Origin of the sequence: Brucella anthropi ATCC 49188 (genome assembly GCF_000017405.1) — a bacterium.
Classification (GTDB): Bacteria; Pseudomonadota; Alphaproteobacteria; order Rhizobiales; family Rhizobiaceae; genus Brucella; species Brucella anthropi.
Genome location: NC_009668.1, coordinates 1605001 through 1660626 on the forward strand (window position 1 = coordinate 1605001; position 55626 = coordinate 1660626).

Genomic DNA, 55626 nt, shown 5'->3' on the forward strand with positions numbered 1-55626 from the left:
TGCTCTTATATTGCCCGCGGTCTGGATCAGCTCGGTATAGAAACGCTTGGCCGGTTCAGCCTGACGGGAGGCCTCGCCTCATCCTATGCAGCCCTGCCATTTCTACCGCATCGGGAACGCTTTCGGCCCGCGCTTGGCGATGCGTTGCAGGGAGCATTATCGCTCGCCTTGCTGGCCAACGGACGAGATTAGCCGCGTGAACGCCATGCGCCATCGCGGATGTTCCACACTATAGAAGTCACGCATCGTGCATTCCAAAATCGATTCCGATTTTCGGGCCGATGCTGTAGCGGCAAAAAGACTTGTCGCGGCGGGGTTTACCCCCTAACTTCTTATATACAGGCACTCACAGATATTCGGCCTGATCTTGCGAAACGGTGCCAGCTCACGCTGGCGGCGTGTGTGGCGTATTCTTTTCATGCATTTCCGGACGGAAACCGGTTTCCGTTCCCAGAGGAAATGCTCCACAGGGGTGGCATGCTGACTAAAAAGGGCAAATATGGCCTGAAAGCCATGGTGCATCTGGCGGGCGTTACAGATGGACAGCTGGTTTCGGCCAGCGAAATCGCCGAGAAGCACCATATACCGCGCAAGTTTCTCGACAATATTTTTACCGAACTTCGCAATGCCGGCTTCGTTCTTAGTCGCAAGGGCAAAGGCGGTGGCTTCTGTCTGGCCCGCCCGGCCCACGAGATTGCCATCGGCAATATCATCCGCGCGCTCGACGGCGCGCTTGCCCCCATCGCCTGCGCCAGCAAGACAGACTATCGCCCATGTGACGATTGCGATGAGGACGAATGCGAGGTGCGCCATATGATGCTCGATGTGCGCGAAGCCATCGCCAGCGTTCTGGATCATCGGACGCTAGCCGACAGCAAGGCCATGGATATAGCCTCACTGTCAGAATAGGCCTCAAGCCGCGGCGGCCGACCAGTTCGGGAACGGATCGTTCAGCCCCGACCAGCGCTCTGGCACGAAGTCTTCTTCCTCAAGAAGACATTGATCCAGCTCATCGATGAGCGCATCTTCCTGCATCGGATCGACACCGATGAACACAATCTCCTGACGCCGATCACCCCACACCTTATGGAAATATGGCTCCATGGCGCGCTGCCATTCGGGTTCCGCCGGCCAGTATTGCTTCGGCACGGATGACCACCAGCGCCCTCTTTTTCCGGTGCGGACCAACGCGCCCGCCTGACTGATTTCACCGACAAAATCCGGACGGGTGGCAAGCCAGAAGAAGCCTTTCGCCCGCACGACACCCGGCCAGCCCTTGTCGATGAACGATTGAAACCGTTCAGGATCGAAGGGACGTCGCGCACGATAGACAAAGGAGCGAACGCCATATTCCTCGGTCTCGGGCGTATGCGAGGCAAAGCCATGCAACTCCTTGTACCAGAGCGGATGCTCATGCGCCTTGTTGAAGTCGAAAAGCTTCGTGTCCAATATGGCGTCGAGCGACACTTCTCCGAAATCGACCTCCTCGATGCGGGCATCGGGATTGAGCGAGCGGATGACTTTGTGCGCCAGATCACGCTCCTCTTTTGAAGCGGTCGATATCTTGTTCAGCACGACGACATCGGCGAACTCGATCTGTTCAACCAGAAGATCGACAAGCGTGCGCTCGTCATCTTCGCCAAGGGATTCGCCGCGATCACGCAGAAAATCGCTCGATGCATAATCCTTCAGCAGATTGGCGGCATCAACAACTGTCACCATCGTATCGAGCCGGGCAACGTCCGAAAGACTGTTGCCCTTCTCGTCGCGAAACTCGAACGTGGCGGCAACCGGCAGTGGCTCGGCTATGCCGGTCGATTCGATCAGCAGATAATCGAAGCGTCCCTGAGCTGCCAGTTGTGAAACCTCCTTCAGGAGATCATCGCGCAATGTGCAGCAGATGCAGCCATTGGTCATTTCGACCAGCTGTTCATCCGTGCGGGAGAGATTGGCGCCGCCCTCACGAACGAGGGCGGCATCTATATTCACTTCACTCATATCATTGACGATCACCGCGACGCGGCGGTTCTCGCGATTATTGAGCACGTGATTGAGCAGTGTCGTCTTTCCGGCCCCGAGAAAACCGGACAAGACCGTAACGGGCAGTCTCTTTCTCATGACTCCGTTCCTCATCAAACTGGGTAGAATCAATCGTGATGGTGGTGATCGAGGTTGAAGGTCAGCGTGGTGAAATAGCTGAGCTTGTCCGCTTCCTTTGAATCAGACAGCGGCCTGGAATAGCCCGCCCCAACGACATTGAGACCCGCGTTGCGGATATTGATCCTGGCGATGCCTTCCGCGTCGGTTTTCACCGGCGCTGCGCGACTGTCATTGACATAATCCGCCGTAACCTCGACGCCTTCCACCGGCTTTCCGTCAAACAGAACCTGCACGGGAAGCTCGTTGCCCGCCTCCAATATTGTCGGGTCCATCAACGGAACGATTTCGAAAGGCAAACCTTGGGCTTCTGGCTTTTTGCGCAGATGATCCAGAATGGCGACAGCAAATTTCTGACTCTGGCTGGACTGTTTTGCGCCCGGCACTTCCGATTTCGGCTTGTTGACCCACTTGCCGTCCGGACCCTCGGCCCAGAAGCCATTGTCGAATGTGCCGCTGACCACGACTGCATCCTTGGGCACGCTCAGCAGGGCATGATCTTCCTGTCGTTTGATCTCGACGGCGACATCCTTGCCCTCTCCATTCTTGGCCGTAACCGTCTTGAGCTTCTGCGGGTCATAGGCCTCATCGCTTGCGCCGTGACCGTAAACAACCGCCTGCGTTCCGTGACGTTCTGCAATCCAGATTCCATGAGCACCCGCGATTGCGGGAGCAAGAAAAGTCAAGACAGCACCAGCCTGAAGCGCCTTCACAAAGCTACGCATTCTCTTCTCCTTAATGTTATATCATAACAGATTTAGTGGTGAAAATAGGCGGCCTGAGCCGCCTTTGAGTGTCGAAATGCAAGTTTCGATCCGCTTCAATCAGGTCGAGGCGCACTCATTAGAGCATGTCTCCCGAAAGTGGGAACCGGTTTCGGGATAAAGACATGCTGAAAAACAAACAGATAGAGCATTTCCAATGATTCAATTAAAACAGGAAATGCTCTAGTGCCGGGCTGCCCGTAAGTTAAAGCAGGGTCCAGCCCGGCACCGTTGCGACCGCTACCAAGTTATGGGCGTGCACCTGGCGAGGGCGCGGTCGCAGCTGTTGGCCCTATTTCGACAGACAGTCCTTCAACGAATCCGCCAGATTGCGAATGAGCTGCGGATAGAGATCCGGACCATCCTTCAGCTCTGCCCCCAGCGGATCGAGAACGCCTGTCCTGGCATCCGTTCCTTCGATAACTGTATTCACCAGCTTCGGTTCGAACTGCGGTTCGGAGAACACGCAGGTTGCGCCAAGCGATTTGATCTTCTCGTGAATTTCCTTGATGCGCGCGGCACCCGGCGCCTTTTCCGGGCTGACCGTGATTGATCCGGCCGCCTTCACACCGAAACGATTTTCGAAATACTGGTATGCATCATGGAAGACGATAAACGGCTTGTCCTTTACCGGCTCCAGTTCGCTGGCGACTTCCTTGGTCAGCGCGTCAATCTTCTCGCCATAGTCCTTGGCGTTCTTTTCATATTGCGCAGCGTGTTCGGGGTCGCTTTCGCCGAGCGTCTTGGCGATATCCGCCGCCAGAACCTTTCCGTTTTGCGGGTCGAGCCAGAAATGCAGATCATATTCACCGTGACCATGGTGATGGTCATGCCCGCTTTCCGATGCTTCGGCGGCATGATTGTGCCCCTTGTCGGCATCGGCGGCATCCTTCTTGTCATCGTTACCATGGTCATGACCTTCGGCACCATGGTTGTGACCTTCATGGCCATGGTCATGCGCTTCGAACGGACCACCTTCACGGAACTTCAGCTTGGTCAGTCCTTCCGCTTCACCAAGAGCGACAACCTTTGCGCCATCGCCAAGTGTATCGATGGGCTTGTCGAGGAAGGTTTCCATCGACGGCCCGGCCCAGAAAATCACCTTGGCGTGCTCGATTGCTTCGGCATCGGAGGGTTTCAGGCTGTAGACATGCTCGGAACCCGCACCCTGAACGATCAGTTTCGGCTCGCCCACCCCCTGCATGACTGCGGAAACAATGGAATGGAGCGGTTTGATCGAGACCACGACGCCGTCGCGTTCTGCGGCAAGTGAGACATTTGCCGTACCAGCCAGAAATGCCGAGGCTAGGAGGAGGGAGCGAAGATGTTTCATAGTCTCTCTCTTGTACGATTGGGGAGGGGCACCACATTCTTGTGATATGTTATTTTATTACGTCAGTTGCGTTATGCTATAACGTCTGTCATAAGGTGAGGCAACCCCCATTTTGGAAAAATCACAGCGGCGGTTGCGCAATAGAGCGGCAACGGAAAAAGACGCTGGGAAAAATTTCGAATCGGCGGATGATCCGTGCGTGGGACACGAACATACAGGCATTGAAAGCCCAGAGTAGATGAGCAGGAAGACCGCCCTCCCCGCCGAAAAAGCGCGGGAAACATTGATTGAACTGAAGGATGCCGGCGTCTATCGCGACGGGCGCTGGCTCGTGCGCAATGTCGACCTGAGTGTTGAGCGCGGGGAGATCGTCACCCTGATCGGTCCGAATGGCGCGGGCAAGAGCACCGCCGCCAAGATGGCGCTGCGCATCCTGAAACCAGACGAAGGCAGCGTGATCCACGCGCCGGGCCTGCGCATCGGCTATGTGCCGCAAAAGATCAATATCGACCGCACGTTGCCGCTTTCGGTCGAGCGCCTGATGACCCTGACGGGGCCTCTCTCGCGCAAGGATACCGAGACGGCCTTGGAAGTGGTGGGCATTCCGCATCTGGCCAAGGCGGAAATCGCTAATCTGTCAGGCGGCGAGTTCCAGCGGGCGCTGATGGCGCGCGCACTTGCGCGCAAACCGGACCTCATGGTGCTGGACGAACCGGTGCAGGGCGTCGACTTTTCCGGCGAAGCTGCATTGTACGAACTGATTGCGAAACTGCGCGACGACACAGGCTGCGGCGTGCTGCTGATTTCGCACGACCTGCATCTGGTCATGGCGGCGACCGACCGCGTCATCTGCCTCAACGGGCATGTATGCTGCAGCGGGACGCCGCGCGATGTGACGGCGAGCCCTGAATATATGCGGCTGTTTGGCAGCCGGGCCGTCGGACCGCTTGCCGTTTATGAGCATCATCACGATCACACGCATCTGCCGGACGGGCGCGTGCTTCATGCCGACGGTTCCGTGACGGATCACTGCCACGCCGATGACGGCCATCATCATGACCATGAACACGGGCATGATCATGAACATCATCATCACGAAGGGAGCGCGCCGCGTGCTTGACGATTTCTTCACCCGCGCCATCATCGCCGGTGTCGGGCTTGCGCTCACGACCGGACCGCTCGGCTGCTTCATCGTCTGGCGGCGCATGGCCTATTTCGGCGATACCATGGCGCATTCCGCCCTGCTCGGCGTGGCGCTGGCGCTCATTTTCGACATCAATATGATGATCGGCGTGTTCGCCGTTGCCGTGGCGATTTCAGCCATTCTGCTGCTCTTGCAGCGCCGACACACATTGTCGGCGGATTCGCTGCTCGGCATCCTGTCCCATGCCACGCTGTCGCTTGGCCTCGTCCTCGTTGCCTTCATGACATGGGTGCGCGTCGACCTGCTGTCGTTCCTGTTCGGCGATATTCTGGCTGTCTCGCGAATGGATATCGCCTTCATCTATGGCGGCGGGGTGTTTGTGCTGGCGGTTCTGGCCTGGTTGTGGCGTCCTTTCCTTGCTGCCACCGTCAGCGAGGATATTGCCCGCGCCGAAGGCATGAACCCTGCCCTGTCGCGCATTGTTTTCATGCTGCTTCTGGCCATCGTCATCGCCATTGCGATGAAGATCGTCGGAATTCTATTGATCACCTCGCTGCTGATCATTCCGGCAGCGACGGCACGCCGCTTTTCCTCCACACCCGAACAGATGGCCATTCTGGCCTCACTGATCGGTGCTGCGGGGGTTATCGGCGGACTTTATGGTTCCATTCATTTCGACACGCCATCCGGCCCTTCAATCGTGGTCGCGGCGCTTGCCATTTTCATTTTGAGCCTGCTACCCCTACATAAGAGGGAACAGGCATCACCGAAACGGATCGCTGGACAATGAGCACGCATCACCATCATCACGCCCCGCAGGACCTCACCCGCAATCAGACACTGGTTTTCGACGTTTTGTCCAAAGCGGAAGGCCCACTCAGCGCCTATACGATCCTCGACCAGTTGCGTGACGACGGTTTCCGCGCGCCGTTGCAGGTCTATCGCGCACTGGAAAAGCTGCTCGATTACGGGATGATTCATCGCCTTGAAAGCCTCAACGCCTTCGTTGCCTGCGCGCATCCGCAATGCCATCAGCAGGGTCTGGTGGCTTTCGCGATTTGCGAGAAATGCGGTCAGGTGACGGAATTCTCCGACGCGGCGATCGAGAACCTTGTCAGCGCCTGGAGCCTTCAGAACGGTTTCAAGTCGCGCAAGACGACACTGGAGCTGCGCGGCCTCTGCGAAGCTTGTGGCGAGCACTGACAAACAGGAACCTGTTCAAGGTAACCATGTCCGCAAAATCCCGGTTTAAAAAGTAACGCATCGGCAATCGAAACCTGCTAGATTAGTCTCAGGGGAATAGCAGGTAAGATTTTGATATGGCACGGGTTAAGCCATCCCACGAACGTCGTAGGGAAGAGAGACAGCGTACAAGGCTGCGCTCCGGAAAGATCGTGGGGCTCGATGGGCGTTTCATCATCGAATGCCAGTTCAGCGATATCGCGCCCCATGGCGCCAAGCTGAGAACTGTCGAAGTCCCGACCCTGCCCGAACGCTTCTGGCTGTTTGACGATTATTACGGACGCGCGCTTCTGGCCCGCGTGGCCTGGCGGGATGGTCGTGAAATGGGTGTGGAGCTTGTATCCGACCCGGCGGTCGCACCGCTCGATGACGAGCGCCTCGCCCAGCTTGCAGGAAAATACTATTCGCTGTGACTGACAGGCTCTGCGTTGGCCTGCTTCTCTGACTGCTTGGCCGGTGCCGTCGGTGTCGGCGTGCCGCGCATGTTCATGGCACGGATTTCTTCCGCTGAAATATAGTTGAACTGCTCGACCAGAAGGTCCTTGATGACCGGCTCGGGGAACCGCGCATTGAGATCGGTGATGATCGAGGCACGAACGTCCTCGAAACTCACCTTCTCGACCTCTTTCGTATCCGAATAGCTGCCATAGAATTTACGGAATATCTCATCGTTGATGAAGAATTCGAGCGGCACGGTCAGCTTCTTGCGAATGTTCGAATCGACCGTATAGACAAGCTGCGTCACCACATAACCGGCGACGCCGCCATTCGAGATGATCGGCACGCTCATCACATCTGTCTTGACGTAATCCACGCCGCCAAATCCACTGGTCGCCGCCTGCGCCTCACCCGAAGATGAGACGTTCTGGCGAACCGCCAGGAAAAGCGAGCCGAAAGCGACGGCACAAATCCACAGACCGATGGCAATGATGCGGATCATCGTGCGTGACCGAGCCTCACACTCTGCATGCTGTAGGTGCCGTCCGCTTCCTGCGTTTCCAGCGCACCGCGAATGAGATCAGCCAACTCACCGACGGCCCGCAGATGCAGCTGCAGCGCTTCGCAATTCCTCTCGAGCTTCTGCTTCAGGCTGTCGAGCAGCGGCTGAAGCCGCTTCATCGTCGCCGGTTCGGCAGCACTGGCCGCTTTCTTGATCGCCTTGTTGAAATCATAAAGCCCACGGCTCTTGCGGGAGTTGATTTCCGCCAGATCCGGATTGCCGCCCTCCAGAAGAAGACGCGTTTCAGTATCGATGACATCTTCCAGACGTTGGATTGCCCGCACGACCGGCTTCAATGTGGGGTTCTCGGCCGGTTCCTCTGCCAGCGCCTGACCCGGTTCGCTCGTGACAGTGACGATTTGCGAATCCTCTGGCGGCAGGCTGTTTTCAGAGCTTGTCTCGGTCATTTAGGGGTCCTCAATTATGAAGCATGGCGGACGCTATGGTTGCGGGCCAATCAGCCGCGCGCGCTGTCCGTATCGCTGTTGTTGTCGAGTTGCTTTTGAATGAGCTTGCGTTCGAAGCCATGCACAATGTCCTTCGATACGCCGTTCTGGCCCACACTTTCTCCCAGATTATTGATCACGTCTCCTAACGCTATCGTCGTCGGCGCGTCTGCCCGCCCGTTGCGCGCCGCCTGTTCCTCAAGCAACTTGGCAATGCCGACACCGCCGCCATCCGCCATCTTGTTTGCCATGGCTTCCGCCATCATGGACTTCCAGTATTCACCGGCAATCCCCTTCCCGAAGGTCGCCGTCGTGTCACTGGTGAACATCGACTGCACGAAGGATTGCAGCATGAAGGCCTCGAACTTGCGATAAGCCGGACTGGCCGCATTCTGCGCATCCGGTCGCACGCTGACCCCAGCCGCAAGGCTGTCGGAAAAGCTGGCGAAATTATCCCGCGTCAGTCCACCACCGGCGGCGGGTGCCGCCATTGTAGCTGCCCCAGTGGATGCCACCATGGTTCCCGATGCGGACGGCGCTCTCAGCCGTTCCGCCGCCATGCGATAGGCTTGCGGATCGGCGGCACGCGCCACGTCCATCACCAGATCTGACGGCGGGTTGATCGCCATGCGCCATTCCTTCTTCTGTTGATTGCACCATAATGGGTCAAACTTGACTGAAACTTGTGCGTGCGTTCAGCCTCGATTTTGCGCTCAATCAGGGTTTTGCGGCCTATTTGTCGTTTTCCGGCTAATAAATTCCTCGATTAGGCTGGAAAGTTCGCGCCGTTCGCGATCATTTTCAGCATCCGTCAGCCGCTCTTCCAGCAACTCGACACGTCTTTGTTCCTGCAGAAGTGCTTTGCGTTGTGATTCGAGACGCTGCTCAAGCTGCAGCGATTCGGCAGCGTTATTGCCGAGGCGCTTGATGAGCAGCGACGGATCGATATTGAGCGCATCGCCATCATAGCGGCGGTCCTGCATGGCGATCAGCGCCTCTCGCTCTTCATCCAGCGCGCCCTTGCGCGCATTGGCTGCAGCAAGAGCCTGTTCCAGCCGGGCGCTTCCGAGCTTTTGCAGTTCAATGAGCTTCTTGAGATTGCGCGGATTCGTCATAGCTGCCCTCAAAACAGCTCGCGAAGCTGCGTCGCAGTTTCGTTGGTGAAGAAGCGCAGGAGTTCCGGCAGGATGAAATAGACCACCAGCAGCCCTCCCCCCAGCACGAATGGCATCGATACGAAGTAAACCGGTATGGTCGGCGTCAGCTTGTTCACCAGACCGATGGCGAAATTGACGAGAATCGCAAAAACGATGAACGGCGCTGCAATACGCAGCGTTGCCAGAAAAGCCGCCGAAAGCGCATCGGTGAAGTCGATCATTGCCGCATCGGGGCGAAACTGCCCGTCAACCGGAATCGCCACATAGGAATTGAGCAGCGCCCGGAAGATTTCCAGATGCATATCGGTAATGAAGAACAGGAACAGAGCGCTGAAAGTGACGATGGTGGCAAGTGTCGCCTGCGGTTCGCTTTCGGTGATGGCATCGGCAGGCGAGCCGGAATATCCGACTGAAACCGCCATCGTGCTGGCCATGAATTGCAGCGCCCAGAAATAGATATGCGCCAGAATGCCGATCACCGCGCCGACAAACATTTCGCTCGCCATCAGGCGGAACAGGGTCCACGGTTGCCCGGCATCGACAACGGTAACGATACGCTGCAACACCAGCGGCAGGACCGCGAATGAACAGGCCAGTGCAATGTAGAGTCTGACCTGCAACGGAATGCGCGCACTCGAAAGCCCCGGCATCAGCATCAGGCACGCGCCGATGCGGCAGAACGCCAGAACGGCGGCCAGGATGATTTCGTTGAGCGGCAATTGCGCGACAGGCACTCAAGGCCCTTTCATCGTATGAAGCAATAACTACTCCCCTCGCCCTTCGAGACGCCAAGCCTCGACAAGCTCGGCATGGCTCCTCAGGATGAGGGGTGTGGACGCTAGAACTCTTTCCTCATCCTGAGGAAGTGCCCTGAGCGCGGGCAGGGCGTCTCCAACCCTCGCTCCCCTCATCCTGAGGAGGTGTCCTGAGCAAAGCGAAGGGAACCGTCTCGAAGGATCAGAGGATCGACGAACGCTGTCCTCTTACGAAATCGCGCCGAGTGACTTCACCTCCACGCCACGTGCGATTTCGACATGGGACAAGACAGGCAGGGTGGCGAACAAGCGCTCGATAATCATGCGAATGTATGGCCGCGCTTCCGGTGACGAAACCAGCACGAAACGTTCGCCATTGTCGAAATGCTTGCGAATGACGGTGGAGGCCTCGGTGCCGAACTGTTCCAGCAGGCGCGGATCGATGTCGAATTCGACGATTTCACCTTTGGCATCACGCTTGAGGCTCTGGTGGAAGACCAGATCCCAGCGATTGCCGAGACGCAGAACGTTCAGCACGCCATTGTCGGAAAGATCGCCGCAAATCTGCTGCGCCATGCGCATACGGACATGTTCCACGATCATTTCCGGGCGGCGAACGAGCGGTGCGATTTCCGCAATGGCTTCAAGGATCAGATGCAGGTTGCGGATGGAAATGCGTTCGGCGAGCAGCAGCTTCAGCACCGCCTGCAGGCCCGAATAGGAAATATGCGTCGGGCAGATATCTTCCAGAAGCTTGCGATATTCAGAGCCGAGACGGTCCAGCAGAATGCGCATATCTTTGTAGGAAAGAAGCTGGGCCAGATTGTTGCGGACGATTTCGCTCAAATGTGTCAGCAGGACTGAGAGATTGTCCACGGTCATATAGCCATCGCGGCGGAGATCGGACGCAAAGGTTTCCGGCACGGAATAGGCGCGCATACCGAAGGCCGGTTCGCGCACTTCCTCACCCGGAATGGATGGGATCGGGCGGTCGCCAAGCACGACAAGCGTTTCACCGACGCGCAGCTCGTGGCTGGCGACTGCCGTGCCGTGAATCTTAATGCGATAGCTTTTCGGCGGAAGCGCGATATCGTCCGTGACCTTGATTTCAGGGATGACGAAACCGTATTCCTGCGCGAACTTGCGGCGCATCTTGTTGACGCGATGCGCCAGCTCCTGCTGCGATGCGATCAGGCGGGCGGAAAGCTGCTTGCCGAGGCAAAGCTCGATCTGGTTGGTTTCGAGCGACGCCTTGACGGAATTGCGCTCCTGCTCTTCCGCTTCGCGCTGCTTCTTGCCGGCCTCGTTGGCTTCCGCCTCGCGCTGGCGCGCTTGTCGACGGGGTACGGCAATACCGATGAAAGCCATTGCGCCACCGAGCATAAAGAATGGGAAGGCTGGCAGGCCCGGCATGATGCCGAGGACGAAGAGCAGCATCGCCGCAACCAGAAGCGCCTTCGGATAGGCACCCAGCTGACCGAAGATCGCCTGATCGGCGGAGCCGCGTGTGCCGCCCTTCGACACCAGAAGACCGGCGGCAAGCGAGACGATCAGGGCCGGAATCTGCGTTACCAGACCATCGCCGACCGACAGCTTGGTGAAGACATCGGCTGCGTGCGCAATATCCATATCGTGGCGCGTAGCGCCGATGATGATGCCGCCGAAAATATTGACGGCGGTGATGATGAGACCGGCAATCGCATCGCCACGCACGAATTTCGAAGCACCGTCCATGGAGCCGAAGAAGGAGCTTTCCTCTTCCAGCTCGCGACGGCGGCGCTGCGCTTCCTTTTCATCGATCAGGCCGGACGACAGGTCGGCATCGATGGCCATCTGCTTGCCGGGAATGGCATCGAGGGTGAAGCGCGCGCCCACTTCCGCGATACGCGTCGCGCCCTTGGTGATGACGAGGAAGTTGACGATGATGAGAATGCAGAAAACGACCAGACCGATGACGAAGTCGCCGCCCATCACGAATTGCGAGAAGCCGTGGATCACATGACCGGCGGCAAGATAGCCTTCATTGCCGTGGGTGAGAATCACGCGTGTCGTCGCGATATTCAGCGACAATCGCATCATGGTGGCGATCAGCAGCACCGTTGGAAAGGCGGAAAAGTCTAGCGGGCGCTGAATCCAGAGCGCAACCATCAGGATCAGGACCGAGAAGGCGATCGAAAACGCCAGACCAATATCCAGCACGACAGCCGGAACAGGCAGGAAAAGCACGGTCAGGATGATGATGATGCCAACCGCCAGCCCCATATCGCTGCCGGTCAGAAGTCCGCTTTTCATCAAGGGTTTAGCCGCTGCCTGCTGCACATCCGTCTCCTGTTTCGGGACGGACCTTAGCTCGCGAAGCTTGCGCGAAGGCTACGTGCTAGAACCCCTTCTCGATACGAGAATAGGCCAGCAGCGTGAAGGAGTTGATCTGCGCACCGACGAATGGCGCGGTCAGGGCCAGCACGACGAAAATGACGATGATCTTCGGCACGAAGGTCAGCGTCATTTCCTGAATCTGCGTCAGCGCCTGGAAAAGTGCGATGCCGATGCCTGCAAGCATGGCGGCAAGCACCGCCGGACCGCTTGCCATAAGCACGGTCCAGATTGCAGAATTGACGATATCAAGCGCGTCGGCTTCGTTCACCGCATCGGTCCTAGCTGATCTTGACGCCTGCACCGATCATCAGCGTCTTGCCGTCTTCCAGTTCGGCCAGCATGCCGTTTGACTGGATGGTAACGGATTTCACGACGCCCGATATGCTGCCATCGGCATTGGTCAGCGTGCGACCGATCCAGCCTTCGGCCTGTGTCAGAGACGTATTGGCGATCAGCGTTTCAAGCTTGCTGTTCATCTGCACGGCCTGCTCGACATTGGAGAAGGTCGCAAGCTGCGAAACATATTGCGTCGCGTCCATGGGCTGCGTCGGATCCTGATTTTGCATCTGGGTCACCAGAAGTTTCAGGAATGAATTGTAATCGACGCTCGCCTTGTTGGCCGCGGAATTGCTGTTGTTCGTCGTGTTGTTATTCGTCGTATTTGTGCCAATCGGCGGTGTCGTGGTCATGGGTTTGCCTCCGCAGATTTCCGGGTCGCAGCCACGGGCAAAACAGGGCTCTCAAGGCCCATTAGTTCGGCCTCGCGTGGATATTGCGCGCGAATTGTCTTGAGCGCCTCGAAAATGCGCCCGTTATGCACCAGCTCGTCGACCAGCTTCAGCGCATTCAGGATTTCCGCATCCTTGAACGTCGAGAACATGCCTTTCAGCATCTGCGCGAAAGTGGAGTGGGCCTGTTCGCGCATGGCCGGTTCGATCAGCATCATCTGCGCGGCGAAATAGAGCTGGCGCAGCGGCGTGGTTGTGTCTTCCGGCTGGAGAACATGGTTTTCCAGAAGAAAGGTCGCATCGTTCAGGAGTTCGAGCGAGACCTTGCGGTCGGCTCTCAGTACGGCACCGTTGATGAAGATTCGTTCGCCCGCGCGCAGCGAAAGGCGAATGGCCGGTTTTCCGTTTGGGGTCATCTCAAAGCCCATCCCGGATCGATTGTGTGATCTCGATCAGCGTGGCGTAATCATTGCTTTCGCCCTGACGGATGCGCTCGATTTCCTTCAGCACGAAAATACCGACGGAAATGATCGCGGCCTTCAGTTCCTTCGGCAGCACATTTTCCTCGGACCCCAGATCATCGATGATCGTGGTCCAGAGCTTTGTCGTGAAATAGGCCGCGTCAATCGCCTCACGCGAGCCGCTGCCATTTGCCTTCGCTGCCTCGAGCATTGCGATGGAACGGTCGAACAATGCCCGTTCCCGTTCCTTGGCGCTCGCCATATCGTCATTCATGACATCTTCGTAGCGCATCTGATACATGGTTTCTCCGTCTATCAGTTCGGACGGGCTCGCATCATGCTGCGTCCGTCCTCATTTCATCTCAACTATCTGAGATAGTTGAGCAGGCTCATATTCTGCAGCTGAACCGTCAGCGAATAGGACGTTTCAATCTGTGTCTTCAGAGCGTTGACGCGTGTCGCCGCTTCATAAGGATCGACTTCTTCGAGATTGAGCACAGACTGGTTCAGGATTTTTTGCTGTGCCGCGATGCGCGTGGTTGCAGCTTCGGTGCGCGACTGGGCGAGACCGAGCGTCGTCTGTTCCGAGGTGGTTTCGGTGATCGCCGTCGTCGTCGTCTGCATGGCCTGATGCGTCAGGGCTTCAAAAGCCGAGTTATTGAGGCCGATGGTTGCGAATTCGGCCACCATGACCGCCGACATGATGGTCTTGCGGAAACCGTCAGCATTGGCCGAGATCGATGTATCCGCCGTTTCTGTCGGCGAAATACGGCTCTTGATCACCGTGTCCGATGCATCCGACCAGTTTGCGGCCCAGTTGGCATCGTTGAACTCGTCAGCGAAATCACCTTCCAGAAAGGCCTTCATTTCGTCGCCGGTGATGTTCGCCACCTGCGGATCGTCGATGGCAAAACCGAAATGCGTCTGAAACGCCTGGCGCACCGCTGTCTGCGCGGCGCTGCCTTCGGTATAGTCGGCAACCGGCTTCACATCAGTGTTTACACCGGCAAAGATATATTCGCCGTTATAGCTGGTGTTGAGCAGACCGGTGACGGAGTTGAGAATAGACTTTGCCGACTTCGCAATCGTGGAGGCACTTTCGGCGGTATTGTTGGCGCCCGTCAGGTCGCCCAGAAAGTTCTGCGTGTTCTCGATGATCGTGCCGGCAGCGGTCTGCGTCGCATTCATGCGCTGCTGCACCAGCTTGTTCATGTCTGTAAGCACGCTCAGGCGATCATATTCCTTGCGCAACGATACGGTCTGGCCAGACTTGGAGCCAAGCGACAGACCAACATCGAACACGGTTCCCGTGGTCGCTTCCTGCTGCGCCTTCAACATTTCGGCCTTGTTCTTCGCCACAAGGGCTCGCAGGGCTGACGTTGCGCCATAGGTGGAAATCGATTGCGCTTTCATTGGCCTCACACCGCGTTGAGAAGATCGTCGAGCATTGCGCTGATCGTGGTCAGCACCCGGCTCGATGCCTGATAGGAATGTTCAAGATCGAGAAGCAGCGCCATTTCGGTATCCATATCGACACCATTGGCGTTGGAAAGGGCTGCGTCTGCCTGGCTGGCAATCGTCGCATTATAGGAGAATTCGCTGTTGGCCTTCTGGCGCTTGCCTTCAAGCCAGCTGATCGATGATGAGCTGTAGTCCGTCAGGCTGGAGTTTGTCGCCAGACCCGCCACCGAATTGAAAGTCATCGGCTCGGAGAATGCTTCGTTGAGCGCACGCAGGCGATCGCTGAAACCTGCCCCACCTTCGCTATTGTACTTGTAGTCAGCCCCGTTGGCCCCACCGTCGCGCAGAAGAAGTGAGCTGCCGCCTTCCGACGTAACGAAGGCCGACGACACCTTGATAGTGCCTGCAATGCCTGCCGAGACGCCCGCACCGGGAACATCCGGCGAACCGGCCCAGCTGAACAGGCCCGTCTTGTCCGCGCCAACGCCGGTCTGGTCGCTTTCGGCGAACATCGTCACCAGATTGCGCGCAATCTCATCAAGCTGCATCTGATATTGCGGGGCGATCTGGTCACGCAGCTGCAGCAAGCCGCTCAGGCGGCCCGTTCCATAAGGCTGGTCGAATGTCTCGTGGTTGAGCGGAACGCCATCCACCAGTACCGCCTTGCCGGCAATACCCGGCGCCAGCACAGTCGATTGCTCGAAGCTCACCTTGCGCGCCGTGGTCTCAAAGAGTGTCACGCCGTTCTCGGCAAAAATGACCATGTCATTATCGCCGCGCATCATGGTGGTGATGCCGATCTCGCCGGAAAGCTGCTTCAGGATCGAGTCGCGCTGATCCATATAGTCGGAGACATCGCGATTGGCGCGCGTACCGCCGACGATCTCCTGATTGATCTTTTCGAACTTGGCGAGAAGATCATTGATGTTGGCGACGGAATCCGCGATTTCACGGTCCGCATCATTGCGCAGCGACTGAACCTGCTTGGTTCCGGCATTGAGCGCATTGGCAAGCGATTGCGCCGTGGAGACAACACTGTCGCCAAGCGCGCTGTTGGACGGAGAAGCGGCAAAGGTCTGGAGTGCATCGCGCAAATCGCCGATCAGTGCCGATGGCGAACCGGAATAATTATCTGCCGAATAAAGCGACGAAAGGCGGTCAAGCCCGCCTGCCAGAATGGAAGAGGAAGAAGCCGTACTGTTGGACTGGATGAACTTGTTGAACAAGGCTTCATCCGCCGACCGGCTGATGCCCACGTAAAGAGAACCGTAGGGCCCCGATACGAGAGAAGCCGTGCGCCGGGAATAATCCGGATCGTTGGCGCCCGCAATATTGCGAGAGACAACGGAGGTCTGCTTGGACGTTGCCGCAAGCGAACTTTTGGCCGTCAGAAGAGCAGAACTAAGCGACATCTTACCCCATCCTACAAGTGCATCCCCGAAAAGCGCGAAGCGGTCTCGCGTCCGGAAATGCGGCTAAAACAAACACCTGGAAAGCCCCTGATAATTCCGCTGATATCGGAACTGCCCCATGTGCGGACCGTGTCTGTTGCCTGAACGGTCCGTATTCTCAATGCTGCAATTCCGGGGAAGACTTCTTCGCCATCCCCGGAATCGTCTCGATTTATCTCTTCAGATTGACCAGCACGTCCATCAGTTCGGAACCGGTCTGGAATACTTTCGAATTGGCCGTATAACTGCGCTGCGCCTCGATCATGTCGGTCAGTTCCTGCGCAATATCGGCGTTGGATTCCTCCAATGTGCCCGACATGACCTTGCCCATGCCGTCGCTCTGCGGGAAACCGAGGCGGACATCGCCCGAGTCCGCGCTCGGCAGGAACACGTTGCCGCTCACAACCGTCATGCGATCAGGGCTTGCCACATTGGCCAGCGGAATACGCGCCAGAACCTTCTGTGTGCCGTTTTCGTAGATGGCGACGACCGAACCGTCATTGGCCACATCCACGCCCTTGACCGCAGATGGTGCCTGACCGTTAATCTGCGCCTGCGAAATGGTGTAGTCACCTGCGCGCTGCGTGGATGCACCCAGATTGAGATTGAGATTCTGACCGCCATAGGGTCCAAGATCAACCGCAACACCACCGGCAGACGTCATGTCGCCTGTTGTCGGATCGAATGTCAGCGTCGTCGGACCACCGACCACTGCATCGTCGGCAGCATTCTTGACCGTGACGCTCCATTCATCCGCACCGGTCTTGGTGAAATAAACGTCGAGCGTGATCTTCTCGCCCTTGTCATTATAGGAAATCAGCGACGTCTTGTGATTGAACTCACCCGCCGCCGGGATCTGATCGGTAGACGGCAAATTGACCGTGAAATTGCCAGACGTGCTGGCCTCCGGCGGAAGTGCTGCACTGTTGACATTGATGATGTTCAAACCGGCCATTGTCAGCGCGCCAGCCGGGTCGTTCGGGCCCGCGCCCAACAGATAATAGCCGGCTGAGTTGACCAGATTACCGTTCTTGTCGGGAACGAAGGAGCCAGCACGGGTCAGGAAGGTCGAGCCGTCCGCCCCCTGCACCACAAAATAGCCGTTGCCGTCGATGGCAAGGTCTGTCGTGGACGATGTGGAGCGGATGCCGCCCTGGTCGGAAATGCCGTAACGAACATCAGTCAGAACGCTGCCGGAATTATACTGTCCGCCAGTGCTGGGCAGAACGAGCGACGAAAACTGGGTTTCCGCACGCTTGTAACCGACGGTGCTCGCATTCGCGATGTTGTCAGCGACCGCCGACAGGCGGTTCGCCTGCGCGTTCATTCCCGAAACACCGGTCCGCATCATACCGTAGAGGCTCATTGGCAGCTCCTGATTAGTTGTAGCAACCAGCTCAAAGTCCGAAACCGTCGGGCTGGAATTCGTAAAACCGAGCGACTGAATCGGCACACCGACCCAATCATCCGCGGTAAAGCTAATGGACCACGCTTGCGTGAAACTGTAGCCTCGGGATTTTCTACGCTTTTACTGAGGGGACCGGCACGATTTCAGAAATCCGCAAATGCGCTCGAAATCGCGATACTGGGGATTATGGAGATGCAGCAATATCACTCGATATTGATGCAGTAGCCGAGGAAGCGCTTGGAATCGATCGGATCGAAACCCATCTGCTCACGCAGCTTCTTCCGCAACTTGCTGATATGGCTTTCAACGACGTTTTCTTCGACTTCACTGTCGAAGATGCCGTAGATCGCGCTGAAAATCTGCGCCTTGTTGAGGCGACGACCGCGATTGGCGATCAAATATTCCAGGATGCGGCGCTCGCGACGCGGCAGTGGAAAATCGATGCCATTGATCTGCGGATCACGACCATCGGAGAAAACACGGATCGGGCCGAGCTCAGTGCCGCTGTCGTTGGAAGCAGCTGATGCACCTGCACGGCGGCGGATCGCATTGATGCGCGCAAGGATTTCACGCACATGCACCGGTTTGCGAACAACATCGTCAACCCCGGATTGAAACAGCTCAAGTGTATGTTCAAGCGAGGGGCGATCGTTGACGGCGATGACGGGCGCCTTGCAGCGTTCACGAATCCGGGCTGGAAGGCGATGCTGATCTGCACATTCGCCGATCAGAAAAGCTTCGACAGCCATAATATCCTGTTGTGGAACGCTCTCGACCCATTCGTCGAAATCGGTAGGGGTAAAACCTGTTGTCGTGATGCCTTCGCGACCGAACCAGGAAGAGTATCCTTCAGTCACTATGTCCCTGTCGTCTACGACAACAATCATCGGCCCGCCTTCCGAATCAATATGTTAGCCCAAGCACGATAGGAATAACTGGCAGGAGGAATCAGCAACAATGGCAATTAGTTGCCCGCAATATATTGGGAGGCAATTTAGTACATTCTAATTTAATGGGAATCGCACTGATTGCAATGCGCCTACCTCTTTAGCCGTAAGAACCTTAACCAGATGTTAACGGCTCACGAACTTTTACGATTCTTTACAAGGGCTTAAAAATCCGCGTGCTAATTTAGCTTCCACCGGACCCGACAATCACAGGTTGAACATAGACAAACCGAGTGTATCTGACGTTCTGTTACAACCTGTAAAATTCCAAGGGATCCGTGTTCAGCCAAAGCAGAAGCTTCGCGCCTGTGGCGTCCAGTTTCCGAAGCCGGTGGCGACCATATTCGTCATCACGCGACAGACATAACGCTTCTGGGCGGGGTCGTTGTTCGGGCCTGCGTGATAGCGCGCAACCGCCATCGTCCAGTTGCCTTCGCGCTGTCGAAGCTGCCGCAGAAAACGCGCCGCATAATCAACATTGAGGCTCGGCATCAGCATCGCGGCGACCGACGGAAATTCCTTGCCGTGATAATAATAGTTGATCTGCATGCAACCGAGGTCGACCAGCTTCGCACCTTCGGCCCGCACTTCCTCGAAGCGTCTCACCGCCGCCATTTGCGATGGCATAAATTCGGCACGGCCTTCAATATTCATCGCATAAGGTTGCAGCGAGTTCTTGCGACCGGTTTCCGTGAGGCCGACCGCGTAGAGTATGCCAAGCGGCACATCGTAGCGGGCGGATGCCCGGTGCATTTCACGCTCGCAGATATTTTCGGCGCGGGCCGGGCTGCTATCAGACAACCAGACCGCGGCCGCGGCCATCATTGCGAGAAATACCGTTCCCGTTGTCATGAGCGGTTTGCATGTCTGAACGCTCGCGTCCTGCCTGACCGGATTCGCCATTCTGCCTGCCCTCACCGCCCATAAAACCCGCCTGTGCCTCAGCGCCGTTTCGCCCGTCGAAGCCCTGCTGCATGTTGAAAGCTTGCTGCTGACCCGGTTGCTGGCCACTGGCCTGTTGCTGGCCCGCATTCTGCGATGCCTGTGCCTGCTGCACGGCACCCGCCGCGTTGCGGTCGGCGACAGTCACTGAAATTTTCGCATCGTCTGCAATGCCCGCCGCTTTCAGTGCTTTCTCAATCATCGAGCGGTCAGCGGCGAGCGCTTCCGCCGCATGGGTCTTTTCAGCGACGAGATGCACCTCGATACCTTCCGACGCCACACGGATACGCGCCGTCACCGCTCCAAGCTCAACCGGATCGAGCTTGATCTGCAAGGTCTTGACCGTTCCGAAGCTGCGCTCGGAAACCACCTGAATGTCGGCTATCCGGGCTGCTGCCTGCGATGGCGTGGTGGCTGCCTTGATGTCTGCAGGCGCGTTACCCTTTGCGGGTGGCTGCTGCTGGATATCAGTTCTGTCAGGCATTTGACCCGACTGCTGCTGTGCCGACCCCTTATCAGTTTTCAGAAGGCTGGCGAGATCGTCCGAAGCGTTTTCGGCCTGATTGTCGCCGGTAGCCTTCGGTGCGTCCTGATTGATTGCCTGATCCGGTTTGGTGCTGGCCGTCAAGATTGCTGCAGCCTTCGAAGGCACTGTTTCAGGCGTGCGCTTCTTCAGATCGGCCTGCAGCTCGCCCCCCTGCCCCTCGACCTGCTTCGGATCGATGTCTTTAATTAAGGCAGAAAGCGGATCGGGGGCATTTGTGTCGTTTTTCGCAGTATTCGGCGTGGAAAAACTGTGATTTGCCCCTTTCAATTCAGGCGAAGAAGCGTCCAAAGAAAGGAGATTTTGTGGCAGGGCAAACAGAGCGACCGGCTTTGAACCTTCCTCATCCTTCGTATCTGTCTCATCCGAACCCGCATTGGCTTCGCTGTCGCTCTTCTTTTCGACCTTGCCCTGAGGCTTTTCGAGAAGCGAACTGAACAATTTTGCCGGGTCAGCATTATCCTGCGCCTCACCCTCGGCTTTTGCCTGGGAAGGACCTGAATTTCGGGCGAGCGAAGCAAGTCGGCTGGTGGAATTCAGCAAAATATCAATGCTCATTGAACGGTCTTTCCTAGCAAGGCATCGATCTCTGCGAGCTTGCGCCGCGCATCTTCCATCGTTTTCTGCAAGTCGTCTTCCGGCTGGTTCTTGACCGGCTTCATGCTAACCCCCGCCGGGGTCGGCTCAGGTTTTACGGCCTCATGCTCCTGCGAATCCGCCACTGCCATTGGCGGCACATCCCGTTCGGTGAGGGCAGGTTTTGCAGGCGGCAAAGCATCTGGAGTGCGTGTAACCACCGTGCCGACCGCTTCAGCGGCCTTCAACAATTTCCGGTCACGCTCCTGCAATTTGTCGGGTGAAATCTGCGACAGTTCACGCAGCGCGCTGCCCGCCGAATCCGAAGCCACATCGCTTGCAGCAGCATAAAGATTGGCGCGGGTAGGGTCGGCCTTCAGCCTGTCAGCAAGTTTCTTCGCCTCTGCCGACATGAAACGCGCCCGCTCCGTCTGGCCATCTACAAGCGCACCGCGCGCGATTTGTAGATAAAGCGAATATTGCATCACCGGATCGGCAGAGCCGATCAGTTTTGCCAGCTCCGCATTGCCGATACGGTCGTTGAGTTTCACCGCAGCATCGACAAACTGCGCCATGAAATCACGCATATAGGGCGAACGCGGAAAGCGCTGGAGATAGTTGCGCGACAGGAGCCTGATCTTGTCGGCATCGCCGAGCTTGGCCGCAATCGGCATCGAACGGCGGATTGCCGCTTCCTCAAACAAGGTGCCCGGCGCATCGAGTCGCACCTGATCAAGCCGCATCAAGGCCGTCGCTGGGTCGAAGGCGGTCATCTGGCTAGCGGTGACAAGCACGATGGATGCCTTCAGTTCCGCCGGAACATCAGGCGAAAGCGGGACCGAGAAAAGTTTCACCACCTCAATCGTCTGGCCGGAAGCATAGGCCAATGCGCCCTTGACCAGCTCCGGCGGCACCGCATCGGTCTTGAGGTCGGCAAGAACCTTGCGCACCGCTTCCGGATTGCCGCCGTTGAAGAGATAGATGATCGCCGCATAGACATTTTCCGGATTGCTCCAGACGTCATTCGACGCTCGGCCCATATCCGCGCTGACAAAGCCCAGAAGCTTGTTCAGCATCACCACTGCTTCCGGTTTTCCGGCGACGACCTGATCCTGCAACATGCGCAGCGAACGCACGAGCTTGTAAGGCTCCAGCACCGGCAGCGCGCGGGTCTCAGCCAGTGTTTGCATTTGCGAAAAAGCCGGGTACGCCGCTCCCATCAGGGACAAGCCTGCAACACATGCCAGCAAGGAGCGCTTGGCGAGCCGCATCATGGGGCAGACTTGAGAAAGATATCAATGCGGCGGTTTTCAGCCGCATTCGGATCGCTGGCGTTCTTGGGCTGGCGGTCAGCATAGCCTTCAACGCGCAGCACACGCTTTTCATCGAGCCCGCCGCGAACCAGCATGTAATAAGCCATCTGCGCCCGCGCCGAAGACAGACGCCAGTTATCATAGGTCGCGCTCTTGAATGGGCGCGCATCCGTATGCCCGCTGATGATGACTTCACCCGGCTGGCGGGAAATCACCTGCGCTATACGCTCCAGCATCTGCACCACGCGGGCATCCGGCTTGGCCGAGCCGATGGTGAACATGCCATAATCGATCTTGTCGGTGAGCTGGATCATCACACCGCCATCGACCGGAACGACCGTCACATCCGGCATCGGCTCGGCTTTCTTCGCCTCAGCGCCTTCTTTCGCGGCTTCGCCCTCAGCTGCCTTCTTCAGGTCGGCAATAAGCTGCTCCTGCGTTTCTGCAGGCTTTGCAGTCTCCTCCGGCTTCGGCTGTGCTGTTTCCGGCTTAGGTGGTGCGGCAGGCGCAGCATCAGGCGGGGTCAGGTCATCGACAGCCTTGCTCGACCAGTAATCCGGGCTGAACGGATCGCGATAGGCTTCACCGCCTTCGGCACCCGTTGCCGGACCGGATTGCGAGGTGCCGCCATCGCCCTTGGCCGACTGGTTCTGCAGAACACCGGTTTCATGAGCCAGTTCCGAGAGGACTGCATAGGGTTCGCGGAAAAGCTGGCGCTCTTCCTGGTCGCTTGGCGGCGCAACCGTCGTATCGTTGATGACCTTCGTGCTGTTTTCGATCTTCTGGTCGCTCTCATAGCGAACCTTGCCGTCTTTTTCCTCGACGTCCTGCACGCCTTTGGAGCTTGAATGCCGGTCCATCAGCTTGACGGGGTTGAAATAGCTGGCAACCGCTGCCTTGGTTTCCTCATTGGCGGCATTGATGAGCCACATGACGAGGAAGAAGGCCATCATTGCAGTCATGAAGTCGGCATAGGCAATCTTCCACACGCCACCATGATGGCTGTCATGATCGTCGTGCCCGCCCCGGCGAACAATGATGATCTCACGTTTGGTTTCGGGATCGATGCTCATTGAACCGCAGCCTTCAATTCTTCAAGAAGCGGCGCGATGCGCGTTTCAAGCTTCCGGTCGCCAAAGGAAAAGGAAAGTTCTTCCGCCCCGGTTTCTGAAAACCGGCAACCTGACGGCAGCAGAGCCGCATGATCGCGAAGCGGCACAATCAGTCGCGCCGGACCGGAGATTTCCGGTGCTTCGCCATCGAGCGCCAGCGCCGCAATGCGCCGCGCAAATTCCGCGACCGCCTCACGCTCCATCTTTTCCGCCAGCAAAGGCATCAGGATTTCGGCGATCTGACCGGAAAAGTTTCGTTCAAGCGCGGTCAGCGCTTCGGTCAGACTACCCGCCAAGAGCAAGGCCTGCTCACGCGAAAATGCAGCGCGCAATGTCTCGATCTCGGCCTCATGCTCGCGCAAAAGCCGCGTCTTTTCAGCGTCGTAAAGCGCCTGGGCTTCCCGGTGGCCGTCCTCGCGCCCTGCTTCGAATGCCAGGCGCTTTTCTTCCTCGATGGCGATGATAGCGGCGACTTCGGCCTGCTCGGCAGCGGCGGCTTTCTCAGCCGAGACGGGGCGCTTCGCTCCATCGCCGCCTGCCTGTGGCGGGGGTGTGTCTTTCAGCGGCATCTGCGGCGCAGGCGCAGCAATGATCTCGATCGCCTCATCCTCAATATGATGGGTCGAAAAATCGGGAAGATAACGGCTGAGGGAAAGCGCGCTCATCGTCAGGCCGCCTCAAGCTCCGGCATGGCCGAAGCCTTTACGGCCGATTCCCTCAATGGTTGGGCTTCGCGGCTCGCGGCGGTTTCGTGAATCCACTGCTTGAGAATGGAGGCGACGCGCTCCTCATCCATGTCGATCATCTGCTCCAGACGTAGCTTGGCAGGCATGCGCATGCGCTGGCGAAGATCGCTGAGGCTGGTCTTCATCTGATCGGCATAGGCCTCCGGCCCACCGATGACAGCCTGCACGCCTTCACCAGCCGCCTGACCGCCGACGAAATTCGGCATTGCCACTTCACTCGTCTCGCGGACGGCCACTTCCGTGCCGGTTGGCTTGGCATTCTGGTCACGCAGCAGCGGACGCAGACCGAACCAGATCAGGAGACCAACGGCGGCAAGGATTGCAAGCGCATTGACATAAGAGCCGCTCTGGCGAAGCACAGTATCGGTCCACGGCGTGGAGACCGGCTCCATATCGGCACCGGCAGGGTCGAGGAAGTTCACCGCCGTCACATTAATGACGTCACCGCGATCCGCATTGAGACCGGCAGCCGTTGCAACGAGGTCGCGGATCTTGGTGATCTGCTGATCGACGAAATTGGCAGGCGGCGGTGTGGTACCCGCAGTTTCCAGAAGGCGCGCCTGATCGATGACCACGGCAATGGACAGCCGCTTGACGGTATAACCATCGCTGACGGTGGAGACAGTCTTGCTGTTCATTTCGTAATTGGTCAGTTCCTCGCGGCGGTCGGTCTTTTCCGTCGAGCTTTCGCCGTTGCGGTTCTGGATTTCTTCCTGCGGAATGTTCTGTTCCACACCGGTTGCATTGTCGTTACGATTGTTGCGGGAATCGCCGCTTTCACGGACAACACGTACGGAACGCTCGACGCGGGATTCAGGATCGTAGGTCGTCTCGTTGATCTGGCGGCGGTCCGTATCGAGCACGGCTTGAACGCTCGTCTGGAAATGGCCAATGCCGAGATAGGGCGCAAGCGCCTTGCGGATGCTGTCGTCTACATTGCCTGCAACCTGCTGTTCCAGCGAGGCGGTCATGAGGGCTGCGCCATTGGCAGCTTCGCCAGCCGATGCCAGCAGACGACCGTTGGTGTCAAGAACAGTGACGGCGGAAGCATCGAGCGATGGAACGGCGGCAGCGACCAGCTGGCGGATGGACTGTGCAGATTCGGCAGCAAAGCCGCCTTCGGCGCGGATGACGACCGAGGCGGACGGCTTCTGGTCGCCACGACGGAACGAGCCTTTTTCTGCCATGACTATGTGAACGCGCGCGGCTTTCACACCACGAATGGCCTGGATGGTGCGGGCGATTTCGCCTTCAAGCGCACGAACGCGGGTGATTTCCTGCATGAACGATGTGAGGCCGAGCGAACCCATATTGTCGAACAGCTCGTAACCGGCATTGTTCGAGGTCGGCAGGCCCTTTTCAGCCAGATACATGCGGGCATTTTCAGCCTTGCCGATGGGCACGAGGATGGACGAGCCGTCAGCCTTCACGTCGAAAGGAATGCCTGCTTCACCGAGCGCAAGGCCCATGCGGTTCACGTCGTCACGCGAAAGGCCGACATAGAGCGTCTCGTAGGATGGGCGGCTCAGATAGATGCTCGTATAGAGGATCGCGCCCATGAGTGCCGCGCCCACCAGTCCGAGCGCGATGAGTTTTCGCGCGCCGAGCTTGCCGAGCGTACCCTTGAGCTGTTCGATCAATTGCTGGAAATTCTGCTGCATCCACACCACCGCCATAATGATGCATGCAAACTAGCCCGCGAAGCTTGCGCGAAAGTGGCGGCTGATGAAGCAAGTGCTTCCGGAAACTGGTATTGAGCGCAAAGAATTGGGGCGCGGAATAAATCCCGCGCCCCGTTTTCCGCCCAAAGCCATCCGATCCGATCAGGTCGGTTCGGATGCGAACCCCTGATTTACCTGAGAACTCGCGAGCGCCGGCAACCCGGCGCCCTTGCTGTCTACTCAGATTAGCCGCGGAACAGCGACAGGATGTTCTGGTTCGACGAGTTGGCAATCGACAGAGCCTGAACGCCGAGCTGCTGCTGAACCTGAAGAGCCGACAGACGTGCCGATTCCTTGTTCATGTCAGCGTCAACGAGCTGGCCAACGCCCTTTTCGATCGAGTCCGAAAGGCTCGAAACGAAATCCTTCTGCATGTCGATGCGTGCCTTTGCGGCACCCAATTCAGCAGCAGAAGTTGCCATCGAGCCGAGAGCGGCTTCAATGTCGGTCAGGAGGTTGTCGAATGCCGCGCCTTCGGTCCCAGCCACGTCCGTAGCGTCATAATCCGTAACGCCGGTCAGATCAGCGACATTGATGTCGAGGATCGACTTGGCAGATGCACCGCCGTTCTTGTCGAGAACGCCGGCAGCCGTGCCGGTGCCGGAATCGATAAGGCGCGTCGTGGAGTAATTCACGGAAATCGTGCCGGTCGTTACCTTGCCCGAAGCATCACGGTTGTAAGAGGTGATGACGTTGAGCGAATTGCTTTCAGCTACTGCCGGGGTGGCAGTAGGATCAGCGGTGTCCTTCGACGAATCCGAGGTCAGCAGGTTGGAGCCGGCATAGTTGGCGCCGGAAACATTGTCCTTGAGCTGAGCAACATAGGTTGCGATTTCGCTCTGAATCTTGGCGCGATCTTCCGCACCAGAAGTCTTCGCAAGAAGAACCTTCTGCTTGATCTGGTCAACAACTTCGATGGCCTTGTTCATGGCCGTATAAGCTGTGTCAACCTTGCCAGCACCGAGGCCGAGCGAATCCTGCACAACCGAGTTGGCTTTGTTGTCCGAACGCATGGTCGTTGCGATGGACCAGTAAGCAGCGTTGTCGGATGCACCGGCAACCTTGAGACCGGTCGAGATACGGTTCTGGGTTGATTCCAGTGCCTTGTTGGTCGAAGAAAGCGTCTGGAGAGCGGTCAGAGCCGACGAATTTGTAAGAATGCTAGCCATAGTTTTTTGCCCCTTGGGAAAAACAATCTGAGGGACAGGCCGGATTTTTATATTACCGGCATGGTGGAGCGGCATCATGCCTGTTGCCGCGTAACGCGCGGAAACCCACCATGAGGATCGTCGTAAGCTCGAAATATTAAGAGATTACTAAATAATCCGCTCAAATTCTAATTGAGGTTTTCTTTTTCATCAAGTGGGTTCCTGACAGATCGACGCGACCCACCGGTCCAAACTTATCCCCACTCCATATGTTCGCCTTATGTTCCACAAGTGTTAACTAATGGAAGGAAGATCATGCTTCGTTTTTCAATTCTGGCTGTTTCGCTCGTCGCCGCTTCAGCTGCATTGGCCGACAATCAGATCACAGTGAACTGGATCAACAATGCGGGCAAGTCCATCAATTATACACAAGGCGCCTGTAATCCCGACGGAAAGTGTACACGACCATCGACAATTGCGAATGGTGCAACCGGCGTCCTCACACACAAGGCAGAAGATGATACTTATCTACGTTCGATGATTGCGAGGTACCGCTATTCCGATAACACCGTTTATAAGTCGTGTCAGTTGACGGTTTATGCTGAAGGGCCAAGCTTCACCAATCCTGCACCTGGATGCAAGGCGTCGGGCTATAGTCGGCATTTCATCAAGTCCGACGGTACCGGCAGCAGCCCCACCTGTACTCTTGTGGCCGAAGAGGTCAATCATGACACCTGCGACTATAAGCTGACAGTCCGCATCAACAACTGAACTTTCGGAACGAGCTGCGGTGTGTCAGCTCGTTCCAGTCTCTACGAAAAGGATCGTATGAGGCTTCCGACCAGAATATTCCAGCCGTCGATCAGCACGAAGAACAGAATCTTGAACGGCAGCGAGATCACCGTCGGCGGCAGCATCATCATACCCATCGACATGGTGAGCGTCGCCACGACGAGGTCGATCACCAGAAATGGCAGCACGATCAGGAAGCCGATTTCAAAACCACGCCGCAGTTCCGAGATCATGAAGGCTGGAACCAGCACGCGGAAATCGACGATACCGTCATCGCCGGTGCGGAACGATGGATCAGCGAGATCTTCAAAGAGCCGCAGGTCCTTGTCACGCACCTGCCCCATCATGAATTCACGGAAAGGCTGCGATATTTCACCGAAAGCAGCTTCCTGCGTGATTTCATTGCGCATCAGGGGCTGCACGCCATTGTTCCAGGCCCGGTCGAAGGCGGGCGCCATGACATAGAAGGTCATGAACAGGGCAAGCGAGATCATCACCATGCTGGCAGGCGCGGTCTGGAGGCCAAGCCCCGAACGCAAAAGCGAAAAGGCGATGGCAAAACGCGTGAAGCTCGTCACCATGATGAGCAGGCCCGGCGCAATGGAAAGCACCGTCAGAAGTCCGAACAACTGCACGATCTGACCGCTCGCAGCACCACTGCCTGCAGGCAGCAGATTGTCGAGCGTCAGCGGCTGCTGCGCCTGTGCGGAAACGGTGAGAGCGAGCGTCAGGAGAACGCCAAGACCAAGAAGTTTTTTCATTCTACGACCAATGCCGAAATGAAAACGCGTTCGACAGCGCCTTCCGAACGCAGGCGCGCACGTTCTTCCAAATCGGAGCGCAAATAGGCAAGCCCGGCCGCGCCCTGCAATTGCATGAGGTTGACACTGCGCAGGAAGCTCAGGAAATCATCGCCGACGCTTGCCGCCACCGCCGCCGGAATTTCATGGCCCGGCTTTGCCACCAGCGAGGCTTCGAGACGCACCCAGGTGTTCTGCGGAATGCCGAGATTGGTGATGATCGGCTGCAGGGGCACGACGGTGCCGATGGAACGCGATTCGAAGTCGCCCTGCTTCGGCTTGTCTTCCTTGCCGGAAGGTTTGGCCGATGCCAGCTGATCGGCGGAAATCATGCCGCCCAGATACCAGCCGCCACCGCCCGCGATGACGGTCAGAACCGCGACAGCCGCCAGCAGCCCCGTCAGGGAGCCTTTCGCCTTACCGTCTTTTTCCGTTACCGTCGTATCACTCATGCTCAGCGCCCTAGAACGGAGAAACCTGATCGAGAATCTGCTGGCCGTAAGGCGGCTGCTGAATCTCGCTCAGACGTCCGCGGCCACCATAGGAAATGCGGGCCTCGGCAATCTTGTCGTAGGAAATCGTGTTATTGCCGGAAATATCGCGCGGACGCACGACACCGGCGACATTCAGCACGCGCAGCTCATTGTTGACGCGCACTTCCTGAGACCCGCGGATGATCATGTTTCCATTGGGCAGCGTATCGGTGACGATGGCAGCAACCTGCAGGCGGATATCTTCACTGCGCTCGATGGTGCCCTTACCCTTCGACTTGCTGTCGGAATGGGTGTTGAGCGAAGCATCCATGTCGCCGCCGGCACCGGCACCCGTGCTGCTGCTCGTGGCAAACGAACCACCGGCACCGTAAATGCCCTTCGACACACGCTCGCGATCCGTCTTGTTATCGAGATTGGCGCGGTCGTTGATTGAAATGATGACGGTCAGGACATCACCCGGCGTCGCCGCACGCGGATCCTTGAAGAAATTGGTCGAACGCTGGTCCCAGAGCGAATAGGTCGCCTTGCTCGGACGCGCCGGATAGCCGTTGGACTGCGGATTGTTCTGCATACCAAGATGGGCCGCAACCGGGGACAGATCGGGTGCCCGACCGATTTCCTCCGGCTTGGTGGCACAACCGGCCAGAAGAACCAGTACTGCTGCTGTAAGGGTTGCTTTGTTCATGCTGTTTTTCATTGAACCGTATTCCCGGACTGCGCCGCGGCGCGCTGATCCCTGCCCGACTGATCCTTCACAGCCTGCGGTGCAGTCGTCGTGCGCTGCGAACCGACGATGACGCGTGCCAGCTTGGCGGCCTTTTCCGGCGGCATTTCATTGAGGATGATGCTGGATACGCGCGGGTTGAGCTTGAGGATCAGGGCTGCCGCCGCTTCGTCGCCAATCAGCGCCATCTGCGCCGCCGCTGCATCGGGCTTCATTTTCGAGATGATGTCGACCAGCGAATCCTGCGCCTTGCTGACAAACTCGTCGCGGCGCTTCAGCCACATTTCATATTCCCGGCGCTTTTCCTCAAGCGCACGCATCCGTTCCTCGACATCGGCCTTCAGCTCGGTCAATTGCTTGGCCTGCAGCGCGTAGCGGGCGTCCGCCGCCTGATCGTCGATATTGCCGCAGAACTTGCGGATTTCATCGAGGTTGCCAAGCGGCGGCGAAGAAGCAAGCTGCTGTGCCGCCGATGCCTCTACTGGTGCTTGAGCTGGCGTCACCGCCTGCTGCGCCAATGCCGGAGCGGAGGCAGCCAGAAGCAGCGCTACTGCCGAACCATACCGGATCATTTTATGAGCCATGGTCATTGCACCACCAGTTCCGCATGAAGCGCGCCGGATGTCTTGATAGCTTGCAATATTGCGATGATGCCGGTCGGCTTCACGCCGATCTGGTTCAGGCCCTTCACCAGATTTTCAAGATTTGCGCCGGTCAGAATGCCAATCTTGGCGTTCTGCTGGTTGACGGCGATATCGGTGTTCGGTTCGACAGCCGTTACACCATCGCTGAACGGCTCTGGCTGAACGACCATCGGGGTTTCTGTTACACGAACCGTCAAGCTGCCATGGCTGATCGCCACTTTGGAGATACGCACCTTCTCGCCGATGACGACAGTTCCTGTCCGTTCGTCAACCACCACACGCGCCACTTCGTCAGTCGTGATCGGCAGGCCTTCAAGCTCTGCGAGGAAACGTGCGGCAGGCACGTTCTTCGGACGCGACAGGCGGATCGTCTTGGCGTCGCGCGCAATAGCGACACCGCGACCATAACGGCGCTTGGCGAAGACATTGATCGTGTCGGCAGCGCGCACGGCAGTGGTGAAATCAGGATCGCGCAGCTCGACGATCATTTCGGTTTCCTTGCCGAAATTACCCGCCACTTCGCGTTCGACCAGCGCGCCATTGGGGATGCGACCGGAAGTCGGCACACCCTGCGTCACGCTTGCGGCTTCACCTTCCGCCGCAAAGCCGGACACGATCATGTTGCCCTGCGCAACGGCATAAATCTGATTGTCGGCACCCATGAGCTGGGTCATGACCAGTGTGCCGCCCTGCAGCGACGTCGCATCGCCGAGTGACGATACCGTCACATCGATGCGCGAACCGGCACCGGCAAAGGCGGGCAGGTTCGCTGTCACGATGACCGCAGCCGTGTTTTTAGAGCGGGTGGAGTTGCGCGGCGCGCTGATGCCGAGATTGTCCAGCATGGCGCGCATGGACTGTTCGGTGAACGGCGAATTGCGCAGGCTGTCACCGGTGCCCTTGAGGCCGATGACAAGACCATAGCCCACAAGCTGGTTTTCGCGCACGCCCTGAATGGTGGCGATATCCTTCAGGCGCGCAACCGCGCTTCCCCGGCCAAGTTCGGCATAGGCCATTTTCGACGGATCGCCACCCGAGCCAAGCCAATCGGCATCAGCATCCACTGCGGAACCGAATTCCCGCGCATTCTTCGACGACTCGTCCGCAAATCCTGCAACAGGCTGGAAAACGAGCGCCAGGACGGCGAACAAAGTGGCGATCTGGGCGGCGCAAGTTTTTCTCACTGCATCCCCACCTGAATGCGCCCATTGGCCAGCACCGTGCCGGACACGATGATGCCGCTATCGACGTTACGAACCTTGATGAAGTCGCCAACCGCGCCGGATTCAAGCGGCGTGCCCATGGCGGTTATGGTCAGCGTACCGGCGGTAAAGACCAGCGGCGCCGGTACACCGCGTGTAACCAGAGACGGCTCCCCCAATGCGGAAACGAGGATCGGCTTGCCGGGGAGCAGCGTCTTGCGCGCCACCTTGCCTGCCGCCTGATCCGGGGACAGCACATATTGGGTCGCCGCCGGCGCATTGATGAAGAACTGCTTCTCCAGCAATGCCGTATCGCTTACGATCTGGCCGGGATAGACGGTGGCCGAAGGCACCACAAAGGCGATGCGGTCTGCCGCACTTGCACCAGCCATTGCGGCAAGCAGGAAGCCACCGGCAAGAACCAGCCTTTTCTTTTGAAAGATCGCCTTCACACAGCCCATCGCCATCACCGTCAGCGCAAGTTCTTCGATACGGTTGCCGCCATTTCGTCGGCAGCCTGAATAACCTTGGAATTCATTTCATAGGCACGCTGCGCCGTGATGAGATCGGTGATTTCCTTCACCGGATCGACATTCGACGCTTCGAGATAGCCCTGCTTGATCGAGCCGTAGCCCGGATCGCCTGGCACGCCGACCAGCGGACCGCCGGATGCTTCCGTCTCGCGATAGAGATTGCCGCCGAGCGGCTCCAGACCCGCTTCATTGGTGAAGTTGGCGAGGGTCAGCTGGCCGAGATCGACCTGATTGACCTGATCCTGCAGCTTGGCGAAAACCTGTCCCGTATCGGTGACCGTCACTTCAACGGCGTCTGGCGGAATGGTGATCGCCGGTTCGACAGGATTGCCATCGAGCGTCACAAGCTGGCCATCGGCATTCTTGTTGAACGCGCCAGCGCGCGCATAAAGCGTCTCGCCGGTCGGGCTCTGAATCTGAAACCAGCCCTTGCCGGTCAAAGCCAGATCGAATGGATTGCCGGTCTGGTTGAAACTGCCCTGCATATGGAGATTGCGCACCGCTGCCGTCTGCACGCCAAGGCCAACCAGAGCGCCTTCCGGCACGATGGACTGGTTAGCCTGATTGGGCACGCCTGCCGTACGCTCGGACTGATAAAGAAGATCGGAAAATTCCGCACGCGCGCGCTTGAAGCCCGTTGTGTTGATATTGGCGATGTTGTTGGCAATCACTTCCAGATTGAGCTGCTGGGCGTTCATGCCGGTGGCGGCGATCGTCAGGGCTTTCATGGCTTATTTATCCTTGGCTACCGCAAATCAGATGGGCATACGGCTGATTTCGAGATAGGCCTGCACGATCTTGTCGCGGATCGCGATGGCCGTCTGAAGCGACTGTTCGGCTTCCATGACTGAGCTGACCACATCGCGCACCGGCGCATCGCCCTTGATGCCCTGAATGGACGTCGCTTCAGCCGTCTGCAGCTTCTGGCCGACGGAATCCGTCATCTGAGACAGAACTTCGCCGAACGAGGCACCCGGAGCTGCCGGAACAGCCTGCGGCGCGGAAGTGGAACCCACGCCCTTTTCGGCTACGGTTTCCGAGAGGCGCGACAGGGCATTGCGCGCCGAAATGCTCATGATCGAGTCGTACATTATGTGCTCCTCAAGAGATCGATGGTCATGGAAATCAGCTCACGGGCTTGTTTCACGACCTGCAAATTGGCTTCATAGGAACGATTGGCTTCGCGCATGTCCGCCATTTCGACGACCATGTTGACATTGGGGTAACGGACATAGCCGCGCTCATCCGCTGCGGGATGGCTCGGCTCGTATTGCTCGATAAAGGGCGATGTGTCCTTGCCGACTTCGGCAATGCGAACTTCGGCGGCTCCTGTGCCCTGTTCCAGCTCGGTACGGAAGGACACCGTCTTGCGGCGATAGGGATCGGCGTCGGCAGTCTCGGCGGTGGACTGCGCATTGGCGATGTTTTCGGAAACGATGCGCAGACGCGTCGATTGGGCTGAAAGGCCCGACGCTGCGATCTTCAATGTGCTTTGCAAGGCATCGGAAGACATAACTACCCCTTCGCGACCGAAAGCATCATGCGATGGAACGCTTTGACGATGCTTGTGTTGAGCGAATATTCGCGGGCGATCTCACCGGCCTTCATCATTTCCTGTTCGACATCGACCGTATTGCCGGAATGGGTCTGCTCGGTGATGTCGTCCGGCCGCAGGCGCGCACCGGTAATCCCGTCGGCCCCGGATTCCAGATGCAGGGGGCTGGTGGCAGCCATGGTAAGCTGCGTCTTGTCCAGTACATCCGCGAAAGGCTGCACGTCCCGCGCCCGGAAATCCGGCGTGTTCGCATTAGCGACATTGCCCGCAACAGTGGCTTGTCTCACCGACAACCACTGCGCCTGCCTTGCAGCCAGATCGAAAAGATGAATGGAGCTCATGGAGTTTCCCGCCTTTACAGTTGATTAACTTAAAGGCCGGAACTTGCGTCAAGCTTGCGGGAGGATAGGGCAGGAGGGCCTTATTGCCTTCCCCCTCACCTCCGCATCTCAATCACATCGCCCGACGATGTCGTGAGCTGCCAGGTGCCAGCACCGCGACCGATTGAGACAAGGTGACTGCCATCCGGCAGCAACGAGCCTTTTTCGACGAACCAGTAGCCTGACGTATCCTCGATCATCGCCATGCCGCCGACGACTTCGCGCAGCGCGAAAACCGGCTTCGGGAACGCCTGCCCATCCCCGCTTCCATCGCCGCCATTGCCCATGCCGGTGCCCGGAAGCCCCTTGCCGTTCGACATGACCGAGCCTGTCATCGTGTTGTCCACATCGGCATTCGGCGCAACCTGCTCCGATGGTCGGAAGGACGGAAAACGACGCACCGTTTTCTGTTCCGAACGGTCCAGCGGATCGATGATCTTGCGCTCGGCCTTCTCGGGCGAACCCAGATCGACGCGCTGAAGATAGGTGACGAAAGGCAGCATCGCACTTCCGGCGGCGAGTGTGATGGCCGCGATCTTGAGGTAGCGATCCACCTTGCTCTGCGGCTTCTTCATGCCTTCCTGTCGTGCAGCGGCCTCGACCTCCGCCGTCAGATCTGCAAGGAGTTTCTCTTCCTTTGTCTTGCGAAAGCCCGTCATCATGCGTGTTGCGCCTGTCTGTCGCCGCGCAGTGCTGCGGCAAGGTCGTTATAGGGATCGTCCGATAGGCCGGTTTCCGGCGATTGCTGCAAGGCGTCGTAAATGCGCGGCACAAGATCGACCGCCTGGTCCAGAAGGCCGTCATGGCCTTTCTGGTACGCCCCGATGGCCCGCAGGTCGCGCGTTTCCTCAAAACGGGCAACCATGCCCCGCAATTGGCTGACCAGCTTGCGTTGTTCCGGCGTCCAATTGTGTTTCGCAAGGCGCGAAACCGAGCCCGGAATATCGACCGCCGGAAAGCGTCCCTGCGCTGCAATCGCGCGGTCAAGCACGATGTGGCCGTCCAGCGTGCCGCGGATCGTGTCGGAAACCGGATCATTGTGATCGTCGCCGTCGACCAGTACCGAATAGATGCCGGTGATGCTGCCTCCCGCTTCCGTGATACCCGGCCCCGCGCGCTCCAGAAGACGTGGCAATTGGCTGAAGACGCTTGGCGGATAGCCACGCGAAACCGGCGGTTCCTCAGCGGCAATCGCCACTTCACGCGCTGCATGGGCAAAGCGCGTGACGGAGTCGACGATCAGCAGGACATTCTGACCAAGATCGCGAAAATATTCGGCGATGGCCGTCGCCGTATTGGGCGCGAGGCGGCGCATCATCGGGCTTTCATCGCCCGTTGCAACCACGGTTATCGTTTTGTCCAGGTGACCTGCCATGGTCTCTTCCAGCATCTCGCGCACTTCGCGTCCACGCTCGCCGGTCAAAGCCAGTACCACCGTGTCGAAATCCGCCGCACGCGTCATCATCGCAAGCAGCGTCGATTTGCCGACACCCGATCCTGCAAAGATGCCGATACGCTGGCCGAAGCAAAGCGGCGTGAAAATGTCGATGACATTGACGCCTGTACGCAAGCCGCGATCCACCCGCCCGCGGCGCAAGGCAGCCGGTGCAAGGCTCTCGGATGCCATTGGCCGGGTACCGGGCTGCAACGCGCCCTTCCCGTCAACCGCCTCGCCCAGCGCATTGATGACACGTCCGCGCCATTCGAGTGCCGGGCGGATGCGCATCGGCCCTTCCTCGAAAACCGCAGCGCCAAGCGACGGAATGATGCGGTCATCGAAGGGTTTGACCAGCACCTGCGTGTCAGCCACCCGAATGATTTCGGCAAGGCTCTGGCCGCCTTGCGCGTGGATCGCCACCGCATCGCCCAAATGCGCATCACGCGAAAGCCCGCGCACGGCAATCGCCGAGCGTGACACGTCGCTCACCGTTCCGCCGATACCGGTGAGCGGCTTTGGCGCCACCGATTGCTGACGGGCAAAAGCGGCCAGACGGGAGAGCGGCAGATCAGGCGTCATCCGTTTCTGGAGCCCAGGGTCTTGATGGCTTCAGAGACGGTGCTTTCCTGCTGCGACAAGAGATTGTTGACCTGCTCGAAGGCGCGGCTCACGCTGATGAGGCGGGTCATCTCCGTCATGGCATCAACATTCGATCCCTCGATCATGCCCTGCACGACGCCCACGCTGTTGTCGTCGGCCACCGGCTGGGCAGGCTTGTTCGGGATCACGCCGGATGTGCCTGCATAGGTCAGGTCGGCATCGGCCGGGATAGTGTAAAGACCGATGGCACCGATCTGTGCTCCGTTCTGGTAGATTGCGCCGTCGCTTGAAATCTTCGGTGCGCCGCCGCCGGGATTGAGTACGATGGGGGCACCGCCGACATCGAGAACCGGATGGCCGGTGATGGAAACGAGATCGCCCGTCGGCAGCATGTTCATGCGCCCGTCACGCGTATAAATCTGCCCCTGCGGTGTCGAGACCGACATCCAGACATCGCCCTTGACCGCAACATCCAGCGGATTGTCGGTCTTGATCATAGGGCCTGCTTCGGTACGGATGAAGCTCTTGCCCGCCGTAGCGAAACTCACATCGTCGCTGGCCTTGTTCGAAACGATGGTATCGAACTTGGTGCCCTCGCCCCGGAAACCGACCGTTGAGACATTGGCGACATTATGAGCAATGGCATCCATCCGCCGTTCCAGCGTGATGAGCGACGAAAGCCCGACATAAATCGAATTATTCTGCATCGCCTAACGCCCGCCCGGCTTGAAGTTCTGCAAGGTGCTGAGAATATCCATCGAAATGCCGACGGACGAGGTTCCGCCCAGAAGCAGGGACGCAATCGACGCCGGGCTGCTCGCCGTTGGATTGTTCATCTCATACATGGCGGTAAAGCGCGAAATGAGCTTCGATACGTAATCGGGATCGGACATCTTGGTGAAGTCGATCTTGTCCTCGATCATCTTCGCCTGCTTGTCGACATCGGCGTTGGATATGCTGGATGGCCAGCCGAAGGTCGTCTGGATCATCGACACCAGCGCCTTGTCGCCAAGGATTTCGTAGGCATTGGTGATCGTCGGCGCCTTGCGTGCGAAATAGAGTGCCAGCCGCACGCCTTCGTTCTGGCTTCCGGCTTCCGTTTCCAGCGTCTGACGAAGATATTTGTCCACGACACCTTGTTGGGCCGCAGTGCTCTCAGTCGCCTCTGCGCCCTTGCCTGCAAAGTCGAAGACGGTTGCAAATTCCTTGTAGCGTTTGTCGGTCAGCTTGTTCGCCATGGCATCATCGCTCGTGATGCCTTCGGTCAAAATCTTGCGGACAAACGCCTTGGCGAAGGCCATGTCTTCCAGACCGAACGCCTTCATCGCGTAATTATAAAGGCGGCTATCGGCCATGAAATCATCGATGGATTTCACCTTGCCGATATTCTCCTTGTAGTAGGCGGTTTCCCGCTCCACCATCGGTTCCTTCGAAACACGCTGCAACGACCGCGCCATATCCGACGCGATCAGGCGATAGCTCGTCATCGTATCGACCATGCGCATGACCCCCTTCCGGTATTTCGATCCTTTATGAAAGACCAAGCTTGTCCGAAGCTGGCTTCCGCCCGTGCCAGTTGGCAAGCTTCGCGCAAGCCGCGATCCATAAGGTGCAATGAACGAACTTGTACGCGGGAGTCTCGAGCTTTGGGCATTATCGTCGGTCTTGTCATCACACTGGGTTGTATGCTGGGCGGCTTTATCGCCATGGGCGGACATGTCAGCGTGCTCATTCAGCCCTGGGAATTCGTCATCATTCTGGGTGCGGCACTCGGGACCTTCTTCATCGCCAACCCTTTCTCGCTCGTGAAAGACACGGGCCGCGCCTGCATGGAAGCATTCAGCAATGCGGTTCCAAAGCAGCGCGACTATCTCGACGTTCTGGGCGTGCTCTACAGCCTGATGCGCGAGCTGCGCGCCAAGTCGCGCAACGAAGTGGAAGTGCATATCGACAACCCGAAGGAATCGTCGATTTTTCAGGCCTATCCGAGCGTATTGAAGAAAGAAGACCTCACCCATTTCATCTGCGACTATTGCCGCCTCATCATCGTGGGCAATGTGCGCTCGCATGAAATCGAGGCGCTGATGGACGAGGAAATCCACACCATCGCCCGCGACAAGCTCAAGCCCTACCACGCCATGGTCAGCATTTCCGAAGCCCTTCCGGCACTCGGCATCGTTGCCGCTGTTCTCGGCGTCATCAAAGCCATGGGCGCGCTGGACCAGTCGCCGGAAGTGCTGGGCCATCTGATCGGTGCCGCCCTTGTCGGCACCTTTGCCGGCATCTTCTTCTCTTACGGCGTGGTCGGCCCGATCGCAGCCAAGATCAAATCGACCCGCGAAAAGAACAATCGCCTCTACATCGTCGTGAAGCAGACGCTTCTCGCCTATATGAACGGCTCCCTGCCGCAGATCGCCGTGGAATATGGCCGCAAGACCATCTCCGCCTATGATCGCCCGACCATCGATGTGGTCGAGCAGGAAACCATGGCGAGCGCGCCGACCCAGCAGGCAGCGTAAGATGACTACCCCCGACACAGCCACATTGGGGCAAAACCGCAAAAGCGATGTTCTGGCCGAGAACCTGCTGCGTGCAGCGGGTCTTTCAGGCGACGACCTGAAGTCGCTTGCCCATGTGTTCAAGGATGCCTCGACCCATTTCTGTGACCGGCTGAAACATGGCTGCGCTGCCGCATTCGACGTTGAAGCAGGCCAGGTGGAAAGCACTGACGATGCTGCCTTTGCCGATATTCTCGACAAGGCTGCGATCATCGCACCTTTGAAGGCCGAGCGTTGGGGCAGCACACTTTATCTCACCGCCGATGCGACGCTCGTTTTCTCCGTGATCGAAGCCATGTATGGCGCACAGGGCCATGTCGGCTCTGTCGATGAGGACCGGCCTTTCGGCATGCTGGAACAGAAGATTTCCGCTCTTCTTGCCGGTCATCTCGCCAGTTCTCTCGATCAGGTTTTTGCCGCAAACGGACAGGCGCTTTTTACCGCCGGTGAATGCACCGACACAGCCGAATTCGACCGTGAGAATTTCGAGCGCTCGCGCCTTTTCGCCTGCCGCATCGATGTTACTGCCGCAGGCAAAACCGGGCAGGTTCATCTGCTGCTGCCGCGCAGCACGCACAAGCCGATGCAGGATGCCGTGGCAGCCTTTTTGCGCCGTCCGATGAACCAGACCGATCCGAGCTGGGCGAAGAAGATGCGGCAGGAAGTCAGCCGTGCCCGCATCGAACTCGAAGCTTTCATCCAGCAGGGGTCGATGACGCTGGACGCCTTGTCGATGCTCGAAATCGGTCAGGTTCTCAAACTGCCTGTCGATGCCATGAAGCAAGTGCGCCTGCGCGCCGGCGATCAGCAGCTTTTCAAGTGCACGCTCGGCAAATCGGGCATTCATTTCACAGTCAAGGTCGGCGACCCGGTCAATCAGGAAGAGGATTTCATCGATGAGCTTGTTGCTGGCTAACGTGCTTTCCACATTGATGGCTCTTGCCTCGCTTGCTGCGCTCATCGTGGTTGGCCGCAAAGCCAACGAGACGATCAAGCTTGGCAAGCTGCTGGCGCTGCGCGTTGCAGCCGCCTCCAACGGTTTGGAGCGCGCCGTCAAGGCGATCCAGAGCGAACGCACCGACCTGACGGACGAAAACAACAAGCTCGAAGCCCGTCTTGCCGAAACGCAGCGCGTGCGCCGCGAAATGGAAGAAGCCATCGAAGAACTGAACAGGCTGCGCAAGGCCCTGACCCGCGACATCCGCCATGCGCGCAACGTCGCTGACAGCTCGCCGCGCACCGAAGACAAGATCGCCACTGCCACCGAACAATCGCTCCCGAAGGAAAAGAACGCGCTGCCGGTTTTCGTGCATCGCGCGGTTCGTAAAGCTACCGTCGAACTTGCGGGGCAGGCATGAGCGCTGACAACAAGGACAAGAACATGCAGCAGGAACTGGACGAAGCCATTGAGGAACTGCGCGAGGAAAAGCCGCGCGGCACGCAGAAGGGCGCATCCAAACCCAATCTCGAACTCATCATGGGCATCCCTGTCGATGTTCAGGTTGTTCTTGGCGGCACGACCATGCCAGTTGCCAATCTGATGAAGCTTGGTCGCGGTGCGGTCATCACCCTCGACAAGCAGATCGGCGATCCGGTCGATATCGTGGTCAATGGCCGCGTCATCGCCCGTGGCGAAGTGATCGTCCTTGAAGACGATTCCTCGCGCTTCGGTGTCAGCCTCACCGAAATCATCGGCAAGTAACGGACGTGACCATGGCCGACAATGAACAGCAAGCCCTCGCGGAAGACCTTGAAGGCGGCGCTACCGGCCTCGTCGATACGCTGACCGGCCCGCAAAAGGCGGCAGCGATCCTCGTTGCCATCGGACGCCCCGCTGCCTCACGTCTTCTGAAGCATTTCAATGCCGAGGACCTGCGCAAGCTTGCCGGTCATGCCCGTACGCTGGAACCGATTTCTCCGCTCGACTTCGAACAGCTGGTCAAGCAGTTCGAGGATTCCTTTGCCGAAGGCGCGCCAGTTTCAGAAGCCGCCCAACGGTTCGAAGGTCTCTTGCGGGAAGCTCTGCCGCAGGAAGAAGTCGATGCAGTTCTGGAAGACCGCGTTCAGCCGCAGCTCGTTCAGGAATCGGTTTGGGTGCAGCTTGGGCGCCTGCCGGTTGATAACCTGCAGGCCTATCTGACCGACCAGCATCCGCAGATCATCGCCTATATCGTGTCGAAGCTGCCATCCGACCTCGCAGCCCGGCTGTTCGTCGTCTTGCCGCCTCAGCTGCGCAATGCCGTCGTGCAGCGCTCGCTTCATATTGGCAATGTGGCACCGGCGGCTGCGGAACTTCTCGAAGACGTGCTGCGGCGCGATCTTCTCGGTCGCAGCGATTCCGGTCCGGTCAAGGCGCATCACGGCCAGATCGCCAACATCTTCAACCAGCTCGACAGAAGCGAGATGGAAGAACTGATGGCGAGCCTGGAAGATCTCAACCGCGACGATCTCAACCGCATCAAGGCCAAGCTCTTCACCTTCGAAGACATCGAGCGCCTGTCGCAGCGCGCGCGCCTGCTGCTCTTCGATGAAGTGCAGACGGAACAGATCGCAACCGCACTTCGTGGAGCAGACACAAGGCTTCAGGAGCTCGTTCTCTCGTCGCTCTCGACCCGTGGTCGCCGCATGGTGGAAACCGAGCTTGGCGCCGAGCAGGGCAACATAACCGCGCAGAACATTGCCGATGCGCGCCGCACGATAGCCCGTATCGCCATCGATCTTTCCGAGCGCGGTATCATCACCCTCGACGCAAGCGAAGCTTCGTCCTGATCCTGTGTGACCCATGGCAGATGATGCTGACAAGGAAAGCAAAACAGAAGAAGCCACCGAGCAGAAGATCCGCGACGCCTTGGAAAAGGGCAATATGCCCTTCTCCCGCGAAACGCCGATCCTCGCCGGTATTGCTTCCTTTCTGATTATCGCGGTCTTTGTCGCAGGGCCTGCCACCACGAAGCTCGCCGTCTTCCTGCGCGAACTAATCGACCGCCCCGAGGACTGGCTCCTCAACAGCGCGGAAGATGCAAGCCGCTTGTTCGGCGTGCTGGCGCTGGCAGTCGGTGCAGCCCTGGTGCCGGTGTTCATCATCATTCCGCTTGCCGGTATTGCAGCCTCCGCATTCCAGAATGCGCCGCGCTTCGTTGGCGAACGCATCCGCCCGCAGGCATCCCGCATATCTCCGCTTAAAGGCTGGCAGCGGATTTTCGGGCGCGCCGGTCAGGTGGAATTCCTCAAATCGCTGGCGAAATTTCTGGCGGCAAGTGTCATCGTCTTTGTCGTCTTCTTCAACGGCAACAGTCTTTTCACAGATGCGGTCGCTTCCGACCCGAGCGCCTTGCCGGAGTTTCTGCGCGAGAACATGGTGCGCCTGCTCGTCGCCAATGTTCTGGCCATTACCGCAATTGCGGCATTCGACCTTGCCTGGTCACGCATTCACTGGCGGCAGGAACTGCGCATGACGCGACAGGAAGTCAAAGACGAACTGAAGCAGTCGGAAGGCGACCCGCTGGTCAAATCGCGCCTGCGTTCGCTTGGCCGCGACCGTGCGCGCCGCCGCATGATCAACACCGTTCCGACGGCAACGCTGATCGTCGCAAATCCGACTCATTTTTCCGTAGCACTGCGCTACAAGCCCGATCAGGATGCAGCCCCGATCGTTGTAGCAAAGGGACAGGATCTCATAGCACTGAAGATAAGAGAGATTGCAGCGCAGCATTCCATCCCGATATTCGAGGACGTTCCGCTGGCGCGCGCGCTCTATAAACAGGTCAATGTCGACCAGATGATCGCGCCCGAATTCTACAAGGCTGTTGCCGAGCTTATCCGGGTGATCAATGCACGGCACGCGATACATTGATGAATAGCCATGATTTTTATATATTTCAGAACAGTGACAGCCTGTTCCCCCAGATCGGCGGTGAAACCATGAAGAGCCTGCAATTCTCGAACGAGCGCGAGGCGATTATTGCCCAGAACCTGGTTGAGGTCGCAACCGATCTTCGTCTGGTCGATCCGGCGGATTACATTGCTTTCATACGCTGCGAGCTTTTTGCCAATATCGCCGATATCGTCAGTTCAGCTACCGAGCTTTATTTCTTTCCCGGCACGCTGGAACTCGGCCATGGCGGCGAATATCTCTGCGACTGGCAGTCGGCTCCAGCCATCGTGCTCGACATGGAATTCCGCAATCAGGGCGTCTATGCCTATTTCCGCCTGACGCTGACCGACAAGACCGCCGGAGTAGAGCTGAACCATATCGCCTTCGAAGATGCGGATGAAGACCCAGCCAAAAATACGGCAAGGCTTGCCAACGCATTCGACGCTGCCCGTCTGCCGCTCAGAAAAAGAGCCTGAAGCATTTCCAGCAAAAGTGCGAAGCGGTTTTGCGCGAGGCAGATGTGGCGAGAAGAATAAACAAACACCGGATGTCTCAGCATCCGGTGTCGTTATAATCAGGTCTTTATACTGCGGCTGAACTACACCAGATGGTGAACTTCCGGCATTTCGATGATGCCGAGCGACAGCGCCGTCGCGACAGCCGACGTGCGGTTGGAACAGTTGAGTTTGATCTTCGCATTCTGGAGATAGGTAACGACGGTCCAGCGCGCGATACTCAGGATTTCCGCAATCTCTCCATCCGTCTTGCCGTTCGCGGCCCAACGCAGGCAATCGACTTCACGCGGGGTGAGAAGGCTTGCGACCGTCGCAACATCCTTGCAGCCGCACAGGGCTGAATGAATGATCCCGGACAGGCTCAGCAGGCGCGGGCGAAGCTTGGCCACAAATTGCTCGCGATCCTCGTCGGGGCTCATCTCGAACATGAACAAGGTGCATCCCACAGCACCTTTCTGGCTCCGGGCTGACACGGCGACGAAGATGTTGCCCAGTCCGTGCTTTTCCGCATCCTGCAGCAGTTCAGCAATGGACGGGCACTCATTGGCATCTTCCTGAAGATCGCGAACTATACCGCTGGCATCATTCTGGAAATAAGGCGCGTCTTCCTGAAAGATCGGATCGATGACGAAATAATTCTTGGTGGAATAACGCGCAGTCCAGGAGGTCGGCACGGTCATCACGACTGTCAGATCGGAAGAAGTGGTTTTCGTGCAGTCACCCATGCGCCCGCGATAGGTATGCATGATGTGGCGGCAACCGATCTCATCGCGAATTCGCGTCAGGAGAGCAAGGGTGTCGCTTTGGAAGGCCGTTCCAAAGAAGGTCTTTTTGAAATTCGGAAAATGAATGAGATCGAGTGTCATTTTTACAATATCCTTGGTACGCAAGTCCGAGGGTTACTTTGTTGCCGTCTTGAAATATCAGCGAATCGTGTCCCTAGAACTTTTCAATCGTTTATAAGTGACATAAAAAATGTAGTCTCTGGCAACCCGCAATTAATGGATTGCAATCCTTTACACACAAGAACAGTGCGTAAATTATGGCCCTCAAGCAAAATTTATTGATTGAGCGAAAAATAAAATTTTCTAAATCGATTTGTAAAAATCAACTGTTCTCTTTTTGAACACTTCGCTGCTCCGTGCCATAGGCACGGTAGAAAAAGTCGATGGCGAGCTCAACGTTTTTACGAATCGTTTCCGCCGATGGCGGCTCCGGCAAAACGCCAAACAGGCGAGGCCGATAGAGGCCAGACAGGAACAAATCAGAGAGCTGATAGGCCATTTTCTCGGGATCGAAAGGCTCCAGTTCGCCATTCTTAATCATATCATCGAGATACTCGGCCATGAGAACGAGGCTGCGCTTCGGTCCGCGCTCGTAGAAGCGGGCTGCAAGCTCGGGCTTGCGCTCGCTGACACCCAGAACAATGCGCTGTGCACGCACTGCCGTCGGCGAGGTTATCAGCGTGACCAGCGCCACGCCGAAGTCGGTCAACTGCTGGCGCGAATTAAAACCCTTGTCGAGTTTTTCGATCAGTTCACGAAACATTGTATCGCGGTAATGCTCGCATAGTGCGACGAACAGATCTTCCTTGCTGTTGAAGTAAACGTAGATCGTTCCCTTCGACACGCCAGCCTCGCGCGTGATGTCGTTCATGCTGGCTGCGTCAAACCCCATGCGCAGGAACACATCCTGAGCGCCTTCAAGGATTTGGCGGCGTTTTGCAGGGTCCTGACCGGCGCCGAGCCGCGTGCGACCGCATTCCGTTTCGGAGCAGGACGATTTGCTGTTTCCGGGTCGGCCGACACCTTTTTCATCATGCCGGTTCCGGTCATGCATCATCGTATCCGGTGTTCCTTTGGTGTTGCGATCAGGCTTCATTCTTCGAGACTCTTAACTTTTTTCGAACCAAGCGGTTCGATATCCTCTTGATATGCGCATCTTATTGATCTATGTCAACATCGAACCGAACGGTTCAATCCGAAGGATGTGCAGAAAGTTTCCCCTATGTCCGCCCCGAAGTCCGTTGATAAGGCCGATATTCATCCGTTCCCCAACGCCAAGAACTTCGCCTCGGCAACCCAGCCAGCGACAAGTGAGGCGCCTCTGAACGAGAGATCGCAGCCCCATACCGTACCGACCCCGCAGGAAGCCGCCCCAAAGGAAACTGCCAAAGAACCTGCAAAGAAAAAGGGCTTCGGCAAACGTGTCCTTCTTCCCGGCATTCTGACGGTCGCGGTCGCCGGAGGCCTCTGGTTTGCCTATGACTGGTGGACAGTTGGACGTTTCATGGTTTCAACCGACGACGCTTATGTGCAGGGCGATATTGCGTCCATCGCGCCGAAGGTTACGGGCTATATCGAAAACATCCCGGTGGTCGCGAACCAGCAGGTCAAGGCTGGCGACGTCATCTTCCAGCTTGACGCGGGTGATTACCAGATCGCGCTCGATGAAGCAGAAGCCAAGCTCGCAACCCAGAAGCAGACCCTCATCCGCATCAAGGCTGAGACCGATGCTGCGCAGGCCATTCTTCTGCAGGCCAATGCCGACAAGCAGGCCGCAACAGCAGTCCTGACCAATGCGCAAAACACGATTGCACGCGTGCAGAAGCTGCACGAAACGCGTTTCGTCGCGCAGGCTGATCTCGATACGGCGCAGTCCTCACTGGACCAGGCACGCGCCAAGGTCGCTGGCGGCGATGCGCAGGTCGCTTCCGCCAAGGCCAATATCGAAGTGCTCAACGCTCAATATAGCGAAGCCGACAGCACGATGAAATCGCTGGAACTTGCCCGCGATAAAGCCGCGCGCGATCTTTCCTTCACGTCGCTGCGCGCGCCGTTCGACGGTGTGATCGGTAATCTTGCTGGCAAGAAGGGTGATCTCGTTTCGCCGGGCCAGAAAATCGCGGCACTTGTTCCGGTCAATGAGCTTTATATCGACGCGAACTTCAAGGAAACGCAGCTCGCAAAGATCAGGACCGGTGAAACCGCGCATATCTATGTCGATGCAATCGACGGCACGAAATTCGACGGCAAGGTCGCGTCCATCGCCCCGGCCTCGGGTGCAGTGTTCTCGCTGCTGCCTCCGGAAAATGCAACCGGCAACTTCACCAAGATCGTGCAGCGCGTTCCTGTTCGCATCATGATCCCGAAGGAAGCGCTCGAATCCGGCAAGATTCGCGCGGGCCTGAGTGTCGTGGTTGATATCGATACGCGTACGGCACCCGACGAAAAAGCCGACTGATCGAAATCGGCAGATCCTATTGAAGTAACACATGGCGGCGCGGCGAAACGGATTTCGCGCCGCCTTTCTCTTCCATTCCGGAGTGCGCCGTCATGGCCGCAGATACGACAATGGGGCCAGTAGCCCCGGCGGATGACCGCATCGACCCGAAGAAGGCCGTAGCCTTTCTGGCCATGGTGTTCGGCATGTTCATGGCGATCCTGGACATCCAGATCGTCTCGGCATCGCTTGCTGAAATTCAGGCGGGTCTGAGTGCCAGTTCCGACGAAATATCCTGGGTTCAGACATCCTACCTGATTGCCGAAGTCATCATGATTCCGCTGTCGGGCTTCCTCGGACGCCTGATGTCGACGCGCGTTCTCTTCACCCTTTCGGCGGCAGGCTTTACCCTCGCAAGTATGCTCTGTGCGACAGCGACGAACATCGAGCAGATGATCGTCTACCGCGCCATTCAGGGCTTCATCGGCGGCGGCATGATCCCCAGCGTGTTCGCGGCTGCCTTCACCATCTTCCCGCCTTCCAAGCGCTCGATCGTCTCGCCGATGATTGGCCTTGTGGCAACGCTTGCGCCTACCATCGGCCCCACGGTAGGCGGCTATCTGAGCCACGCCTTCTCCTGGCACTGGCTGTTTCTGGTCAATGTCGGTCCTGGCATTCTGGTCACCATCGCCGCATGGAACCTCATCGACTTCGACGAAGGCGACAGTTCGCTCCTCAGCAAGTTCGACTGGTGGGGCCTTGCCGGCATGGCAGCTTTCCTCGGCTCGATGGAATATGTGCTTGAAGAAGGCCCGCGTAACGACTGGCTGCAGGATGAAGCCATCTTCATTCTGACCGGCGTCATGATCATCGGTGGTATTCTCTTCTTCTTCCGGGCCTTCACGGCTGAAGAACCCATTGTGGACTTGCGCGCCTTCAAGAACGTCAACTTTGCCTTTGGCTCACTGTTTTCGTTCGTGATGGGCGTCGGCCTCTATGGCCTTACCTATCTTTATCCACTCTATCTCAGCAGCATACGCGGCTACGATGCCCTGATGATTGGTGAAGCGCTGTTCGTCAGCGGCCTTGCCATGTTCTTCACCGCGCCATTGGCAGGCTTCCTGTCAAACCGCATGGATCCGCGTCTGATGATGATGATCGGCTTCCTCGGCTTTGCGGCAGGCACATGGATGGTGACCGGCCTCACTGCAGACTGGGATTTCTACGAACTGCTGCTACCGCAGATCCTGCGCGGTTGTTCACTGATGCTTTGCATGGTGCCGATCAACAATCTGGCGCTCGGCACGCTTCCGCCTGCTCTGCTGAAAAATGCGTCGGGTCTTTTCAACCTGACCCGTAATCTGGGTGGCGCTGTTGGCCTTGCCGTGATCAACACGATTCTGACCCGTCGCGGTGACATGCACTATGAGCGTCTGGCGGAGCATGTCCGCTGGGGCAATGCCGAAGCGGAGAAAATGATCGCCAGTCTGACAGCCAAATACAATGCGGCTGGCATGGACGGCGCAACAATCGCCATTGCCAAGCTTTCCGGCATTGTGCGCCAGCAGGCTACCCTGCTCTCCTTCATCGATGTGTTCTTCATTCTCACGATGATGTTCTGCTCGCTTGCTGTCTGCGCCGTTATGCTGCGCAAACCGAAGCAGGTCGCCGGTGGTGGTGGAGGGCATTAAACCTTCCACCTCACAACTTCATACGAAACCCGCAAGGGTTCATTCAACTTTCGGAAGTTTTCGTTTATCCCCGATATCCGACATTGATGCCGCGCTGGGACAAACCCTTGTCGCGCAGGGAAAAGCCTCTCGCAGAATTGTGACAGCGGTGAATTTGCTGTCACATTTCCTGTCATAAAAATGCTGCTCCCGCTAACGGATGAATTGCTAAGTCCCTGAAAACGTGTTTCACTTTCCACCGCTGACAGTTTGTGACAATCCATAAACTGTCATCCAACCGTCATGTAGGGCGGGTATCGGGAATGCGCGAGCACCGGAATCGACCGGGGGCGTTCGCCGGACCTTAAACAGGGGAGTCAAACAATGCTTGCTTACACAGCGCGTCTGCTGTCGCTTTCGACGGCAATCGCCGTTGCCGGGGTTTCCATCGCCGCTGCTGAACCGTCAGCCGAACTGATCGCCGCTGCCAAGGCAGAAGGCGAACTGACCACCATCGCACTCCCGCATGACTGGTGCGGCTATGGCGAAATCATCAAGAGCTTCAAGGACAAGTACGGCCTCAAGGTCAACGAACTGAACCCGGACGCCGGTTCGGGCGATGAAATCGAAGCCATCAAGGCCAACAAGGACAACAAGGGCCCGCAGGCTCCTGACGTCATCGACGTCGGCTTCGCCTTCGGCGCATCGGCCAAGAAGGACGGCCTCATCCAGCCTTACAAGGTTGCAACATGGGACGAAATTCCGGACAGCGCCAAGGATGCTGAAGGCTACTGGTACGGCGATTATTACGGCGTTCTGGCCTTCGAAGTGAACAAGGACATCGTCAAGGACATCCCGCAGGATTGGGAAGACCTTCTCAAGAGCGACTATGCCAACTCTGTTGCGCTTGCAGGCGATCCGCGCGTTTCCGCACAGGCCATCCTCGGCGTTCATGCCGCCGGTATCGCCCGTGGCGGTGAACCGGGCGAAGCTGCAGGCAAGAAGGGCCTTGAATTCTACAAGGAACTGAATGCCAACGGCAACTTCGTTCCGGTCATCGGCAAGGCTGCCTCGCTGGCACAGGGTTCGACCCCGATCGTCGTCCGTTGGGACTATAACGCTCTCGCCGATCGCGACACGCTCAAGGGCAACCCGGAAATCGAAACCGTCATTCCGAAGTCGGGCGTCATCGCTGGCGTGTATGTTCAGGCAATCAGCGCCTACGCACCGCATCCGAACGCTGCGAAACTGTGGATGGAACACATCTATTCGGATGAAGGCCAGCTCGGCTATCTGAAGGGCTACTGCCACCCGATCCGCTTCAATGCAATGGCGAAGGCTGGCAAGATCCCGCAGGAACTGCTCGACAAGCTGCCGCCGGCAGAAGCCTATGAAAAGGCTATCTTCCCGACCCTGGAACAGATTGAGGCCGCACAGACCACGATCACCAAGGAATGGGACAGCGTCGTGGGCGCAAACGTTCAGTAAGGACCTGTAAGCGCCAAGTACACACTTGTCGCATCGAACACATATCGCGTCGGCCTTAGAGCGCATCCCGAAAAGTGTGAAACGGTTTTCGGAAAAGATGCGCGGTGCAGAACAAAAGTTGAGATACATTGATCTGGTTTATTCAGATCGGCGTATCTCAACGGTCGGCGCGATATCAAAGCGGCTTTCATCTGAGCCGCCGGTCCTCTTTTCCAAACAGCGTCTCGCTCTTTGGCAAACAGGATGCGCAGTTCAAAAAGAATACTAGCTATTTCCGGCAGGGGCGAATGGCAGCCTGCCGATCGCAAAAAACAAGAACAAAAGTCGAAACGGTTCTGTCAGTTCCGTTCTGGCGGGAACCGGTCTAAAGAAAGAACGTATGAGTTCAATAGCCGAAACATCAGCCCCCAGCGGAGTGCGCAAGCGCCGACTTCCGTTGTCATGGCTTGGCGTGACACCGTTTTTCATCTTCGCCATTTTGTTCCTGATCTGGCCGACGATGTATCTCATCATCGGTGCATTTCAGGACCCGGCCGGAAACTTCACGCTCCAGAACATCCACGATCTGTTCCAGCCGCAAATCATGAGCGCGTACTGGGTATCGATCAAGGTCAGTCTCGCATCGGCCATTGGCGGCGCGATCATCGGCTTCTTTCTGGCCTGGGCGGTCGTTCTCGGCAACCTGCCTTCGTGGCTGCGCCCGACGGTATTGACCTTTTCAGGCGTAGCATCGAACTTTGCAGGCGTGCCGCTTGCCTTCGCCTTTCTGGCGACACTGGGGCGAACCGGCTTTGTGACGATCCTGCTCAGGGAGTGGTTCGGTTTCAATCTCTATTCGACAGGTTTCAACCTGCTCTCCTTCTTCGGCCTGACGCTGACCTATCTGTTCTTCCAGATACCGCTGATGGTGCTCATCCTGACGCCCGCGCTCGACGGTCTGAAAAAGGAATGGCGGGAAGCCTCATCCATTCTGGGTGCGACTACCGCGCAATACTGGCGCATGGTGGCCTTCCCGATCCTGTGGCCGAGCCTGCTCGGCACGACGCTTCTGCTGTTCGCCAATGCCTTCGGCGCAATCGCAACCGCCTACGCTCTGACGGGTTCCTCGCTCAACATCGTGCCGATTCTGCTCTATGCGCAGATCCGCGGCGACGTTCTGCATAACCAGAACCTCGGCTACGCGCTGGCACTTGGCATGATCGTCATTACGGGTGTTTCGAACCTCATCTATATCTGGCTGCGCATTCGCGCCGAGAGGTGGCAGCGATGAAAAAGAAAGGCATTAATGCCCAGAAGATTGGGGCCTGGATCGCCTTCCTGATCGGCGCAATCTACTTCCTCGTCCCACTGATCGGCACGTTCGAATTCTCGCTGCGTATGCGGCGCGGCGAATATTCCTTCGATGCCTATCGGGTCGTGTTCTCCGATCCGAACTTCCAGGCCACCTTCGGCTATTCGATTCTGCTTGGCTTGCTCACCATCGTTTTCGGTGTTCTCCTGGTGGTGCCTACGGCCTATTGGGTGCGCCTGCGCCTGCCGCAACTGCGCCCGGTGATGGAATTCATCACGCTGATGCCATTGGTCATTCCGGCCATCGTCATCGTGTTCGGTTACTTGCGCATCTACAACTCGTCATCGTGGCTGCCGTTCACGGCATCCACCCGCGCGACCGACCTGCTCCTGATGTTCGGCTATATGACGCTGTCGCTGCCCTATATGTATCGCGCTGTCGACACAGCGATGCGCACGATTGATGTTCGCACGCTGACCGAAGCAGCCCAGAGCCTCGGCGCGGGCTGGGGCCGCATCATGTTCAAGGTGATTTTCCCGAACGTCATCTCCGGTGTGATGAGCGGTGCCTTCATCACATTCGCCATCGTCATCGGCGAATTCACGCTAGCTTCGCTTCTGAACCGTCCGGCCTTCGGTCCCTACCTGCAGCTGGTCGGCGCAAACCGCGCCTACGAACCGTCAGCGCTGGCGATCATTTCGTTCGGCATCACGTGGCTCAGCATCATCATGCTGCAGCTCGTCTCGCGCCTCAATAAATTCAAGACAACCGCCGGGTAACATTCATGGCTTTTCTCAACATCAAAAACCTGAAAAAGAGCTTCGGCGCCAATACCGTCGTCCACGATTTCAACCTCGCCGTGAAAAAGGGCGAATTCGTTTCTTTCCTCGGTCCATCGGGCTGCGGCAAGACAACCGTTCTTCGCATGATCGCCGGTTTCGAAGCACCCGATAACGGTGCCATCGAAATCGACGGCAAGGATGTGGTCGATCTCAAGCCCAACCAGCGCAATATCGGCATGGTGTTTCAGGCCTATGCGCTCTTCCCGAATATGACGGTGGCGCAGAATGTTTCGTTCGGCCTGCGCGTTGCCGGAAAGCCGAAGGCGGAAATCGACGCCACCGTGCAGGAGATGCTCGGCCTCATCCGTCTCGACCATCTGGCGGATCGTTATCCCTATCAGATGTCCGGTGGCCAGCAGCAGCGCGTGGCACTGGCCCGCGCGCTTGCCACCAAGCCGCAGGTTCTTCTGCTCGACGAGCCTCTATCGGCGCTGGATGCGAAAATCCGTATATCCTTGCGCGAAGAAATCCGTGCCATCCAGCAGAAGCTTGGCATTACCACCGTCTTCGTCACCCACGATCAGGAAGAAGCGCTGTCGATTTCCGACCGCATCGTGGTCATGCACGAAGGCCGCGCCGACCAGATCGGCTCGCCGTTCGACATCTATAACCGCCCTGCCTCACGCTTCGTGGCATCTTTCGTCGGCACACTCAACATGCTGGAAGCCTCGGTTAGCGAACCCGGCAAGAACAGCATCGAACTCGACGGCCGCACCATCACCGTGCAGGAAAAGCTCGACCATCATCCGAAGGGCAAGCCTGTCACATTGGCCTTGCGCCCGGAAGCTGTCAGCCTCGAAGCACGCAAGAGCCACGATACCTCGCTGGATGCGACGATCGAGGACGTTCACTTCCTCGGCTCTGTCATCCGTACACGTGTGGCGCTTGGCAAGAACCGCCTGTCGTTCGACACGTTCAACGACCCCACCCAGCCTCCGCCGCAGCGCGGTGACAAGGTGACGGTGCATTTCGCCTCGCATGATCTGCTCGTGCTGGCAGATTAAAATAAAAAAGCCGCCCGATGGGTGGCTTTTTCAATTATAGCGAATTTTATTCGCCCCAGGGACCGTGGAAATCACCATCCTTATCGATACGCTTGAAGCCGTGCGAACCGAAGAAGTCGCGCTGGCCCTGAATGAGATTGGCCGTGCCGAGCGCCTGCGTGAAGCTGTCGAAATAGCTGAGCGCTGAGCCAAGCGCTGGCAGAGGCAGGCCAGCGAGTGCCGCCTTGGCGACGATCTGGCGAAGGCCCTTGGAAGCCTTGCTCATGCGTTCGACAAAAGCAGGTGCCAAAAGCAGGTTGCGGCTTTCGCTGTCTTCAAAAGCATGGGCGATATCGTCCAGAAGCTGCGAACGAATGATGCAGCCTGCGCGCCAGATGCGCGCCGTTTCGGCAAGCGGAATGTTCCAGCCATGCTCCTGCGAGGCGGCTTCCATCACCGCGAAGCCTTGAGCATAGGCAGCAATTTTGCCAGCAAGCAGGCCCTGCTCCAGATCGGCAAGGAATTTAGCCTGATCGGAAATGTCGAGGCTGCGCGAACCCGGCTTGTAGGCCTTTGCGGCAAGCTCACGCGTAGCCTTCAGCGAGGACAGCGAACGCGCGGCAACAGCGGCTTCGATTGCCGTTGCCGGAACGCCAAGCATCTGCGCTTCGATGGCCGCCCAGCGGCCAGTGCCCTTCTGACCGGCTTCATCGAGGATCATGTCGACCATCGCCTTGCCGGTTTCCGGATCGGTCGCTTTCAGCACCTTGGCGGTGATTTCGATCAGATAGGAGTTGAGCGGGCCTTCGTTCCACTTCTCGAACACATCACCGATGGCCGGAGCCGAAAGCCCGAGGCCGTCCCGCAGGATGCCGTAGATTTCGGCGATCATCTGCATGTCGGCATATTCGATACCATTGTGGATTGTCTTGACGAAATGACCGGCGCCATCCGGGCCGACCAACGCGCAGCAGGGCTCGCCCTTATATTTGGCGGCGGCAGCAAGCAGGATCGGTGCGATGCGCTCATAGGCTTCCTCAGTGCCGCCGACCATCATCGACGGGCCATGGCGTGCGCCTTCCGCACCGCCGGAAACGCCCATGCCGACAAAGGTCGGGTCGTTGGGGCCAAGTGCCTTCAGACGGCGCACCGTATCGCGGTAATCGGAATTACCGGCGTCGATCATGATATCGCCCTTCTCAAGATAAGCCTTGAGGCGGGTGGTTTCGGCATCCACGGGAGCGCCTGCCTTGATGAGGAAGATGATGGGACGCGGCTTGCGGATATTGGCAGCCAGATCCTCGAAAGTGGGGCAAGGGATGATCTTGTCGCGCAGCGGGCCAGCCTTTTCCATGAAGGCTTTGAGCACAGGCTCATCACGGTCATAGACGGCTACCGTGTAGCCTTTCTCGGCTATGTTCAGCGCCAGGTTGGAGCCCATGACGCCAAGGCCGACCATTCCGATATCTGCTTTTTCCATTTTGTGCCCTTCAGAAATGCAACCGACCGGCCGTCGTCTAGACACATGCAGAACATCGAACGCCGACAAGCCGAACCGATAAGAATAGGCTGCAGCCGGATTTCGGCAGCAGCGCATGTCAATCTGTATCCTATTGTGGGATGATCTAGGGCATATGACGCAAAGTTGATAGACCTCCCATGACGAAAATCACCGGTTTTGCCCGTGGAAGCGTCTGGTTAAATCGGTTAGCTCACCCCAAAAACCTGTATTTCACGCACTTCACACCCGTTCCAGCTTGCGATGCGGCAGCGGCGGCAATTCGACAATTATCGCGTCATCCGCCTTCACCGTGCCGCCTGCAAGAACGACGGTCATGATGCCGGACTTGCGAACAAGTTCGCCATCGGGCGTGCGATCCAGCACAGCATCGAGAAGCCCGGTCTGGAAATTCTCTATCTGGGAGCAAGGGTTGCGCAGGCCCGTTGTTTCCAGAACAACCTCGTCGCCAATTCGGATCAAAGCGCCCTGCGGCAGCCCCAGCAGATCGACCCCGCGCGTGGTGACGTTCTCGCCAAGATCTGCGGGCGCGACATCAAAACCCTTTTCCGCAAGCTCGTCGAAAAGCTCAGCATGAATGAGATGCACTTGCCGCAGATTGGGTTGCGTCGGGTCGGCCCGCACGCGTGAACGGTGCTTCACCGTCACGCCTTGATGCGCGTCGCCTTCGACGCCGAGTCCTGTGACGATGCGGATTTCCGGCACAACCTGCTTTGAAAAACGATGCTCGCCATCCCGCGCCACAGCCACGACAAATCCACGCATCACGTCCACCTCCCCTGACAGGATAAACAAACTTCGTTAGCCGCATTAGGGGCTGTCGGGTATTAGGTTTCGGGCGTGGCGTGAGACGGATTTTGTTCCTGAACAGGAGGACAGACCGCGGTGGAGTAATTCTCCACAAGGGCTGTTCGACGCATTCAGGGAGAAAATCCGCCACGTCCCGAAGGGATATGGTGAAAATGGCCCAGTTTCGCGTCGCAAAACCTTGATGGAGAACTACTCCACCTTCGGTTTTGCTCCTAAACCTGTGCAATTTTCATCCATACCGCGCTCCAAAACTAATACTCGACAGCCCCTACATGGGTTATATAGCACCTGTATGAAGCGGTGGGGCAAGCACGTGAATCGCGACAAGCAGGTAAAAACGGATTTCCGCTGGGGCATTTGGGGCACAGGCACGATAGCCGCCGCCTTTGCTGCCGATATTCAGGCAAGTACCGGAATGCGCGTTACCGCAGTCTGCTCGCGAGCATCAGAGACCGCCGGAACATTCCGGCGACGTATCGGCGCCGACAAGGCGTTTGGCGATTCAGGTGAATTTCTTTCCGACGCCGATATCGATGCCGTCTATATCGCGACCCCGAGTGCCATGCATGTGCTGCAGGCCATGCAGGCAATCGCAGCGGGCAAGCCCTGCCTGATCGAAAAGCCGCTCTCGCTGGATGCCGCTGGTGCACGCCAGATCGAAGCTGCGGCAAAAGCAAAAAACGTCTTCGCCATGGAAGCCATGTGGAGCCGTTTTCTGCCAGCGATCCGCGCTGCCAAACAGCATATCGATAATGGTCGC

At 57.7% G+C, this 55626-nt stretch carries 63 protein-coding genes (2 of these 63 cut by a window edge); 21 read left to right on the forward strand and 42 right to left on the reverse strand.

The window, feature by feature from the left end; translation table 11 throughout:
* Both OANT_RS21530 and OANT_RS21535 read left to right on the forward strand, forming a co-directional pair.
* A protein-coding gene (locus OANT_RS21530; protein ID WP_012093485.1) for a glucosamine kinase nucleotide-binding domain-containing protein crosses the window boundary here: on the forward strand, positions 1–192 show its 3' portion. Its footprint begins 690 nt before the window's first position; 192 of the gene's 882 nt are visible here — the last part of the coding sequence; its start codon lies beyond the left edge, outside the window; it ends in the stop codon at positions 190–192.
* A gap of 285 nt (positions 193–477) precedes the next feature.
* Complete coding sequence (locus OANT_RS21535) at positions 478–909, forward strand: RrF2 family transcriptional regulator (RefSeq protein ID WP_012093486.1); 432 nt, start codon at positions 478–480, stop codon at positions 907–909.
* 3 nt (positions 910–912) lie between these two features.
* Here OANT_RS21535 and zigA read toward each other — a convergent pair whose 3' ends face one another.
* The 3 genes from zigA to znuA form a co-directional block, all read right to left on the reverse strand.
* Entirely contained in the window at positions 913–2118 is a 1206-nt protein-coding gene (gene zigA, locus OANT_RS21540; RefSeq protein ID WP_012093487.1) for a zinc metallochaperone GTPase ZigA, read from the reverse strand.
* Between the two features lie 29 nt (positions 2119–2147).
* A complete protein-coding gene (locus tag OANT_RS21545) occupies positions 2148–2882 on the reverse strand; it encodes a DUF4198 domain-containing protein (protein ID WP_012093488.1) in 735 nt (244 codons plus the stop codon).
* Between the two features lie 331 nt (positions 2883–3213).
* Complete coding sequence (gene znuA, locus OANT_RS21550; RefSeq protein ID WP_012093489.1) at positions 3214–4254, reverse strand: zinc ABC transporter substrate-binding protein ZnuA; 1041 nt, start codon at positions 4252–4254, stop codon at positions 3214–3216.
* Between the two features lie 238 nt (positions 4255–4492).
* On the opposite strand from znuA, the gene OANT_RS21555 reads away from it, so the two are divergent.
* The 4 genes from OANT_RS21555 (at position 4493) to OANT_RS21570 (ending at position 7053) form a co-directional block, all read left to right on the forward strand.
* Positions 4493–5374 carry an ATP-binding cassette domain-containing protein gene (locus tag OANT_RS21555; RefSeq protein WP_010660760.1) on the forward strand — a complete coding sequence of 294 codons (882 nt, stop codon included), beginning with the start codon at positions 4493–4495 and terminating at the stop codon, positions 5372–5374.
* A complete protein-coding gene (gene znuB, locus OANT_RS21560; protein ID WP_040128583.1) occupies positions 5328–6188 on the forward strand; it encodes a zinc ABC transporter permease subunit ZnuB in 861 nt (286 codons plus the stop codon). Before OANT_RS21555 ends, znuB begins: the two co-directional genes overlap by 47 nt.
* Positions 6185–6601 (forward strand): Fur family transcriptional regulator, encoded by a 417-nt coding sequence (locus OANT_RS21565; protein WP_010660758.1) that lies wholly within the window; start codon positions 6185–6187, stop codon positions 6599–6601. Before znuB ends, OANT_RS21565 begins: the two co-directional genes overlap by 4 nt.
* A 116-nt stretch (positions 6602–6717) precedes the next feature.
* Positions 6718–7053, forward strand: a complete 336-nt coding sequence (locus OANT_RS21570; protein WP_010660757.1) for a PilZ domain-containing protein — start codon at positions 6718–6720, stop codon at positions 7051–7053.
* Here OANT_RS21570 and OANT_RS21575 read toward each other — a convergent pair.
* The 21 genes from OANT_RS21575 to OANT_RS21675 form a co-directional block, all read right to left on the reverse strand.
* Positions 7041–7580 carry a hypothetical protein gene (locus tag OANT_RS21575; RefSeq protein WP_010660756.1) on the reverse strand — a complete coding sequence of 180 codons (540 nt, stop codon included), beginning with the start codon at positions 7578–7580 and terminating at the stop codon, positions 7041–7043. The genes OANT_RS21570 and OANT_RS21575 overlap by 13 nt on opposite strands.
* Positions 7577–8047 carry a flagellar protein FlgN gene (locus OANT_RS21580; RefSeq protein ID WP_012093491.1) on the reverse strand — a complete coding sequence of 157 codons (471 nt, stop codon included), beginning with the start codon at positions 8045–8047 and terminating at the stop codon, positions 7577–7579. The genes OANT_RS21575 and OANT_RS21580 overlap by 4 nt, the downstream gene beginning before the upstream one ends.
* A 50-nt stretch (positions 8048–8097) precedes the next feature.
* Entirely contained in the window at positions 8098–8715 is a 618-nt protein-coding gene (locus OANT_RS21585; RefSeq protein WP_012093492.1) for a rod-binding protein, read from the reverse strand.
* Positions 8716–8799: 84 nt separating this feature from the next.
* Positions 8800–9201: a hypothetical protein gene (locus tag OANT_RS21590; RefSeq protein ID WP_012093493.1), complete on the reverse strand. Its 402-nt coding sequence runs from the start codon at positions 9199–9201 to the stop codon at positions 8800–8802.
* Positions 9202–9209: 8 nt separating this feature from the next.
* Complete coding sequence (gene fliR / locus OANT_RS21595; protein WP_012093494.1) at positions 9210–9977, reverse strand: flagellar biosynthetic protein FliR; 768 nt, start codon at positions 9975–9977, stop codon at positions 9210–9212.
* Between the two features lie 249 nt (positions 9978–10226).
* Complete coding sequence (gene flhA, locus OANT_RS21600; RefSeq protein ID WP_010660751.1) at positions 10227–12290, reverse strand: flagellar biosynthesis protein FlhA; 2064 nt, start codon at positions 12288–12290, stop codon at positions 10227–10229.
* A gap of 85 nt (positions 12291–12375) precedes the next feature.
* A complete protein-coding gene (gene fliQ / locus OANT_RS21605) occupies positions 12376–12642 on the reverse strand; it encodes a flagellar biosynthesis protein FliQ (protein ID WP_006469393.1) in 267 nt (88 codons plus the stop codon).
* Positions 12643–12652: 10 nt separating this feature from the next.
* The gene (gene flgD / locus OANT_RS21610) at positions 12653–13063 is read right to left on the reverse strand and encodes a flagellar hook assembly protein FlgD (RefSeq protein ID WP_010660750.1); all 411 of its coding nucleotides are present in this window, start codon (positions 13061–13063) and stop codon (positions 12653–12655) included.
* A complete protein-coding gene (gene flbT / locus OANT_RS21615; protein WP_012093496.1) occupies positions 13060–13518 on the reverse strand; it encodes a flagellar biosynthesis repressor FlbT in 459 nt (152 codons plus the stop codon). Before flbT ends, flgD begins: the two co-directional genes overlap by 4 nt.
* A gap of 1 nt (position 13519) precedes the next feature.
* Positions 13520–13864 carry a flagellar biosynthesis regulator FlaF gene (flaF, locus tag OANT_RS21620; protein ID WP_012093497.1) on the reverse strand — a complete coding sequence of 115 codons (345 nt, stop codon included), beginning with the start codon at positions 13862–13864 and terminating at the stop codon, positions 13520–13522.
* A 65-nt stretch (positions 13865–13929) separates the two neighbouring features.
* Positions 13930–14976, reverse strand: a complete 1047-nt coding sequence (locus OANT_RS21625; RefSeq protein ID WP_012093498.1) for a flagellar hook-associated family protein — start codon at positions 14974–14976, stop codon at positions 13930–13932.
* Positions 14977–14981: 5 nt separating this feature from the next.
* Positions 14982–16436, reverse strand: coding sequence for a flagellar hook-associated protein FlgK (gene flgK, locus OANT_RS21630; protein WP_012093499.1), 1455 nt, complete (start codon positions 16434–16436; stop codon positions 14982–14984).
* Between the two features lie 211 nt (positions 16437–16647).
* Positions 16648–17841, reverse strand: coding sequence for a flagellar hook protein FlgE (locus OANT_RS21635; RefSeq protein ID WP_040128577.1), 1194 nt, complete (start codon positions 17839–17841; stop codon positions 16648–16650).
* A gap of 245 nt (positions 17842–18086) precedes the next feature.
* Positions 18087–18770, reverse strand: a complete 684-nt coding sequence (gene ftcR, locus OANT_RS21640; protein ID WP_010660744.1) for a flagellar transcriptional regulator FtcR — start codon at positions 18768–18770, stop codon at positions 18087–18089.
* 342 nt (positions 18771–19112) lie between these two features.
* On the reverse strand, positions 19113–19655 hold the full coding sequence (locus tag OANT_RS21645) for a transglycosylase SLT domain-containing protein (protein WP_012093501.1): 543 nt from the start codon (positions 19653–19655) through the stop codon (positions 19113–19115).
* On the reverse strand, positions 19624–20874 hold the full coding sequence (locus OANT_RS21650; RefSeq protein ID WP_012093502.1) for a flagellar hook-length control protein FliK: 1251 nt from the start codon (positions 20872–20874) through the stop codon (positions 19624–19626). Before OANT_RS21650 ends, OANT_RS21645 begins: the two co-directional genes overlap by 32 nt.
* Complete coding sequence (locus OANT_RS21655) at positions 20871–22166, reverse strand: chemotaxis protein (RefSeq protein WP_012093503.1); 1296 nt, start codon at positions 22164–22166, stop codon at positions 20871–20873. The genes OANT_RS21650 and OANT_RS21655 overlap by 4 nt, the downstream gene beginning before the upstream one ends.
* Complete coding sequence (locus OANT_RS21660; protein ID WP_012093504.1) at positions 22163–23278, reverse strand: flagellar motor protein MotB; 1116 nt, start codon at positions 23276–23278, stop codon at positions 22163–22165. The genes OANT_RS21655 and OANT_RS21660 overlap by 4 nt, the downstream gene beginning before the upstream one ends.
* Positions 23275–23982, reverse strand: coding sequence for a hypothetical protein (locus OANT_RS21665; protein ID WP_012093505.1), 708 nt, complete (start codon positions 23980–23982; stop codon positions 23275–23277). The genes OANT_RS21660 and OANT_RS21665 overlap by 4 nt, the downstream gene beginning before the upstream one ends.
* A 2-nt stretch (positions 23983–23984) precedes the next feature.
* On the reverse strand, positions 23985–25739 hold the full coding sequence (gene fliF, locus OANT_RS21670) for a flagellar basal-body MS-ring/collar protein FliF (protein ID WP_040128575.1): 1755 nt from the start codon (positions 25737–25739) through the stop codon (positions 23985–23987).
* Between the two features lie 230 nt (positions 25740–25969).
* On the reverse strand, positions 25970–26953 hold the full coding sequence (locus tag OANT_RS21675) for a flagellin N-terminal helical domain-containing protein (RefSeq protein WP_012093507.1): 984 nt from the start codon (positions 26951–26953) through the stop codon (positions 25970–25972).
* 294 nt (positions 26954–27247) lie between these two features.
* Here OANT_RS21675 and OANT_RS21680 point away from each other — a divergent pair, with 294 nt between their 5' ends.
* Positions 27248–27703 (forward strand): hypothetical protein, encoded by a 456-nt coding sequence (locus tag OANT_RS21680; RefSeq protein WP_040128573.1) that lies wholly within the window; start codon positions 27248–27250, stop codon positions 27701–27703.
* A gap of 41 nt (positions 27704–27744) precedes the next feature.
* Here OANT_RS21680 and fliP read toward each other — a convergent pair whose 3' ends face one another.
* The 14 genes from fliP to OANT_RS21750 form a co-directional block, all read right to left on the reverse strand.
* A complete protein-coding gene (gene fliP, locus OANT_RS21685; protein ID WP_010660736.1) occupies positions 27745–28485 on the reverse strand; it encodes a flagellar type III secretion system pore protein FliP in 741 nt (246 codons plus the stop codon).
* On the reverse strand, positions 28482–28976 hold the full coding sequence (locus OANT_RS21690) for a flagellar basal body-associated FliL family protein (RefSeq protein WP_012093509.1): 495 nt from the start codon (positions 28974–28976) through the stop codon (positions 28482–28484). Before OANT_RS21690 ends, fliP begins: the two co-directional genes overlap by 4 nt.
* Before the next feature lie 10 nt (positions 28977–28986).
* Entirely contained in the window at positions 28987–29715 is a 729-nt protein-coding gene (gene flgH, locus OANT_RS21695) for a flagellar basal body L-ring protein FlgH (protein WP_012093510.1), read from the reverse strand.
* The gene (locus tag OANT_RS21700; RefSeq protein ID WP_012093511.1) at positions 29712–30332 is read right to left on the reverse strand and encodes a MotE family protein; all 621 of its coding nucleotides are present in this window, start codon (positions 30330–30332) and stop codon (positions 29712–29714) included. Before OANT_RS21700 ends, flgH begins: the two co-directional genes overlap by 4 nt.
* Positions 30329–31570, reverse strand: a complete 1242-nt coding sequence (locus OANT_RS21705; RefSeq protein WP_012093512.1) for a flagellar basal body P-ring protein FlgI — start codon at positions 31568–31570, stop codon at positions 30329–30331. Before OANT_RS21705 ends, OANT_RS21700 begins: the two co-directional genes overlap by 4 nt.
* Positions 31567–32049, reverse strand: a complete 483-nt coding sequence (flgA, locus tag OANT_RS21710) for a flagellar basal body P-ring formation chaperone FlgA (protein ID WP_012093513.1) — start codon at positions 32047–32049, stop codon at positions 31567–31569. Before flgA ends, OANT_RS21705 begins: the two co-directional genes overlap by 4 nt.
* Positions 32050–32060: 11 nt before the next feature.
* Positions 32061–32849 carry a flagellar basal-body rod protein FlgG gene (flgG, locus tag OANT_RS21715; RefSeq protein ID WP_012093514.1) on the reverse strand — a complete coding sequence of 263 codons (789 nt, stop codon included), beginning with the start codon at positions 32847–32849 and terminating at the stop codon, positions 32061–32063.
* Positions 32850–32876: 27 nt separating this feature from the next.
* Positions 32877–33212: a flagellar hook-basal body complex protein FliE gene (fliE, locus tag OANT_RS21720; protein WP_010660729.1), complete on the reverse strand. Its 336-nt coding sequence runs from the start codon at positions 33210–33212 to the stop codon at positions 32877–32879.
* On the reverse strand, positions 33212–33634 hold the full coding sequence (gene flgC, locus OANT_RS21725) for a flagellar basal body rod protein FlgC (protein ID WP_012093515.1): 423 nt from the start codon (positions 33632–33634) through the stop codon (positions 33212–33214). Before flgC ends, fliE begins: the two co-directional genes overlap by 1 nt.
* Positions 33635–33636: 2 nt before the next feature.
* Positions 33637–34017: a flagellar basal body rod protein FlgB gene (gene flgB / locus OANT_RS21730; protein ID WP_012093516.1), complete on the reverse strand. Its 381-nt coding sequence runs from the start codon at positions 34015–34017 to the stop codon at positions 33637–33639.
* A 95-nt stretch (positions 34018–34112) separates the two neighbouring features.
* Complete coding sequence (locus OANT_RS21735; RefSeq protein ID WP_012093517.1) at positions 34113–34718, reverse strand: hypothetical protein; 606 nt, start codon at positions 34716–34718, stop codon at positions 34113–34115.
* Positions 34715–36073 (reverse strand): flagellar protein export ATPase FliI, encoded by a 1359-nt coding sequence (fliI, locus tag OANT_RS21740; RefSeq protein ID WP_012093518.1) that lies wholly within the window; start codon positions 36071–36073, stop codon positions 34715–34717. Before fliI ends, OANT_RS21735 begins: the two co-directional genes overlap by 4 nt.
* Positions 36070–36801 carry a flagellar basal-body rod protein FlgF gene (flgF, locus tag OANT_RS21745; RefSeq protein ID WP_012093519.1) on the reverse strand — a complete coding sequence of 244 codons (732 nt, stop codon included), beginning with the start codon at positions 36799–36801 and terminating at the stop codon, positions 36070–36072. The genes fliI and flgF overlap by 4 nt, the downstream gene beginning before the upstream one ends.
* A 3-nt stretch (positions 36802–36804) precedes the next feature.
* Entirely contained in the window at positions 36805–37593 is a 789-nt protein-coding gene (locus OANT_RS21750; RefSeq protein ID WP_040128818.1) for a DUF1217 domain-containing protein, read from the reverse strand.
* 147 nt (positions 37594–37740) lie between these two features.
* Here OANT_RS21750 and motA point away from each other — a divergent pair, with 147 nt between their 5' ends.
* The 7 genes from motA (at position 37741) to OANT_RS21785 (ending at position 43002) form a co-directional block, all read left to right on the forward strand.
* Positions 37741–38613 carry a flagellar motor stator protein MotA gene (gene motA, locus OANT_RS21755; RefSeq protein WP_010660722.1) on the forward strand — a complete coding sequence of 291 codons (873 nt, stop codon included), beginning with the start codon at positions 37741–37743 and terminating at the stop codon, positions 38611–38613.
* A 1-nt stretch (position 38614) separates the two neighbouring features.
* On the forward strand, positions 38615–39568 hold the full coding sequence (locus OANT_RS21760) for a FliM/FliN family flagellar motor switch protein (RefSeq protein WP_012093521.1): 954 nt from the start codon (positions 38615–38617) through the stop codon (positions 39566–39568).
* Positions 39549–40010, forward strand: a complete 462-nt coding sequence (locus tag OANT_RS21765) for a BAB2_0123 family type IV secretion system effector (protein WP_012093522.1) — start codon at positions 39549–39551, stop codon at positions 40008–40010. The genes OANT_RS21760 and OANT_RS21765 overlap by 20 nt, the downstream gene beginning before the upstream one ends.
* Positions 40007–40354: a flagellar motor switch protein FliN gene (gene fliN / locus OANT_RS21770; protein WP_012093523.1), complete on the forward strand. Its 348-nt coding sequence runs from the start codon at positions 40007–40009 to the stop codon at positions 40352–40354. The genes OANT_RS21765 and fliN overlap by 4 nt, the downstream gene beginning before the upstream one ends.
* A gap of 11 nt (positions 40355–40365) precedes the next feature.
* Entirely contained in the window at positions 40366–41421 is a 1056-nt protein-coding gene (locus tag OANT_RS21775) for a flagellar motor switch protein FliG (protein WP_010660718.1), read from the forward strand.
* Between the two features lie 13 nt (positions 41422–41434).
* The gene (gene flhB / locus OANT_RS21780; protein ID WP_010660717.1) at positions 41435–42505 is read left to right on the forward strand and encodes a flagellar biosynthesis protein FlhB; all 1071 of its coding nucleotides are present in this window, start codon (positions 41435–41437) and stop codon (positions 42503–42505) included.
* 68 nt (positions 42506–42573) lie between these two features.
* Positions 42574–43002, forward strand: coding sequence for a BspJ family T4SS effector nucleomodulin (locus OANT_RS21785; RefSeq protein ID WP_012093524.1), 429 nt, complete (start codon positions 42574–42576; stop codon positions 43000–43002).
* A gap of 122 nt (positions 43003–43124) precedes the next feature.
* On the opposite strand, the gene OANT_RS21790 is transcribed toward OANT_RS21785, so the two are convergent.
* Together OANT_RS21790 and OANT_RS21795 are read right to left on the reverse strand one after the other, a co-directional pair.
* Positions 43125–43907: a helix-turn-helix transcriptional regulator gene (locus OANT_RS21790; protein WP_010660715.1), complete on the reverse strand. Its 783-nt coding sequence runs from the start codon at positions 43905–43907 to the stop codon at positions 43125–43127.
* A 241-nt stretch (positions 43908–44148) separates the two neighbouring features.
* The gene (locus OANT_RS21795) at positions 44149–44922 is read right to left on the reverse strand and encodes a TetR/AcrR family transcriptional regulator (RefSeq protein ID WP_029929827.1); all 774 of its coding nucleotides are present in this window, start codon (positions 44920–44922) and stop codon (positions 44149–44151) included.
* Positions 44923–45048: 126 nt separating this feature from the next.
* On the opposite strand from OANT_RS21795, the gene OANT_RS21800 reads away from it, so the two are divergent.
* From OANT_RS21800 to OANT_RS21825, 6 genes are all read left to right on the forward strand, one after another.
* Positions 45049–46284 carry an HlyD family secretion protein gene (locus OANT_RS21800; protein ID WP_012093526.1) on the forward strand — a complete coding sequence of 412 codons (1236 nt, stop codon included), beginning with the start codon at positions 45049–45051 and terminating at the stop codon, positions 46282–46284.
* Between the two features lie 92 nt (positions 46285–46376).
* The gene (locus tag OANT_RS21805; RefSeq protein ID WP_010660712.1) at positions 46377–47954 is read left to right on the forward strand and encodes a DHA2 family efflux MFS transporter permease subunit; all 1578 of its coding nucleotides are present in this window, start codon (positions 46377–46379) and stop codon (positions 47952–47954) included.
* Between the two features lie 363 nt (positions 47955–48317).
* On the forward strand, positions 48318–49421 hold the full coding sequence (locus tag OANT_RS21810) for an ABC transporter substrate-binding protein (protein ID WP_010660711.1): 1104 nt from the start codon (positions 48318–48320) through the stop codon (positions 49419–49421).
* A gap of 379 nt (positions 49422–49800) precedes the next feature.
* On the forward strand, positions 49801–50691 hold the full coding sequence (locus OANT_RS21815) for an ABC transporter permease (RefSeq protein ID WP_010660709.1): 891 nt from the start codon (positions 49801–49803) through the stop codon (positions 50689–50691).
* Positions 50688–51491 carry an ABC transporter permease gene (locus tag OANT_RS21820; protein WP_010660708.1) on the forward strand — a complete coding sequence of 268 codons (804 nt, stop codon included), beginning with the start codon at positions 50688–50690 and terminating at the stop codon, positions 51489–51491. The genes OANT_RS21815 and OANT_RS21820 overlap by 4 nt, the downstream gene beginning before the upstream one ends.
* 5 nt (positions 51492–51496) lie before the next feature.
* Positions 51497–52558 carry an ABC transporter ATP-binding protein gene (locus tag OANT_RS21825; protein WP_010660707.1) on the forward strand — a complete coding sequence of 354 codons (1062 nt, stop codon included), beginning with the start codon at positions 51497–51499 and terminating at the stop codon, positions 52556–52558.
* Positions 52559–52604: 46 nt separating this feature from the next.
* On the opposite strand, the gene gnd is transcribed toward OANT_RS21825, so the two are convergent.
* Positions 52605–54017, reverse strand: coding sequence for an NADP-dependent phosphogluconate dehydrogenase (gnd, locus tag OANT_RS21830; protein ID WP_012093528.1), 1413 nt, complete (start codon positions 54015–54017; stop codon positions 52605–52607).
* A gap of 261 nt (positions 54018–54278) precedes the next feature.
* Positions 54279–54821, reverse strand: coding sequence for an MOSC domain-containing protein (locus OANT_RS21835; protein WP_012093529.1), 543 nt, complete (start codon positions 54819–54821; stop codon positions 54279–54281).
* A gap of 358 nt (positions 54822–55179) precedes the next feature.
* Between OANT_RS21835 and OANT_RS21840 the strand changes: the two genes are divergently transcribed.
* A protein-coding gene (locus OANT_RS21840; protein ID WP_040128569.1) for a Gfo/Idh/MocA family protein crosses the window boundary here: on the forward strand, positions 55180–55626 show its start. 603 nt of this gene lie beyond the right edge of the window; the window shows 447 of its 1050 coding nt (coding positions 1–447); it begins with the start codon at positions 55180–55182; its stop codon lies beyond the right edge, outside the window.

Coding starts and splice junctions, on each gene's coding strand:
- OANT_RS21535 (WP_012093486.1), top strand. CDS start 478: ATGCTGACTAAAAAGGGCAAATATGGCCTGAAAGCCATGGTGCATCTG.
- zigA (WP_012093487.1), bottom strand. CDS start 2,118: ATGAGAAAGAGACTGCCCGTTACGGTCTTGTCCGGTTTTCTCGGGGCC.
- OANT_RS21545 (WP_012093488.1), bottom strand. CDS start 2,882: ATGCGTAGCTTTGTGAAGGCGCTTCAGGCTGGTGCTGTCTTGACTTTT.
- znuA (WP_012093489.1), bottom strand. CDS start 4,254: ATGAAACATCTTCGCTCCCTCCTCCTAGCCTCGGCATTTCTGGCTGGT.
- OANT_RS21555 (WP_010660760.1), top strand. CDS start 4,493: ATGAGCAGGAAGACCGCCCTCCCCGCCGAAAAAGCGCGGGAAACATTG.
- znuB (WP_040128583.1), top strand. CDS start 5,328: ATGATCATGAACATCATCATCACGAAGGGAGCGCGCCGCGTGCTTGAC.
- OANT_RS21565 (WP_010660758.1), top strand. CDS start 6,185: ATGAGCACGCATCACCATCATCACGCCCCGCAGGACCTCACCCGCAAT.
- OANT_RS21570 (WP_010660757.1), top strand. CDS start 6,718: ATGGCACGGGTTAAGCCATCCCACGAACGTCGTAGGGAAGAGAGACAG.
- OANT_RS21575 (WP_010660756.1), bottom strand. CDS start 7,580: ATGATCCGCATCATTGCCATCGGTCTGTGGATTTGTGCCGTCGCTTTC.
- OANT_RS21580 (WP_012093491.1), bottom strand. CDS start 8,047: ATGACCGAGACAAGCTCTGAAAACAGCCTGCCGCCAGAGGATTCGCAA.
- OANT_RS21585 (WP_012093492.1), bottom strand. CDS start 8,715: ATGGCGATCAACCCGCCGTCAGATCTGGTGATGGACGTGGCGCGTGCC.
- OANT_RS21590 (WP_012093493.1), bottom strand. CDS start 9,201: ATGACGAATCCGCGCAATCTCAAGAAGCTCATTGAACTGCAAAAGCTC.
- flhA (WP_010660751.1), bottom strand. CDS start 12,290: ATGAAAAGCGGACTTCTGACCGGCAGCGATATGGGGCTGGCGGTTGGC.
- flgD (WP_010660750.1), bottom strand. CDS start 13,063: ATGACCACGACACCGCCGATTGGCACAAATACGACGAATAACAACACG.
- flbT (WP_012093496.1), bottom strand. CDS start 13,518: ATGACCCCAAACGGAAAACCGGCCATTCGCCTTTCGCTGCGCGCGGGC.
- flaF (WP_012093497.1), bottom strand. CDS start 13,864: ATGTATCAGATGCGCTACGAAGATGTCATGAATGACGATATGGCGAGC.
- OANT_RS21625 (WP_012093498.1), bottom strand. CDS start 14,976: ATGAAAGCGCAATCGATTTCCACCTATGGCGCAACGTCAGCCCTGCGA.
- flgK (WP_012093499.1), bottom strand. CDS start 16,436: ATGTCGCTTAGTTCTGCTCTTCTGACGGCCAAAAGTTCGCTTGCGGCA.
- OANT_RS21635 (WP_040128577.1), bottom strand. CDS start 17,841: ATGAGCCTCTACGGTATGATGCGGACCGGTGTTTCGGGAATGAACGCG.
- ftcR (WP_010660744.1), bottom strand. CDS start 18,770: ATGATTGTTGTCGTAGACGACAGGGACATAGTGACTGAAGGATACTCT.
- OANT_RS21645 (WP_012093501.1), bottom strand. CDS start 19,655: ATGATGGCCGCGGCCGCGGTCTGGTTGTCTGATAGCAGCCCGGCCCGC.
- OANT_RS21650 (WP_012093502.1), bottom strand. CDS start 20,874: ATGAGCATTGATATTTTGCTGAATTCCACCAGCCGACTTGCTTCGCTC.
- OANT_RS21655 (WP_012093503.1), bottom strand. CDS start 22,166: ATGATGCGGCTCGCCAAGCGCTCCTTGCTGGCATGTGTTGCAGGCTTG.
- OANT_RS21660 (WP_012093504.1), bottom strand. CDS start 23,278: ATGAGCATCGATCCCGAAACCAAACGTGAGATCATCATTGTTCGCCGG.
- OANT_RS21665 (WP_012093505.1), bottom strand. CDS start 23,982: ATGAGCGCGCTTTCCCTCAGCCGTTATCTTCCCGATTTTTCGACCCAT.
- fliF (WP_040128575.1), bottom strand. CDS start 25,739: ATGGCGGTGGTGTGGATGCAGCAGAATTTCCAGCAATTGATCGAACAG.
- OANT_RS21675 (WP_012093507.1), bottom strand. CDS start 26,953: ATGGCTAGCATTCTTACAAATTCGTCGGCTCTGACCGCTCTCCAGACG.
- OANT_RS21680 (WP_040128573.1), top strand. CDS start 27,248: ATGCTTCGTTTTTCAATTCTGGCTGTTTCGCTCGTCGCCGCTTCAGCT.
- fliP (WP_010660736.1), bottom strand. CDS start 28,485: ATGAAAAAACTTCTTGGTCTTGGCGTTCTCCTGACGCTCGCTCTCACC.
- OANT_RS21690 (WP_012093509.1), bottom strand. CDS start 28,976: ATGAGTGATACGACGGTAACGGAAAAAGACGGTAAGGCGAAAGGCTCC.
- flgH (WP_012093510.1), bottom strand. CDS start 29,715: ATGAAAAACAGCATGAACAAAGCAACCCTTACAGCAGCAGTACTGGTT.
- OANT_RS21700 (WP_012093511.1), bottom strand. CDS start 30,332: ATGACCATGGCTCATAAAATGATCCGGTATGGTTCGGCAGTAGCGCTG.
- flgA (WP_012093513.1), bottom strand. CDS start 32,049: ATGGGCTGTGTGAAGGCGATCTTTCAAAAGAAAAGGCTGGTTCTTGCC.
- flgG (WP_012093514.1), bottom strand. CDS start 32,849: ATGAAAGCCCTGACGATCGCCGCCACCGGCATGAACGCCCAGCAGCTC.
- fliE (WP_010660729.1), bottom strand. CDS start 33,212: ATGTACGACTCGATCATGAGCATTTCGGCGCGCAATGCCCTGTCGCGC.
- flgC (WP_012093515.1), bottom strand. CDS start 33,634: ATGTCTTCCGATGCCTTGCAAAGCACATTGAAGATCGCAGCGTCGGGC.
- flgB (WP_012093516.1), bottom strand. CDS start 34,017: ATGAGCTCCATTCATCTTTTCGATCTGGCTGCAAGGCAGGCGCAGTGG.
- OANT_RS21735 (WP_012093517.1), bottom strand. CDS start 34,718: ATGATGACGGGCTTTCGCAAGACAAAGGAAGAGAAACTCCTTGCAGAT.
- fliI (WP_012093518.1), bottom strand. CDS start 36,073: ATGACGCCTGATCTGCCGCTCTCCCGTCTGGCCGCTTTTGCCCGTCAG.
- flgF (WP_012093519.1), bottom strand. CDS start 36,801: ATGCAGAATAATTCGATTTATGTCGGGCTTTCGTCGCTCATCACGCTG.
- OANT_RS21750 (WP_040128818.1), bottom strand. CDS start 37,593: ATGGTCGATACGATGACGAGCTATCGCCTGATCGCGTCGGATATGGCG.
- OANT_RS21760 (WP_012093521.1), top strand. CDS start 38,615: ATGACTACCCCCGACACAGCCACATTGGGGCAAAACCGCAAAAGCGAT.
- OANT_RS21765 (WP_012093522.1), top strand. CDS start 39,549: ATGAGCTTGTTGCTGGCTAACGTGCTTTCCACATTGATGGCTCTTGCC.
- fliN (WP_012093523.1), top strand. CDS start 40,007: ATGAGCGCTGACAACAAGGACAAGAACATGCAGCAGGAACTGGACGAA.
- OANT_RS21775 (WP_010660718.1), top strand. CDS start 40,366: ATGGCCGACAATGAACAGCAAGCCCTCGCGGAAGACCTTGAAGGCGGC.
- flhB (WP_010660717.1), top strand. CDS start 41,435: ATGGCAGATGATGCTGACAAGGAAAGCAAAACAGAAGAAGCCACCGAG.
- OANT_RS21785 (WP_012093524.1), top strand. CDS start 42,574: ATGAAGAGCCTGCAATTCTCGAACGAGCGCGAGGCGATTATTGCCCAG.
- OANT_RS21790 (WP_010660715.1), bottom strand. CDS start 43,907: ATGACACTCGATCTCATTCATTTTCCGAATTTCAAAAAGACCTTCTTT.
- OANT_RS21795 (WP_029929827.1), bottom strand. CDS start 44,922: ATGAAGCCTGATCGCAACACCAAAGGAACACCGGATACGATGATGCAT.
- OANT_RS21800 (WP_012093526.1), top strand. CDS start 45,049: ATGTCCGCCCCGAAGTCCGTTGATAAGGCCGATATTCATCCGTTCCCC.
- OANT_RS21805 (WP_010660712.1), top strand. CDS start 46,377: ATGGCCGCAGATACGACAATGGGGCCAGTAGCCCCGGCGGATGACCGC.
- OANT_RS21810 (WP_010660711.1), top strand. CDS start 48,318: ATGCTTGCTTACACAGCGCGTCTGCTGTCGCTTTCGACGGCAATCGCC.
- OANT_RS21815 (WP_010660709.1), top strand. CDS start 49,801: ATGAGTTCAATAGCCGAAACATCAGCCCCCAGCGGAGTGCGCAAGCGC.
- OANT_RS21820 (WP_010660708.1), top strand. CDS start 50,688: ATGAAAAAGAAAGGCATTAATGCCCAGAAGATTGGGGCCTGGATCGCC.
- OANT_RS21825 (WP_010660707.1), top strand. CDS start 51,497: ATGGCTTTTCTCAACATCAAAAACCTGAAAAAGAGCTTCGGCGCCAAT.
- gnd (WP_012093528.1), bottom strand. CDS start 54,017: ATGGAAAAAGCAGATATCGGAATGGTCGGCCTTGGCGTCATGGGCTCC.
- OANT_RS21835 (WP_012093529.1), bottom strand. CDS start 54,821: ATGCGTGGATTTGTCGTGGCTGTGGCGCGGGATGGCGAGCATCGTTTT.